Here is a 57,671-nt window from a genome sequence, read left to right as displayed (position 1 = left end):
CCTGTTCCAGTTCCCGGACAATGCCCGTTTCCCCTTTAATTACCCATCCCCTTCACGCGGACTCCAGGCAGAGCTGTTTTGGAGGCGTCTGGTATAATCCCTCGGAACAGGCCGTCTGGAATTCTCCAAGGCTGAAAGTATATGTAGCCCCCGTCAATATTGACTATATCAAAGCCAGATTCCCCAAGGAATCCCCGTCCCTGGCGGCACAATTCAGGGCCGGGCTGCAGAAAGACATCCGCAACGTGTTGGAAAACAAATCCAGACAGACAGGCGGGAGGATGAAATGGCAGTTGGTTGACCGCCCCGTTCCGGGATCTGTAACTCTCAGCCTCGCCATAGTCAAGCTGAAGCCTACGGACGTGGGCGGCAACATCATGTCCGATCTTGTTTCCCTGGTCTCCCCCCTTCCGGGAACTTCCCTGATCCTGGGGCGCTTCATGAGCGGGGACGTAGGCATTGAGGGACGCCTGTCAAATACGAATACGGACGCCGGCATCATGGAATTCAAAGCTTACAACACGGATCCCATCACCCTGTTTTCCGTAAAGGAATTTGAACGTTTTGCCTTCGACCAACGGAATTTGCGGCTTTTTTCCAGCTGCATTGCAGATATTTTCAAGGCTGGTCCCGCCAGCAGTATTCCCAAAACAGGGGAATTTGACCTGGACCCGTTTTAAACGGCCTTTCCGGACGATTCATTCCCGTCTTTCTTTTCAGGTTCATAGAAAGCGCATTCCTGAACCGTCTGCCTGGTCTTGAAGGCATATACAAAGAAAGCGGCGCCCACCAGCACGAGGAAAACGGAGAGGAACTGCCCGCGGGTTAATCCCATGGAGAAGGGGGAATCCGGCTCCCGGTACTCTTCGCAAATAATTCTGCCCGCAGCATAAAGAACGGCAAAAATACCGCAGAACAAGCCGTTCCACGCACGGGGGAACCTTACCCGTACAAACCACAGCACGGCAAAAAGAAACACACCTTCCGCAAACGCTTCATACAGCTGGGAGGGGTAGCGTGCATGATCCTGCATCATCCGCCCCACGATTTCCCTGATGGCGGGCGTATCCCTCACCCGGTCGGTCACCCAGGCGGCAGTCATTCGTTCCGGCACGGCTATGCCGGAAAGGGACAGTTTGTCCAACAATCCGGGCGTTTCATAAATACGGGAAGCCACCCGCACGAACAAGTCCGGATTCTGGGAAAGCTCCGCCGGAAAAATCATTCCCTGGGAAGAGCCGAGCGGGACAACGCGCCCATACAGTTCCCCGTTGATAAAATTGGCCATGCGCCCGAAAAACAGCCCAACGGGAGCTACAATGGCCAGGCCGTCCAGAAGCGCCACCCACTTGACGCGGTGCTTCCACGCATAATAAAATGTGTACAGCCCCACTCCAATCATTCCCCCGTGGCTGGCCATGCCCCCTTCCCACACCCTCAGGACCATGAGCGGATCCGCCAGAAACTGGGACCAGCCGTGATTGGGAATCTGGTAAAAGAGCACATATCCCAGCCTTCCGCCGATCAAAACACCAAAAATAGCCACATAAGTAACAAAATCCGCCATCCTGTCCTGGGGGACAGGATACAGCTTCCGGCGGGAAAGCCAGGAAAGCAGATAATACCCGCCGATGAAGCCCATTAAATAGGCCAGGCCATACCAGCGCAGGGCAATTGAGTCCGTTATCTGCCAGATGACAGGGTCCAGATCATGTACGTAAACGGTCGGATTCATGAGCGTTTCTTTCAGGGCAGGTAGTGGGTAAGGGCTTCCACGGCCTCCTGGTCCAGGGAACGGGCCAGAGCCACCGTCAATTCCACCGCGGCGCGGTAGTCCCGCAGATCCAGCACGCCGTTATGGGCATGAATGTACCGGGTGGGAATTCCCAGCACAATAGTGGGAACACCCTTTCCGGAAAGATGCAGGGCCGCCGCATCCGTTCCGCCGGAACGGCGCACCGTCAACTGGAATGGGATGCCCGCATCCAAAGCCGTTTTTTCGGCCAGGGCGGCCAGCCGGGGATTGGTGATGGCCGTGGGGTCAAACAGCCTGATCTGCACGCCTCCGCCCAAGGCCCCTTGGGAATCCGTCACGGCAAACCCGGGGGTGTCGTCTGCCGGCGGCCCTTCCAGAACAATCACGCAATCCGGTTGCATGGCGACGCCGGCCGTCCTGGCGCCCCGCGTGCCCACCTCCTCCTGAACCGTCGCGGCGGCAATCAGGGTGTTGGGATGCCCTTCCCGGCATAATTTCTTGAATGCCTCTATCATCACAGAAAGACCGGCGCGGTTGTCAAAGGCTTTCCCCATGACCCGGAACGGATTTTCCAACGGGGAGAATCTCACGTCCGGCACCACGGGATCCCCCAGGTGAATACCGAATTCATTCTTCACCTGTTCCGCGCTTTCAGCGCCCACGTCCACAAACAGGGCTTCCATGCTCATGACACTGTTGCGCTGGCTTTCCGGCAGAAAATGGGGAGGCTTGGAACCAATCACCCCCCGGATGCCGCGGCCCGAGCGGGTTTTTACCAAGACACGCTGGCTTAACAGGGTATGCGGCCACCAGCCGCCTATCCCCACCAACTGAAGGAAACCGTTCGACGCTATATTCTGCACCAGAAAGCCTATTTCATCCATGTGGGCGGCCAGCATCACGCGGGGGCCGGCCTCGCCGCCGGTGCAGAACAGGCTGCCGGAACCATCGGAAGAAAATTCCCCATATCCTTCAAGTTCCTGAGCCACCAGGCTTCTCACTTCATCCTCATGCCCCGAAATACCGTGGGCCTCTGAAAACTTCTTCAGCAGATCAGAATCAATCGCCATGGGCCGAGCATGTGGAAACACCTCTGCCAGGTCAAGCCCGCAGCCATGCCGCATGTTTTTTTCTTGACCGCCCGGGCAGAACCGTCGGGCGGAGCCGTGTCATGCTCCACACACGCTACATGGAAAGAAACAAGAGATTTTTGCTAGCCACAGTTCGGTTTTTGGTGTAACTAATCAGGGAATTGAATTGTGCTATGAAATCCATCCTTAACACTATCACGGCCATGCTGGCTGCGGTGCTTTTCGTCCCTGCGGCATCGGCGCAGACCACCAGCAATCCCAGAATGCAGGTGCGGGTCTCCCTGGAAAAGCTGTCCCTGTATATGCGCCAGTCCCCCAACGTCCTGACGCAGGACGATCCCCGGCCGCTGCCGAAACCGAAGAAATGGGCGGATTTTGAAATTCCCTTCAAGGTGGAAGCCGCTCCCACCCCCAAATCCGGCTATATTGATGCCCTGACGTTCAAATTCTACATCGCGGTAGTCAATCCGGACCGCTCCCGCCAGTATCTGAAACTGTATAAGGAAGTCAAATACGTCAATGTTCCGGTAGGAGAAAACACGTACGCTTCCGTGTATCTCTCCCCGTCCTCCGTCAAGCGCATTACCGGTGTGGAAGGAGGAAGAGGAAAATGGGTGAAGTACCAGGGCGTAGTGGTGGAATACAACGGCAAGATTGTCGCCACTTATTCCTCCGAACGCGGCAAAATGGAAAAATGGTGGACCATCCAGTCCCCCAGCATCGTGGAGACCTCTTATTACCCCCTGCTGAACAAGGATGAAACTCCTTTCTCCGTGTTCTGGTACGACCGTTATCCGGAAATTATGAGGCCCAACAGCCAGCAGGCGGCTTCCAGTTCCGTCCCCGCCCCGTTCGGTACTCCTGTGGAACCTCCGGCGGACGGCGAATAACGTTCCATTAATTCTATCATTTCATCTTATTTAACAGAAATCACCCATGGCTAATTCACGACCAATCGTCGCATTAAACGTAGGTTCCCAGAGAGTTTCAATGGGCGTCTTTTCCAAGACTTCCAAAGACGCCCTTATCCTGGACCGCTATGCTACGCGCCTCGTAGTGCTGGACCCGTCAGCAGAAGGTTTGCGCCTGACGAAAATAGGGGAAGCCATCGCCGACCTCGTCCAGGAACTCAACGTCAAAGGAAGCGTCGTCAACTATTCCGTTTCCGGACAATCCGTTTTCATCCGCTTCGTCAAGCTTCCGGCTCTGGACGATACCGATGTGGAACAGCTCATCCGCTTTGAAGCCCAGCAGCACGTCCCCTTCCCGCTGGACGAAGTCGTGTGGGACTACCATCTGCTTCCCGCCAAAGGTCTGGAACGGGAAGCCATCCTGGTTGCCATCAAGGCGGAAGACCTGGACTCCCTGAATGATGAAATCGTCTCCCACGGCCTTTCCACCGGCAAAGTGGACTGCGCGCTTACCTCTCTGTACAATGCGTATGTGGACAGTTATCCGGATGAGAAAGAACCGGTCATGCTCATCGACATCGGCGCCAAATCCACGGATTTGATTTACAGCGAACAGGGACGTTTCTTCACCCGCAGCATTTCCGCGGGGGGAATCTTCGTAACCTCCGCTATCGCCCGTGAATTCAATATTCCCTTCCTGGAAGCGGAACGCTTGAAAACCACCAGCGGGCTCGTTTCCATGAGCAACGGGCAAACGGAAGGGCTGGATCCCGCCACGGCCAATCTGGCTACCGTCATCCGTACGGCCATGACCAGGCTTGCCTCAGAAATCCAGCGGACCACCAACCATTACCGCGCCCAGATGAGCGGAAGCGCTCCCGTCAAGGCATACCTGTGCGGCGGCGGAGCTTCCCTGCCCTATACCAAGGAATTCCTGGAAGATAAACTGGGCATTCCGATCTCCTTCTTCAACCCCATGCACAACGTGGGCGTGGGCTCCGGCGTGGACGTGAACACCATCTCCCGCGAAGCCTTCATCCTGGGCGGATTGATCGGCACCGCCATTCACTCCATCGGCAGGGCCTCCCTCAATATTGACCTGGAACCCACCGCAGTTGCCAAAAAGCGGGCCAACCAGAAAAAAATGCCCGCCATCATCGCCGGGGCAGCCATTGCCGTTCTTGGTGCCGCAGCTTATGCCGTCACAGGATATATGGGCGAGAAAAAGGCGGAGGAAATCCTCGCCGGCGTCCAGCCCACCGTTACTTCCATCAAATCGGCACAATCCGCCCTGCGCCAGAAAGAACAGGAGCTGAAAAAACTGGACTCCACCCTGGCTTCCTACCAGCAGCTCACGCTTCAGCGCTACGGCTACGCGGACATCATCAGGCACCTGCTGGAACAGTCGGAACACAAGGATTATCCCTACTGGTTTACGGATTTTGAACCGCTGGCCCACTTCAATCCGGAGGATACCACCCAAATTACGGGATATTCCGTCATCAAGGATTCCTTCACATCGGACAAAAATACATCCCTGGTGGATGACATCAGGACGGAGGCCTCCGCCAACGCATCCAGCGAGGATGAAGCGGGCGTTTACAGCGTCAACGCCATCCGCCTGACCGGATTCGTCCGGCGCAGCCTGGGCGGCCAGAGAATCATCCAGGACCTCCAGGCAAAAATAGACGGGAACAAGGAATCCCTGTTCACTTTCAAGCCCGGAGACGTCAAACTGGAAGCCCGCCAGATCATGGAACTGGGAGCCAAGGACGCCAAGGTGGACGCGGCGGCAGGGGCCTTTGTACCCTTCAAGCTGGTGCTTCCGTTAAAAACGCCCATTCCCGTGAACTTTAACAAATAAGATTACCCAACCCGAACAAGACATATTTTATGAGCAATTGGATTACAGACAACAAGCCCGCCGCCATGGTCGCGGGCGTGGGACTTCTCTTATTCCTGGGGTTATCCGCGACAGGGTACATCGTCAATTCCAAACGCAGTGAACTGGACAAAAAAATCAGCATCGCCGCCAAGGAAATCAAGTCCGCCAATGCTGCGGAAATCACTCCGAGCCGATCATCCAACGAAGAGCTGGAAAAAGAACTGAACCGCTATGCCAAGGCCGTGGGCAGCCTGGAAACGGCCTACAAGCCCTTCCTTGCCTCCTCCGCGCTGGTCCCCACCACGCCCACGGCATTCCAGAATGAACTGAAAACATTCAGGGATTCCCTGATCTCCTCCTGCAAGAAAAAGAACATTCTCATAACGGACACATCCTCCTGGCTCGGTTTCCAGGTTTACAGCACCCAGGCTCCCTCTGTTCAGGCGGCCTCCACGCTGGGTTTTGAATTGAAAGCCATCAACAGCCTGGTCAACAAACTGGCGGAATGCGGCCTGTCCAAATTCATCAAGGTGTACCGCCCCCAGCTCCCCATTGAAACCCCGGCGAACAATCCGGAAGAATCGGACGAAGCCGACCAGGCCCCATGGACTCCCATGCCTCTGGAAATAGCCTTCCAGGGCGACCGGGAAAGTGTATTGAAAGCCATGAACGCCATAACCGGCATGCAGGACTATCTGTTCACGGTCAACTCCATCCGTATCCGCAACGAACGGATGATGCCCCCTCCCATCGCCAATCCGGCAGCCGCCAAACCTGCCGCGGCCCAACCCGCCACGGGTGCGGCTTCCCTGACTCCGGCGGATGAGGCGGCTGCACCTGCAGCCCCGGCCATCCAGCAAGTCATCAAGCCTTACATGGGCAAGGAGCAGGTCTTTGTCCAGGTCTCCCTGAATCTGGTCCACTTCAACCAGCCCAAGGCTCAGGAACCGTCTGAAGATTAACCAAGGCAACACCAACCGCAGCAAATACTTTCAACATGTCTGAAAAACAAAATTACGACAAAATCCTGTTGGCATCCGGAATCGTCCTGGGCCTGGGAGTGGCCGCCTATGGTACGCTGACCTTTCTGGGACTGAATGACAAATACAAATTCACCACGCAGGTTTCTGAAAAAGCCATCGAACCGCCTCCCGGCATCAAGAAAGCCGCAGAAGTAGGCCAGGAGCTTTCCGCCTCCCACGAACTCAAGCCGATTGCCCAGGAAACACAGAAGTATGTGGGCTTCGTCGCCCCCAATCTCTGGATTAAGGAGGGGGGAATGGAACCCTTTGACATCATCTCCGGTCCGCCTATCCACGGCAACATCCCGAACAAATGGTTCCTGGACAACGGACTGGAAAATGAATTCGTTTACTCGGACGTCCTGACCCGGGACCCGGACAACGATGGATTTACGGTGCAGGAGGAATATGCGGCCAAAACCCATCCCAACGACCCCAACAGCCATCCTCCCCTGGTCAGCAAACTTTTTGTCGACGAAATCAAGCAGTTCGGCTTCTACCTGGCTTTCACCCAGGCGGATGGCAATGACTTTACCTTTAAGGGCATGAACCGCGCCAAACAGGAAATCTGGAAAAACATCGTCCAGACCAACGGCAAGTTCGGTACCCGTAAGAATACAAAAGACGAGCCCAGATTCGAACTTGTCAGCGTTGTCAAAAAGGAATTCAAGAATCCCAGCCTGGACATGGTGGAAACGGACGAGGAAGCCGTCGTCAAGGATTTGAAGCCGACCAAAAACGGACAAACCTACACCATCAGGCGCGGAACAAAATACGTCATTCCAATCATTGATAAGAAAGTAAACCTTACTATCACGGCCGGCCCCGAACGGGATACCAGCTTTGAAGTAGAGGAAGGTTCCGACTTCCGGATTCCGGGAGACGCCAAACAAATCTACACGCTGAAAACCGTTGATAATGCTACACAGACCGTAACCATTGCCAACAAAACCACTGGAGAACAAACAACACTGAGCAAGAAAAAATAGAGCCGGATTTAAACTTTTCTGAAAAAAAAGCTTCACAAATCCGAAAAACATGTAAAAAGAAGAACCTAACTATGGACCACGCACCACTTTATCAACCGAAGCGTTCCCTGATCGCGCTGATGGCCATTGCTGCCTCCTGCCCGTTTGCGCAGGCTGGTGATGGCGGCGCCGTCGGAACCTCCAGTGCCTTGGGATCGTCCTACGCCGGACCGGGCAGTTACCAATACCAGTCCAGTGCAGCGCGCACAGCCATGGCCCGCCGCGAAGCGCAAACCCAGGAAGCCATGCAGCTCCTTGCGGAAGGCCGCAACCTGTACCGCGAAGGCAAGTACAAGGAAGCCCTGGACAAATACAACGCCGCTTACAACATGCTGCCTTCCGCGCCGATCAACGACCAGCGCAAGGAAGCTATCGCCAACCATATTGGCGACGCCAGCATCGCCGTTGCTCAGGAATACATCAAAGTGGGGCGCTATGACGAAGCCGACAAGCTTCTGCAGGATGCCATCAAGCTCAATCCCCGGAGCGCCAAGCTTGCCAAGCAAACGCTCGAATACATGAAGGACCCGATTCGCACGAATCCGGCGCTCACCCCCGAACACGTGAAAAACGTGGAAAAGGTGAACACCCTCCTTCACATGGCCTATGGTTACTATGACCTCGGCGACTACGACAAAGCCATCGCCGAATTCAACAAGGTTCTCTCCATCGACCCGTACAACGTGGCGGCCCGCCGCGGACAGGAAACGGTCAACCGCCGCAGAATGGCTTACTATGCAGCCGCTTACGACGAAACCCGCAGCACCATGCTGGCGGAAGTGGACAAGATGTGGGAACGCCCCATCCCGATGGAAGTCCCGACCGGAGCCGACGGCACTGACAACGCACCGATCACGGACATCAACGGCGCCACGGCCAATCTGATGAAGCTCAAGAGCATCATCATCCCCTCCGTCTCTTTTGAAGACACCACCGTGGAAGACGCCATTGACTATCTGCGCAAAAAGTCCATTGAACTGGACCGCACGGTAGGCCCGAACGGTGAACGCGGCATCAACTTTGTCATCAATGATTCCCAGCCCGCTGCCGTCGCCCCCGCCGTTCCCGCAACTGATGAAGACGGCTTTGGCGAAGAAACTGCGGAAGTCACGGAAGCTGCTCCGGCAGCAGCCCCGCAGGAAAGCATCCGCACCCGCAAAATCGGCCAGTTGAAGCTGACTAATGTTCCCATGCTGGAAGTGCTCCGTTTCATCTGCAGCAATGCCGGCCTGCGCCAGAAGGTGGAAGACTATGCAGTGACCATCCTTCCTGCCGGCGGCAATGACGTGGATCTGTACCAGCGCACCTTCTCCGTGCCCCCGGGCTTCCAGTCCGCTCTCCGCACCACCGTCGGCGACGGCGGCGGCGAAGTCAGTGACGACCCCTTTGGCGGCGGTGGCGAAAGCTCCTCCGGCCTTAAGCCCATGCCCTCCATCCGCAGCCTGCTGCAAAAGAGCGGCATCAGCTTCCCGGAAGGCGCCACGGCATTCCTTGTCAACGGCAATTCCTCCCTGGTCGTCCGCAACACTTCCGGCAACCTGGACCTGATCGAACAGCTCATTGAAAACACCCGCGGCGAATCCCAGCAGGTGCGCATCATGACCAAGTTCGTGGAAGTAACCCAGGAAAACACGGAAGAACTCGGCTTTGACTGGATTGTCACCCCGTTCTCCGTAAGCAATGACCGCAGCACCTTCCTGGGCGGCGGCACGAACTACGGCACCGGTTCCACTTCCGACAGCTTTACCCAGTCTCCCGGCGGCGTGACCGGCTGGCCTGTAAACAGCGGCAGCGACACCATCAACGGCCTCGTTACCGGCGGCAACCGCACGGGTGACTACGCCATCACCAAGAACTCCGTGGACAATCTGCTGAACAGCACCAACCGCTCTGAAGCCTCCCAGAAAAACGCCGCTCCCGGCATCATGTCCCTGACGGGCATTTATGACGAAGGCTCCTTCCAGATGCTGATGCGCGGCCTGTCCCAGAAAAAAGGCTCTGACGTCCTCACCGCCCCCAGCGTGACCGCCAAGTCCGGTGAAACCGCCAAGATTGAAATCATCCGCGAATTCTGGTATCCCACCGAATACGAACCGCCGGAACTCCCCAACTCCGTAGGCAACAGCGGCTATAACAACGGTTACGGTTATGGGAACAACGGTAACATCGTGGACGGCCTGCTGGGCAATCAGATCCAGCCCCAGATATCCAGCTTCCCCGTCACTCCCGCCACCCCCGGCGTGTTTGAAATGAAGCCCGTCGGCGTAACTCTGGAAGTGGTGCCTACCATTGGCGACAACAAGTACATCATCGACCTGAACTTCAAGCCCAGCATCGTGGAATTTGAAGGCTTCGTGAACTACGGCAGCCCGATCCAGTCCACCGGCGTTGGTTCCGACGGCAAGCCGATGTCCCTGACGCTGACGGAAAACCGCATCGAGCAGCCGATCTTCTCCAAGAGGTCCGTTGAAACGTCCCTGTTCATCTACGACGGCCATACCGTGGCAATCGGTGGTTTGATCACGGAAAACGTGCAGACGGTGGAAGACAAAGTGCCGATCTTCGGTGACCTGCCTCTCATCGGCCGCTTCTTCCGCAGCAACTCCGACAACCACATCAAGAAGAATCTGATGATCTTCGTAACGGGACAGATCATTGACGCCACGGGCCAGCCCGTACGCGGCAATGCCCTTCCCACTGCGGCCGCTCCGGAAAGCGCCCTTCCCGCCTCCGAAGGCCTGCTGCCTCCCATGTAGGCTGCGTGCATAACGTCCATATTGGAGCGGGTGAAAGGGTAACCCTTTCACCCGCTCTTTATATCCCAGAAGCGCCTTACTTTCCCTTCCCCCCATGAAAACCCTGATTGTTACCGGAGGAATAGCCACCGGGAAATCTACATTCATCCGTCTGCTGATGGAGGCGGGAGGCGCGCGCCTGCGCCTGTTTGACTGTGATGCGGAGGCGGGCAGATTGCTGGATGGCGGTACGCTGAAAGCCCCCCTCTCCAGCGTCTTCGGCCCAGCCAGCGTAGACTCCTCCGGAAAGGCTGACAGGCATTTTCTGCGGGAGCTTGTTTTCCGGAATCCGGAAAGCCGCAGAACGCTGGAAGGGATCATTCACCCCCTGCTGCATCAAGAATGTCTTGCGCAAATGCTGGCGGCGCGTCAGAATACGGAGGTGGACGGGTTTGTCATTGACGTGCCCCTGTTTTTTGAAACTTCGGCGCGCTATTGCCAAGATGCCGTGTGCGTGGTGGCTGTTTCCAGGGGAACGCAGAAAACCCGCCTGGCTATCAGGAATGGATTCCGGGAGGATATGATTGAAGCCATTCTGGCGGCCCAGCGGCCTATCATGGAAAAAGTGGCTGCGGCCGACTTCGTCATCTGGAATGAAGGCCCCCCGGACCTGCTCCGCCAGCAAACCCAAAGACTTTACCAACATTTTTTTCATGACTGAAGAACTCGACAACACCCCTTCCCCCGCCGGAGATATTCCGCAGGAAACCCTCCCCAAGCCCCTGCCCGCGCCGGAAGAAACCGCCGGGGAACAGCCGGCTGCCGCTCCGGAGGAAAATAGAGGAAACGCAGTCCGGGAGGAGGAGGAAGCAGCCCCTGTTCTGGAGCAGATTGACATCAATGAACTGCGGAAACGCCCCCTGAACGATCTTCAGGAAATGGCGGAAGGGCTGCCCATCCGGAACGCGGCCTCCCTCACCAAGTCCCAGCTGGTTTTTGAATTGGGGAAACAGCTTCTGGCAAAGGGCCATGAAGTCGTAGTTTCCGGGGTCATGGAACAAGCCAAGGATAATTACGCCATGCTGAGGGATCCGGTGAAAAGTTTCCGCACCTCTCCGGATGATATTTATCTGGGCGGCAATCTCATCAAACCCCTGCATCTCCGCGTAGGCCAGCAGATCAAGGTCAGGCTGCGCAAATTGCGGCCTCATGACAAGTACCTTTCTGCAGCCTCCGTCATCAGCGTGGAGGACATCCCTGCGGAAGACTACCGGGCGCGCAGCGATTTTGAACGCCTCACCCCCCTCTTCCCCAAGGAACGCCTCCTTCTGGAAAACAAGGGGGTCAATTCCGCCGCCATGCGCGTGCTGGACCTCATGACGCCCTTCGGCAAAGGGCAGCGCGGCCTGATTGTGGCCCCCCCGCGCGGAGGAAAAACCGTTCTTCTGAAAACAATCGCCCGTTCCATCAGGGCCAATTATCCGGAAGTGGAACTGATTGTGCTGTTGCTGGACGAACGTCCGGAGGAAGTAACGGATTTTGAAGAAACCGTGGATGCTCCGGTATTCGCCTCCACTTTTGACGAACCTTCCCGGCGCCATGCCCAGGTTTCCGATCTGGTTATCGAACGGGCCAAACGCCTGGTGGAAATGGGCAGAGACGTCGTCATCCTGCTGGATTCCCTCACCAGGCTGGCCCGCGGCTACAATGCCAACCAGACGGGAGGACGCATCATGTCCGGCGGCCTGGGGTCCAATGCATTGGAAAAACCGCGCAAATTCTTTTCCGCGGCGCGCAATGTGGAAGAAGGAGGCAGCCTGACCATCATCGCCACATGCCTGGTAGACACGGAATCAAGAATGGACGAAGTGATTTTTGAAGAATTCAAGGGAACGGGCAATCTGGAAATCCGCCTGGACCGGGAACTTTCCGAACGGCGCATTTATCCGGCCATTTCCCTTTCCCAGAGCGGCACCCGCAATGACGACAGGCTGTATAACGAACAGGAATTCGTCAAAATCATGCAATTGCGCCGCCAGCTCGCCATGAAACCGGGCTGGGAAGGCCTTCAGACTCTCCTGCAAAATATCTCCAAGACACAGAATAACGCGGAACTTCTGCTGACGGGGCTGCGGTAAGATTTTCTGCCCGGCCTGTTTTTCCCCCGTCCTCCGTTCCGCCCGCCGGAACGGAGGCTTTTTTATCAGGATATCTTCCGCTGTTCCAAGATTCCGCGGCAGCATCCGGATATCGGGATGGGGGCATCCTCCCATAAACAGGGGGAGGAAGAGAGTTCCCTTTCGTCACATGTCCAGCTTCACCCGGAAAATACGCATGGAGTTGCCCACCGCAAGCAGGCAGACGCCCACATCCGCCATCACGGCGGCCCACATCCCAGCCAGCCCCAGAATACCCAGCACCATGACCAGAATTTTGACGCCCAAAATAAGAACGATGTTCTGCACAATGATGCGCTCTGTGGCTTGGGAAAGCATCATCCCCAGCGGAACAGCCAAAGGATCTCCCTTCATCACCACTACGTCAGCCGCCTGAAGAGCCGTATCGGACCCTACGCCGCCCATGGCAATTCCGATGTCGGCAGCAGCGAGGGAAGGGGCGTCATTCATACCGTCCCCCACAAAGGCAAGCAGCCCCGTTTCAGGTTTCAGCCGGCGCACATGCTCCAGCTTGCCGGCAGGCATCAGCCCGCAGAATACCCCGTCCATCCCCAGCTTAAGCCCCACTTCCGTTCCGGCGGAAGAAGAATCCCCCGTCAGCATGACCAGGTTGGAAACGCCCAGTTCCCTCAATTTCCGCACCGCACGCTCCGCTCCCGGCTTGACGCGGTCAGACAGGCGGAGGCATCCCAGAAGTATGCCGTCCAACGCCGCATAAACGGTCACGCCACGGTCTTCTCCCTCCTCCGTCCTTACGCCGGCCTCTTGAAGAAAAGACTTTTTCCCCACCAGAACCGGTCTCCCTTCCACGCGGGCTGAAACGCCGCCGCCCGTCACCTCCACCAGTTCCGCCACGCGGTCCGGAAACAGAGTCCCTTCATATGCCTTCACAATGGAACGCCCCAGCGGATGGGAGGCGGAGAGTTCCGCATGGGCCGCCCAGTACAGCAGTTCCTCCGGGGAAACGCCGTCACGGGGAAGCACTTCATCCACGGAAAAAACGCCTTCCGTCAAGGTTCCGGTTTTGTCAAACACCACCGTCTTCACCTTCCGCAGGGCATCCAGATAGTTGCTCCCTTTCAGCAAAATCCCCTGCCGCGCCGCTCTCCCTATTCCGGCAAAAAAGCCCAGCGGGATGGACAGCACCAGCGCGCAGGGGCAGGAAATCACCAGCAGGACCAGGGCGCGGAACAGACCGTCCGCCCAGCTTCCGCCCGTCACAAGGGGATAAAGCAAAAATACCAGAGCGGCTATGGAAATCACCAGCGGCGTATAAATGCGGGAAAATGAGGACAGCCTCCCCTCCAGAGGGGATTTGCGGCCTGATGCGGCTTCCACCAGTTCCTGGACCCGCGCCAGGGCGGAATGCCGCCAGTCCCGCTCCGTACACACTTCCAGCACACCCTGCCCGTTGATGTACCCCGCCAGCACGGAGCTTCCGGATCCGGCTTCCACCGGCAGGGATTCCCCGGTCATGGCGGAGGTATCCAGCACGGAGCAGCCTCCCGTTACCACACCGTCCAACGGAACGCGTTCGCCGGGGCGCACTTCAATCAGGGAGCCGGGCAGAACCTCGGAAGGAGGAACGTCATCTACGGCTCCGGCTTTTTTCACATGGACGGCCTCAGGCCTCAGACTCATCAGTTCGCTTACGGACCGGCGGGAGCTGCCCACCGCACGTTCCTGAAGGTACTCTCCCACGCGGTAGAACAGCATCACCCCCACCGCCTCGGAATAATCCCCCAGGAACATCGCCCCCAGGGAAGCAATACTCATCAGAAAATTTTCATTGATGGCGCGGCCGCGCATCATCCCCAGAAAGGCGGCCTTCAGTACATCCCAGCCTATCAGCAGGTAGGAGCCCACGTAGGCGGCCATACCGGCCAGGGAATCGCCGCCCGCCGCCAGCGCACTGATGAACAGGGCAATGCCCAGCACGGCGGGAACAGGCCCGATGGCGTCTCCGGAGCAGCAACAGCTTCCAGAACCGCAGCTTCCGGAACAACAGGAAGCACCTTCCGGAAAATGTTCGTGGGAATGTTCCGTGCTCATGACCTGTTCCGCTTGTACGCCTGCCTCTCCGGCATGGCAAGCCCTATATTAGCCCAAACTAACAAAAAGTCTGCGTTGATTTCTGGTTCTTAAACCGTTCCAAAATCCCCAGCCCCATGAATTCATCCATCGCCATGGCTCCCGCTCCCAGCAACCCCGCCTCCGCTCCAAATCTGGCAGGCAGAATTTTCAAATCCTCCATCAGGAGAGGAAACAACTGTTTCCTGAGGTTCTCCAGCAGCGGCTTCATCAACAAATCCCCTGCCTTGGCCACACCGCCCCCGATGATGAAGGCGTCCGGCACCAGCGTATACATCAGGTTCATGATCAGGCAGCCCAGCATTTCCGCCGTATCTTCCCATAATTGAAGGGCTATAGGACATCCGGACCGGGCAGCCTCGTCCAGATGCCTGGGCGTGCATTCATCCACCGTCTTGATGATTCCCGCCCCGGCATACCGTTTAACCGCCTCCGCCGCCAGTTCGTTGTTGCCGATGTATTCCTCAATGGCTCCCCGGCTGCCGAACGGTCCCGTTTTCCCCTGGTAATGAATGCTGGTCTGGCCCAGTTCCGCAGCGGAAAGCCGCCTTCCCCGCAGCATGCGGTCATGCACCACGATTCCCCCGCCTATCCCCGTTCCCATCGTCAGGCACACCAGGCTGGACATGCCGCGCCCGGCGCCAAGCTTCCATTCCGCATAAGCCATGCAGTTGGCGTCATTATCCAGCACGACGGGGAGGCCCAGGGCCTGCTCCATCATCTCTTTCACCGGAATTTCCCTATCCCAGACCCTCACATTGGTAAGCTGGTAAAGCACTCCCCGCTGGTAATCACACCATCCCGGCATTCCCATGCCCATCACACAGGCGGAGGGGAATTGTCCGCGCAGGGTGCGGGCGGACGCAATCATGGCATCAATGATTGCCTGCGGGCTTTCGAACATGGCAGTAGGGATGCGGTCGGCCGTCGCCAGAATACGATCCCCCGCCGTTACGCCCATTTTGATGCTCGTGCCGCCGAAATCAACGGCCAAGGCACAGGGTTCTGAAAAGCTCATAGTCCATACTTATGCCACCCATTCTCCGGAATCAACGTAAAAACGCATTCATCCCCACCCCTTTCCGCGGCATGGCGCACTTACCGTATAAAACACAATAAGAATCTTCCAGAAAGAGCTTGCCAGAACCGCGCCGCCCGGTCCATGATAACCTCCGTAATGATGGAAATGCCCGGTTCGGACGAATGGTTCATGCGCCAAGCCATGAAAGAATCCAGAAAGGCCCTCGTGAAAGGGGAAGTGCCTGTTGGAGCCATTGTGGTGAAGGATGGCCGCGTGATCGGCCGGGGCTGGAACCAGGTGGAGACGCTCAAGGATGCTACGGCCCATGCGGAGATGATTGCCCTGACGGCGGCACAGGAGGCTTTGGGCGACTGGAGGCTGGAAGGCTGCACCCTGTATGTCACCAAGGAGCCGTGCCCCATGTGCGCAGGAGCTATCGTCCACTGCCGTCCGGACCGCGTCGTTTTCGGCTGCCCGGATGCAAAAACCGGGGCTGCGGGGGGCTGGATCAATCTGCTGGATTCCAATCCGCCCCTGAACCATAAGTGCGAGGTGCGTCCCGGCGTACTGGGAGACGAGTGCCTGCTTCATCTCCAGGAGTTTTTCCGTGCGGCGCGTCTGGCGGCAAAAGAACGGAAAAAATTGTCTGCGCGTCTTTCTTCCCCTCCGGATGAAAACGGGGAATGAAGTCCGGAATAAAACACTTTGCATTTGCCAAAGCAGCAGAGTCACGGCAAGCTAGCGGGACTATGGAACGCCGGAACGACAATGAGACTGCGGAAGGAACGGAACGCAAACCGTCGTGGATCAAGGTTCGTCTGCCCAACGGCCGGGAATTCTGGGACGTCAAGCAGCTTGTGGAAGGCAAAAACCTCTTCACCGTCTGTGAAGAAGCACACTGCCCCAACCGTTATGAATGTTGGAACCAGGGTACGGCCACGTTCATGATTGCCGGAGAACGGTGCACGCGCGCCTGCGGATTCTGCGCCACCCGCACGGCCAAGCCCGGCCCGCTGGATCCTGAAGAACCGCAGCACGTGGCGGAAGCCGTCGTGCACATGAAGCTGCGCCACGCCGTGATTACCATGGTCACCCGGGATGATTTGCCGGACGGCGCCGCCGCGCATTTCGCCCAGGTAATTAGGGCCGTCAGAAAAGCCAGCCCTTCCACGATCATTGAAGTGCTTGCCTCGGACTTGAATGAGAAGCCCTCCTCCATCCAGACGCTCATGGCGGCCCGTCCGCATATTTTCGGACACAATCTGGAGACGGTGGAACGCCTCACGCCCATTGTCCGCTTCCGCGCCCAGTACCGGCGGTCCCTGCGCGTTCTCCGGATGGCTCTGGAGTGCGTGGACGGCAAAGTGTCTACAAAGAGCGGCATCATGCTGGGCCTGGGGGAAACGGAAGAAGAGCTTTTCCGCTCCATGGACGATTTGCTGGAGCACGGCGTCACGGTCCTGACGTTGGGGCAATACCTGCGCCCCTCCCGCAACCATCTTCCGGTGGTCAAATACGTCCATCCGGATGATTTCGCCCGGTATGAGGAAGTTGCGCGCTCCAAAGGCTTCAGGCACGTGGCATCCGGGCCGTTGGTCCGCAGCTCCTACCATGCCGCCAATTTCACCCCGGAAGCGGATGTTCTGGAAGCCATTAACGAAGACCTGAGAAAGGCCGGCGAACTTTAGAATAAATCTTGATTTTTTATCCTTCCCCTTTTACCATCCGGGCAATTCCACGTCATTGAGAATCTCATGAGCAAAACATGTTCCTTCATCAAGGCAGGAGCCATTCTGGGCGGCACGGTCATCGTGACGGCGGCTGTCGCCCCCCTGTTCCTGCCGAACCAGAATGTCAAGCCACTGACGTCCGCCCAGGCGGCGGAAATTACCGCACAGACCATGAATTCCAAATGTGCGGACTGCCACAAGCCCGGCACTCACATTTCCGAACTGGTCAATACTCTTTCCGGAGGCCTGCTGGCGCGCCATATCAGGGACGGGCAGCGCAGCTACAATATGGAAGAACCTCCCACTGCCGTCACCCTTTCCAAGCTGGAACATGTGCTTCAAATCAATTCCATGCCCCCCACTTCCTACACCATGGTGCACTGGGGCAGCACGCTCACTCTCCGGGAGAAAAACGCCATGCTCCAGTGGATCAAGGATGAGCGCCTGAAAATTTTCGGCGATATGGTAGGAGAGGAATACGCCCTTTCCCCTCTTGCCCCCATTCCGGACGCCCTCCCCACGGATCCGGCCAAAGTGGCCCTGGGCTACAAGCTTTTTCATGACGTGCGCCTTTCCACGGACAATACCGTTTCCTGCGCTTCCTGCCATTCCCTGGAAAAAGCCGGGACGGACAACCTGCCCACTTCCACCGGAGTCCGCGGCCAGAAAGGCGGCATCAATGCCCCCACCGTTTTCAATGCCGCTTTCCATGCCAAGCAATTTTGGGACGGACGCGCAGCCAACCTCCAGGAACAGGCCGGCGGACCGCCCCTGAATCCGGTGGAAATGGGGTACGAACATCCGGATGACTGGAAGAAGATCGCTGCCAAACTGGACCAGGACACCGCTTTTGCCGCAGAATTCAAAAAGGTTTACCCCCAGGGATTCACCGGAGAGACCATCACGAATGCCATCGCGGAATATGAAAAAACTCTTATCACGCCGAACAGCCCGTTTGACCGCTACCTGAAAGGGGATGAAAACGCCATCAGCGAGAACGCCAAAAAAGGTTACAAGCTTTTCCTGAAGCTTGGTTGCCAGACCTGCCACACCGGTCCCGCCATGGGAGGCCAGTCCTTTGAATACGCCGACCTCAAAGGCGATTTCTTTGCCGGACGCGCCAAGACCAACGACGATAACGGCCTGATGAATTTCTCCAAAAAGGAATCGGACAGGCACCGCTTCCGTGTTCCGACCCTCCGCAATGTGGAACTCACCTGGCCGTACATGCATGACGCCTCCGCACAGACTCTGGAGGAAGCCATTACGAAAATGTACCATTACCAGCTCGGTTACGATAAACTGGACAAGAAGGAAGTGAGACTTCTGGTGGCTTTCCTGAAGACGCTTACCGGAGAATACAACGGCAAACCCGTCCAGGGCGAAGTTTGCCCTGCCTCCTGAATCTGAAGAAAAGCTCTTTTTCCAGCCGCGCCAATGAACATTCATTGGCGCGGCTTTTTTGCATTTCCCTTCCAGTTCCTACGGCAGACACTGCCGGGAAACTTCCATTCCCCGCCTCTTCCCCGCTGGCCACACTTAGATTAAACTAATACGCAAACAATTTATATTAAACGCATTTGACATTGATTGAAAAAATATATCCTAATAATATCATTGACTTATCAGTTTGATAAAACTAACTTCTTTCCGGATTTGATTCATACACGCACCATGCCACTCTCCATGCTCAACATCGGCGATATTCGCCAAGTCAACAAAATCCATGGCAAGGATGAAACCCGGCGTTTTCTAGAAAGCCTGGGCTTCGTTGCCGGGAGCACGGTCTCCATCGTTTCCGAAAACGGCGGTAATTTCATTATCAACGTCAAAGGCTCCAGGATTGCGCTCAGCAAGGCGCTTGCCAGCAAAATATTCGTTGCCTGAGTTATTCCATCCAACAACCAACCATTATTCTATGACCAAACATCGTACATTGAGAGATGCCCTCATCGGGGAAACCGTCACCGTCGGCAAACTGGCGGGGGAAGGCCCGGTCAGAAGACGCATCATGGACATGGGGGTTACCAAGGGAACGCAGATATTCATCCGCAAAGTCGCCCCTCTGGGAGATCCCATTGAAGTTACTGTCCGCGGGTACGAACTCTCCATTCGCAAATCGGAAGCGGAGAACATCCATATCCATTGATTCCGCCTCTATTACCGCACGTTTCCTGACTTTACAGCAAGACGGGCACCCATATATCAAGACAAGGAAACCATTCATGAGCAACATTACCATCGCCCTGGCGGGCAACCCCAACTGCGGGAAAACCACGCTCTTTAACGCCCTGACAGGCGCCAACCAATACGTCGGGAACTGGCCCGGCGTCACCGTGGAAAAAAAGGAAGGCCGCCTGAAAGGCCATAAAAATATCATCATTGAAGACCTTCCGGGCATTTATTCCCTTTCCCCCTATACCCTGGAGGAAGTCGTCAGCCGGAATTACCTAGTCACGGACCATCCCTCCCTCATCCTGAACCTGGTTGACGGCAGCAACCTGGAACGCAATCTTTACCTCACCACCCAGCTTTGCGAACTGGGCGTTCCCGTCATTATAGCGCTGAACATGATGGACATTGTCCGGAAGCGCGGCGACAGGATCGACACGGAAAAACTTGCACGCAACCTCGGTTGCCAGGTGCTGGAAATCAGCGCTCTCAAGGGGACCGGCATCCGTGAACTGATAGACGCCGTAGTAACGACGACTGCGTCGGACGACGCCCGGACCCCGCAGGCCGTCCACTTTCCGGACCATCTGGAAAAAGCCATCGGAGAAATTGGGGAAATCATCACCGGAAAATGCCTGGATCAGCAGAAAAAATGGTTTGCCGTTAAAGTTTTCGAAAGAGACCAGAAAGTCGCGGACCAGCTCGCGCTCAATCCCGAGGAACAATCCCGCATCAACGGGATTATTGAAACCATGGAACGGGAAATGGATGACGACAGTGAATCCATTATCACCAATGAACGCTATAATTCCATTTCCCGCATCATCAAAGACGCCGTCGTTAAAGCCAGCCCCGGCAGCCTGACGGGCAGCGACAGGATTGATCGCATCATCACCAACCGCTGGCTGGGCCTCCCCATTTTTGCCGTCGTCATGTGGGCTGTATATTACATCTCCATTCAGACGATAGGCGCATGGGGCACAGACTGGGCCAATGATACTTTCTTCGGGGAATGGGTTCCGGAATGGGTAGGAAGCCTGCTGGAAAACGCCGGCTGCGCCCCATGGCTGGAAAGCCTGATCCAGGACGGCGTGATTGCCGGCGTGGGAGCCGTTCTGGGCTTCCTCCCGCAAATGGCGGTTCTGTTCCTGTGCCTGGGCATATTGGAGGATTGCGGCTACATGGCCCGCGTAGCGTTCATCATGGACCGCATTTTCCGCAAATTCGGCCTTTCCGGGAAATCCTTTATTCCCATGCTCGTTTCCATGGGGTGCGGCGTTCCTGGAGTCATGGCGACCCGCACCATTGAGAACGAAAAGGACAGGCGCATGACTATCATGACCACCACGTTCATCCCCTGCGGGGCCAAAACTCCCATCATTGCCCTGATTGCCGGAGCCTTCTTCCCGGAAAATTCCTGGGTGGCTCCGGGAGCCTATTTCATCGGGGTGGGCGCCATCATCCTTTCCGGCCTTATTCTGAAAAAGACTGCCATGTTCGCCGGGGACCCCACTCCCTTCGTCATGGAACTTCCCATTTACCACATCCCGGCCTGGAAGAACGTCATCATTCATGCATGGGACCGCTGCAAGGCTTTCGTGCAAAAAGCCGGGACCGTCATCTTTGTGTCCAGCGCCCTGATCTGGTTCCTCTCCAGCTATAACTGGAAGGTGGATTCCGTAGAGCAGAATGACAGCATGCTGGCCTCCATCGGCAATGTGGCCGCGCCTGTCTTCCAGCCTCTGGGCTGGGGTGAATGGAAACCCACCATGGCTACCATTACCGGATTGATTGCCAAGGAAAACGTGGTAGGCACCTTCGGCGTCCTGTATGCGGACGGCAGTTCCGGGGAAGATGAAGCGGAAAAAACGGAGGACTCCCCCGAAACGCAGGAAATGTCCCCCGCCGGCCGGGAGCTCCAGGCATCCCTGGAGGAAGGTTCCGGAGAATCCGCTGCTGAAGCGGAAGAAGAGGAAGATGAAGATGCGGAAATCAGGGAAACCGGGGACCGCCTGGTCCAAGCGGGAGCCTTCACCTTCCTGAGCGCTTTCTCCTTCATGATTTTCAATCTTCTCTGCGCCCCCTGCTTCGCGGCCATGGGCGCTATCAGAAGGGAAATGAACAGCGCCAAATGGACCTTCTTCGCCATCGGCTACATGTGCGCCCTGGCGTACTGCCTGGCCTTCCTGATTTACCAGCTGGGAGCATGGCTTTATGCGGAAGCTTCCTTCGGCATCGGGCAGGGCATTGCCCTATTGCTCCTGCTGGGGTTCGTTTACCTAGTGGCAAAGAAACCTTATACAGCCTCCAAATAACTCCTAAACCAATTCCTTAACTCTACTGACCAATATGGGAACATATATCATCGCCACCCTTCTTTTCCTGGCCCTAGCCTACGCGTTATACAAAATTTTCAGTAAGCGCGGCAAGTGCTGCGGCAACTGCGGATGTTGCGGCAACGACAGCGACGGCTGTTGCGGTGGCGGCGGAAATTGCTGCGGCGGCCACCATCACGACCACGAAAAACAGGATTAAATCCCGGCCCCGGTTATCCCATCCAGAACCTGCAAACCATTTTCTACGGTTTGCAGGTTTTTCTGCTACGGCGCCTGCCGCAGCCAGCCTCTACCCTGTCACTCAATCCAACCGTGCTGATATGCCGCCATGGCCGCAATTACCAGCGCAATGAACAGGAAGATGAACCACATCACATTGTGGCGATGGCGGTATTCCACGGCCATCAGAGGTTCCCATTCCTTTTCCACAAAGGAAAAATCGTCCCCATTGGCAAAACGATCGTAAAGCATTTCCAGCTCCTTTCCCGTCACCCCTTCCGGGGCGGCGAATACCGGCGGGCAGCAGGAATCCGTCTTGAATACAATTTCGCAATGGTACACGCCATCCGCTTCCTTATAAGACTGGAGGCACGCGCCGTCGCGGGCGCACACCACGTGGCCGGTCGTTCCTTCCTGCAAGCGGCGCAGAGCAGTATCACGGTCGGTCACTTCATCATTTGAAATTTCCCATTGAACCTTACTCATTCTGTCAGTTTAAGATAATTCCCGTTTAAGTCAATATGGTTTTAAACGCTTCGGCCCCCGGAAACGTTGCGGCTCCCATCCATCTTCCGGCGTGGCAAAAAGCCTTCTTTTCCGTTTTTTCCGGGAACGGAGACAGGGGTGGGAAAGCCCATTTTCAGGCGGCTTTTATTTTTCCCTGGGATAAAAATTCTACGGAATAGCCTTGGGGAAGCCTCCTACCTTCAACAGTCAGTATTTGACGGTAGATAAGGAAAGGCTGAAGGCCATTCCATGACCCGGCATACATTGCCGGTCCAAGCTCCGCCAGCAGGCATCAATAAAGGAGGGTAAATGGCTCCGTAATCAAATAAGCAACGCCGCATCCTCTACCTGATCGAGAATGCGGCGTTGCCGCCAGGTCATGCAGACCCCTTCTATATCTTTCTCACGCAGGATTCCGCTCACTGCATGGAGACAGACAAGGAAGATTTAATGTCATTATGTTTTCATGGAACTCCGGCCATGCCTGATTTAAGAGAAAAGGCGGCCATGTCCAGGATCAGCTGATCAGAAAGAAAAGACTGCCTGAACGCCCCAGAGAATGTTTTCGCTGGAAGTGCTGTAAGCCGGATTCGCGATGTACTGGAAGTGAGGAACAACTTTGAAATAATCATTCACCTGGAAGCTGTACATGACTTCCAGCACCTGTTCGCGGTTATGCTCAGCGCGCTCTCCGTCACAGGGGGTCTGCCCCTTGAACACACCGTAGGAAATGCCCAGGAAGTCATCTTCACGGGAAGGGAAGAGCTTAATGTTGGCGCCCACGGAGAATTCAGCGGAGTTGCTCAAGTATTGTTTGGCGGCAAATCCGGCGCGGGAGTAAATGGTCAGAGGATCGCAGGGAGTATATTCGATGCTCGCGACAAGCCCGGCATTTTGGCGGCGGCGTTCCCCGGTCCCGTCGTCCATGTCCACATCCGTGCTGGTATAGAACGGATTGATGCGGAGAGTCGCAGCGCCGTCGGCAAAGATATGGCCGTATTCGCCAACCACGGCATAACCATCGCAATAATCGGAATTAAAAGGATTGTATCCGGAATCGCATCCCGTGCGGGAAACGGCAACCATCATGTAATTATTGCGGTTGAGTTCAACTTGCAGAATACCGCCAATATTGCTGTCCACCAAAGGTAGGATAGTGGAGTTCACAAACCCGTCATTGGTGAAAGAGGAGAAGGAGTCATTGGCAATGCTGACAGCATCAAAGTAGTTGGTGAGATTCACCATACCTGCGATGAGGCAAGCGCGCTTCCCTGCAAAGTATTGCATCAGCGCCACTTCAGGGAATATTCCTTCATGAGGCCCCATCGCGTCAGCATGCAAGCCGGAAGCCGTGGCATAGGCTTCAGTGAAAAACGTATCGCTCTGTGCGGATTCACGATCCAGCCCCCATGAACCGGAAAATTCCACACGCAACCAGGTTCCCCCGTTGGCCTTGTCTTCAATAAGGCGCTGATTAAGCTGGGCATGAAGAAGAGCCAGGTTGTTATGGCGCTTAACATCGGAAACCTTTTCCGTATTCCAAAGCCCGTAGGCCATATCCACACCCCATTGGGTGCCGTATTTCTCATTGGCCTTCACCTTGCAGGCAGGATCACCTTCTTCCGGAGTGAACATGTTGATGCCCTGCAAAATATCACCAACAGCAGGGGTGCTGTCTTGAGCGATTACAGGAAGCGCCATGAGGCTCGTCAACGCCATTGCTATTATGTTATGCTTCTTCATAGAAAACGGTTAGTCTTATCGTTGGATGTTTGTGGTATAATACTTATATGATTGATCCAGAGGTGGAGAGGGGCGCTTTCCTTTTACAGGGAAAGAGCTCCGCTTCCGTTCTCCCGGGCTTGCTCTTTCACAGCTCTGCCGCATGCCCCCATACAGAACCCACAGTCTCCGCAGAGCAGACGGTATCTGGGACGCCGGATGAGCAGCCCGGCCAGTTTCCTGTACCGGCAGACCCGGCGGAAGAAACGGTGAAGTCCTGTATGGGTCAAGTTCATGCAACGCGGCAAAGTTAGATTAAACTAACTATTCAGTCAACACTTTTTCTTCCCAATGCCCTTGCCCTGCTCAGTACAACATTATGTTGGTTCATTATATTTTATTTGTTTTCAACGTATTAAAAATATCGCAAAAATATTTTCATGTCTGCTAAAAAATTAGTTTCAACTAATTCATCTTGACCAGAATACGGGGGCACGCTAAAAAAATGCAGGCTGGATTGGATATAATCCAATCCTTCCGGAAAAGAAGCGGCTGCATGCCGCCAAGGCCGGATGAACCCAATCAAAACATTACCATGAGTTACATGAACAACAAAGGCCTCTGGGGCTTCGTCGGAGGAATGATCGCCGCCGCCATCGGAGCGAAAGTAGTAAAAAGTCCCGTTGCCAGGAAATTGGCCGTCCAGGGCCTTTCCAAGGCCATGCTCATCCAGCAGAAGGCCATGGAACAACTGGCAAACATCCGGGAAGAAGCCCAAGACCTGTGCCATGAGGCCGCCGCGAAAAACAGCAGGCCGGAACAGTAGCAATCTCATTGTCCATCACCAAACAGCGGGGCGCCCGTTTCCTTCTCCGCCAGCGGAATGGACCGCCCCCAACGGGGGAAACGCACGGAGAAGGGCGTTTCCCCCTTTTCTTTTTCCTTATCCATGCATTACCAGGTTATCCATCATACGCCCGGCAGGCTCCGTGTACGCAGCGGCCGCTGCGCATTCAATCATGACCAGGCTTACGGCATCGAATGCAGGCTCCTGAAACAGAAAGGCGTATACTCCGTCAAGGCCACCCCCTGCAACGGAGGTGTGTTCATCCTGTATGAAGGAACCAGCCCCCAGGCCATTTTCCGCACGCTGGACAGGCTCAGGCCGGAAACACTCCGCAGCCACGAACCGGAAGAGCGCGCGGAGGCCAGGAAACTGGCCCGGTCCTTTTTTCTCCGCATAGCGGGGAAAGCTTCCTCTTTCCTGTTTTGCAAGGTGTTTCTGCCGCCCCCGCTCAGAATGGCCAAAGCATTCTGGAATTACAGTTCCTATTTACGGCGCGGAATGGCCGGCCTGGGAAGCGGACGGCTCAACGTAGCCGTTCTGGACGCCGTCTCCATCGGGGTTTCCATAGGCACGAAGGCTTACGGAACGGCCAATTCCATCATGTTCCTTCTTTCCATTTCAGACCTGCTGGAAAATTACACTCGGAAAAAGACCCGGGCGGCGCTTGCGGCCAGCCTGAGCATAAATATAGACCGCGTCTGGCGGGTGGAAGAAGGAGGCATGCGCCAGGTTCCCATGGAGCAAATCCGCCCGGGGGAGAAAATCCGCGTGGACGCGGGGAACGTCATCCCTGTGGACGGTACCGTGCTGTCCGGAGAAGCGGAAGTCAACCAGGCCGCCATGACGGGGGAATCGGAAGCGGCTTCCAAACGGGAAGGGTCCGTCGTCTTTGCCGGAACCACGCTGGAAACGGGTTCCCTCGTCATCCGGGTGGACGCCGCAGGAGACCAGTCCCGCATTAACAATATCATCGCCCTGATCGACCATTCGGAGGAACTGAAAGCGCGCATCCAAAGCCGGGCGGAAAAGCTGGCGGATTCTATCGTTCCCTATACCCTGCTCACGGCAGGGGCGCTGTTTCTGTTCACCAGGAATATCTCCAAGGCTCTCTCCGTGCTGATGGTGGATTATTCCTGCGCCATCAAGCTCGCCACCCCCATCTCCGTCATCTCCGCCATGAAAGAGGCCGCAGCGCGCAAGATCATGATCAAGGGCGGGAAATTCATGGAGCTGTTCGCCAAAACGGACACCATCGTTTTTGACAAGACGGGCACGCTGACCTCCGCCTGCCCTCAGGTAACGCAGATCATCCCTTTGAGCGACTGCAGCAGGGAATATATCCTGAAAACGGCAGCATGCCTGGAAGAACACTTCCCCCACAGCGTGGCGCGGGCCGTTGTGCGCAAAGCGCTGGAGGAGGGCCTACACCATGAAGAAGAACATGCGGAGGTGGAATACATCGTGGCCCACGGCATTTCCTCCCGCCTTCATGGAAAAAAGGTTCTTGTGGGCAGCTACCATTTTCTCTTTGAAGATGAACGCATCCCCCTCACGGAAGAGCAAAGGCTGACCATACGCAATCACGCCAGAGGAAAATCCAACATCTTTCTCGCCATAGGCCGCAGAGCAATCGGCATGATCGGCGTCAGCGACCCGCCCAGGCCGGAAGCCGCAGAGACGATCGCCCGGCTGAAACGGCAGGGCATTTCCTCCATCATCATGCTCACGGGGGACAGCGAATCCGCAGCCCGCGCCATCAGCCGCCAGTTGGGCATCACGGAATACCGTTCCCAGGTTCTGCCTGAAGATAAGGCCCGCTTTATCCAGCAATTGAAGAAATCCGGCAAAACAGTGTGCATGGTGGGAGACGGCATCAACGATTCCCCCGCTCTTTCCTGTGCAGATGTTTCCGTCTCCATGAAGGATTCTTCCGATATCGCCCGTGAAGTGGCGGATATTTCCCTGTTGTCCAGCTCTCTGGCTGAACTGGTTGTTTTAAGGGAATTGAGCTGTGCCGTCCTTGAAAAAATAGAACGCAACTACCGCTTTATCGTCGGGTTCAACTCCTCTCTGATCCTGCTAGGCATGTTCGGGCTGATTACCCCGGACCTTTCCGCGTTCCTCCATAACGCTTCCACAGTGTACGTCAGCGCGCGCAGCACACGCCGATGCCTTCCCCCTGTCCGGGTTCCGAAGTAAAAAAGAGAGGGATGAGCCATTCCCTCATGAACTGTCCCCCCGGAAAATCATGCGGGAGTATTTTATTCTCCTCTTTCCCTGCAACGATCCGTCAGAAGCTGGAAACGGGAGATTTCCTCCAGAGTCATGATATGTTCAATGCAACAGGCCACTTCATCGGCGCGTTTTTCCTCCATCTTCAGCACCGTAATGAGGAACTCCTTCACCATGGTATGGCAGGAAATGACCCGGTCCGCGTAATAACGGCCTTCCCTGGTCAGGACAATGGGAGAATACTGCGTGTATTCCACCAGGCCGCGTTCCTTCAACTGCTTCATGGCCAGTGAGGCGGAAGGTTTTTTCACGTTCAGAGATTCCGCAATTTCCCCTACGGTGGCGCATCCCTTTTCCAACTCAATGTTGCGGACGGCCTCAATATAATCCTCCAGGCTGTTGCTCAACTCCGGAGTGGAAAATTTTTCATGTATCATGATTGATGCTTATTAGGTTTAACTAACAAAAAACAATAACCAAGGCTCTGACCAAGTCAACCTCTTCTTGAAAAATATTAGGTGAGACAAACTTTTTTCTTGCAATATGAGTTAGGTTGCACTAACTTTGCTTCATGGTCAGCCCCAATTCGGAAAGAAACGGTGAAAGAAAGTGCTCCGGCGGCGCACCCGCCAGAATGGAGTCCTTCTTCTCCAGGTTTTTTTCCTCCTCGCGCCCCTGCTGCTGCCGGGGCTGCGCCCTGAAAAGCTCCGGGAAAAACTGTCCCGCCGGCTACCAGGGAAAACAGGCGCGGCCAAATTCTATGGGGAACGCGTCCACAAACTGTATGGACTAGTCATCCGGTGCTCTAACACATTATCGCCTAAACACGGACGCGTTCCCCTCACTTTTTTCCGTGGGCATCAATCAGCGGAGAATTGCCTCCGGGCCATCATATCCTCCGGGCGTATAACTGCGGATGGAGACTCCTCTTTCCGGCGTTACGTCCGCCGCCCAGCATCTGGCATGGCGGAAACAGGCGCCCAGGTTGATGTACAGCCGCCGCCCCTTTTTCCCGCTCACCGCCCGTCGGTGAAGATGGCCAAAAATGACGACTTCCGCTTCCGGAAAAAAACGGTCTGCAAATTTCCCCATGCGCCGCATCATCGTCAGCCATGCCAGAAGAATCCGCACGGGCCGTTCCGGCGGCCAGGCAGAATGAGCTAAAAAACGCACCAGTTTATTTTGATGTGTTCCGGAACGCGTATAAACAGGAGGCACCAGCACACTCATGGCACGGGCCAGCTCCAGCCGCCGCAGCAAATCTGCCTCCGCCTCCGGGAACGCTGCGATCAGTTCGCGGGAAACCTGCTTGTTTTTCAAATATTCCCATCCCCACGGAGCCACCTCCCTGAACAGCGCATGGCCGTGCAAAGCGCAGATGCGGCCGCCCTGCAATTTCAGCAGGCCGGCTTTCTCGTCCGGATCATGGTTGCCGGCCAGCAGAACGGGCTGCACCCCGGCATCCCGGCACATCCGCAGGAAACGGGCCCGTTTTTCCAATCCTTCCTCCCGGCAGGGGCTTTCACGGGTTTCACTGAGGTCCCCGCACACTACCAGATGGGAGCACCCCTCCAGAAGAAACCCCAGCTCTTCCGGCTCCCGGGCCAGCGCCTTGGCATGGCCGAAATGGATGTCTGAAATAAACCTGGCGCGTTCCCCCGGAGCAAGATCAAGTTCCTGAATCATAAAGACGAGGGAGGGAGAAAAACAGTCATGGAATCAGGAACGCTGCCGCACCATTTCATACAGGCATACGCCCGTAGCCACAGATACGTTCAGGCACGGAATGCTTCCCTTCATGGGAATCCTCAGCAGGAAATCGCAGTTCTCTTCCGTCAATCTTCTCATCCCTTCCCCTTCCGCCCCCATCACCAGTGCGGCCGGCCCCGTGAAGTCCGTTTCATACAGGCCGCGGTCTCCTTTGTCCGACGTGCCGAATATCCAGATGCCGCGGCTCTGGAGCTGCTTCATGGTGCGCGCCAGATTGGTCACCTGAATAAAAGGCACCTTTTCCGCAGCGCCGACGGAAACGCGCAGCACCGTCTCCGTAATGCCCACGGATTTGTCCCGGGGGGCGATGACGGCATCCACTCCCGCGCCGTCCGCCGTCCGCAGGATGGCTCCCAGGTTGTGGGGGTCCTGCACGCAGTCCAGAATAAGCAGCAGAGGGTTGGAGGATTTGTCCAGAATCCCGTCCAGCACCTCCTCTCCCAGCGCCTTCACGGCAATTTTGGACGGCGCGCTGCGCACATGCTTGTTCCGGCGCGCTTCCTGTTCGTTCCCTTGGGGTCTCATGCCCATGAATTAGCGTGTTTCACACTTCTTTTCCAGACAAATATGCCCTGCCGCCCCATCATTGGGCGTGACTTGGCAGCCCGCGTCATGGTACAATTCCGTACCATTCAAGATGAAGACGAGCGACTTTTTAGTCATTGGGGCAGGTGTTGCCGGATTGAGTTTCGCCTTGAGAGCGGCGGAACACGGCAAGGTTGCAGTCATTACAAAAGGCAAATTTCTGGATTGCAGTTCCGCCAAGGCACAGGGCGGCATCGCCGCCGTATGGGACCGCAACGATTCCTTTGAAGACCATGTTGCGGATACGCTGGACGCCGGAGCGGGCCTCTGCAACGAACAGGCCGTGCGCACTATCGTGGAGGAAGGCCCGGACGCTATCCGGGAACTGCTGGAATGGGGAGTGAACTTTGACCCCGGCAACCAGGGAGAGGATTATGAACTGGCCAGGGAGGGCGGCCACACCAAACGGCGCATCCTCCACGCCAAAGACGCAACCGGACTGGAAATTACCTCCAAACTTCTGGAGGCGGCCAAGCTTCACCCCAACATTGAACTGCTGGAAGACCATTTCGCCATTGACCTGATTACGACCACCAAGCTGGGCCTCGTCACGGAAGACCGCGTTCTGGGAGCCTACGTGCTGGACCGCGTCTCCGGGGAAGTGGAAATCTTCCGGTCAGACCGCGTGCTGCTCGCCACCGGCGGCTGCGGGCGCGTGTATCTGTACACTACCAATAATGATTCCGCCACGGGGGACGGCGTAGCCATGGCCTGGCGGGCGGGGGCCACCATCGCCAACATGGAATTCGTGCAGTTCCATCCCACCTGTTTCTTCAACACCCGCGCGGAAGGCGCGGAAGCGCGCTCCTTCCTCATCTCCGAAGCCGTGCGCGGGGAAGGCGGCGTGCTGATAGGCGCGGACGGGAAGGAATTCATGCACAAGTACGACCCCCGCAAATCCCTGGCCCCGCGCGACATCACCGCCCGCGCCGTAGATTCGGAAATGAAGAGGACGGGCAGCATGTGCGTTTATCTGGATATCTCCCACAAGCCGGAAGGGTTCGTCCAGGAACGTTTTCCCCTGATTTACGAGACATGCAACCGCTACGGCGTCAATCCCGCCAGGGAACCCATTCCCGTTGTTCCCGCAGCGCATTTCCAGTGCGGCGGCGTGCTGACGGACGTCAACGGCCAGACCAGCCTGGACGGCCTTTACGCCGCAGGGGAAACCGGCTGCACCGGTCTTCACGGCGCCAACCGGCTGGCTTCCAACTCCCTTCTGGAATGCGTGGTGGTCGCCAAGAGGGCGCTGAACTCCATGCTCTCCCTGCATCCCCTGAGAAAGGATTCCCCCACTCCTTACGACATCCCAGCCTGGCACCACGGAGATACAGCCCTGCCTGACGAACTTTCCGTCATCTATCATAATTGGGATGAAATCCGCCGCCTGATGTGGGATTACGTCTCCATTGTGCGGACCAATAAAAGGCTGGACCGCGCAGCCACGCGGCTCCGGATGCTGCACCGGGAGGTAAAGGACTTCTACTGGGGATACCGCATTACGCCGGACATCCTGGAATTGCGCAACCTGGTGGCGGTGGCCTCCCTGATCGTGGACTGCGCCATGCGCCGCAATGAAAGCCGCGGCCTTCATTTCAATACGGATTATCCCGGCAAGCTGGACCACCGCTTCGTCACCCAACTGCACCGATGGTAAACTACCGGCAGCGTCAACAGGCATTACGGAAGGGGCTCTTCGGGAGCCCCCTCCTGTCCGCATGCCTGCTCACGCTGCCGGTTCTGGTTTCCGCAGAAACCGCCAGGGCGGACATCCAGACAGGCCGGAGCGCCACCCGCGCCCTGGCGAACAGTTCCGGACGGCCCAAAGGCCCCGTCATCGTCACCCCAACGCAACGGGACCCCCTGCCCCGGGTCATCGTCAAATCGCCTGTTGCTGCAGAGGGAGGAAAGCGGCCCGCTCCCCGCATCCTTCCCAGGACGTCCAGGCAAAGCCCCGGCACCTATCCCTGGCGTCTCAACATTACCGCCACGGTCTTCTGGGTGGGGGAAGAACCCACGGAACGCAATCCGGTAGCCAACCACAAAAGCTCGTGGGATTCCGCATGGCGGGAAAACTTCGGCGGCTTCGACAACCCGGATCCCGTTTGCCGCACGAGGGACTTCCGCCCGAAAACATTCATCCCCCGGCAAAACCCCTTTTACGTGGCGCTCCCTTATAATGACGTTTCCAGAGGGGAGCATAAGGCGGAGGCGTCACGGGTCATCCCGTGGTTCCGCCGCGAATATGCGGGAAAGGGGCAATCCGTCTGCAAGGGCAGATGGGTGCAAATCGTCTACAACAAGCGTTCCTGTTTTGCCCAATGGGAAGACTGCGGCCCCTTCACCACGGAAGACTGGCCCTACGTCTTCGGAGACAAGCCTCCCGTCAATACCCAGAACAAAGGGGCGGGCATTGACATCTCCCCTGCCGTACGCGACTATCTGGGCATTACGGGAGGAACAGCCATTGTCCACTGGCGCTTTGTGGAATTTTACCGCATTCCCCGCGGCCCGTGGTCCAAATACGGGGACAACAATCCCTTTGTCAATGCCGGGCTGGGAGCCGGGAAAAAATCCCTTCAGTTACGGGAAGACCGTCTGCGCCAGCAGCAGGAAGCCATTCAGCGGGAGCTATTGAAGGATCCCGCGAAACTCAGAAGGGAACTCCAGGGATAACCCCCTGTGCCGCCGCAGCCATGCAACGCCCACGCATTCTACATATTTTCAGCCGTTACGGCGAGGTTGGGGGGGAAGAAATCTGCTTCCATGCCATTACGGAGGCTTTGGGCGCCATAGCGGATGTCACACCCTTTGTCTATTCAACGGAGGAGCTGTTCCATAGCCCCCACGGCGCCCTGACGAAAATGGGTTATTTGCTCCACAACAGGGACGTGGAGCAAAAACTGCGCGAATGCCTGCGTGAAAACCGCTATGACGCATGGATCATCCACAATACGTTCCCGGCCATGTCCCCCTGCGTCTATGAACTGGCCCTGCATCAACCCGCTCCCGTCATCCACTACATGCACAATTACCGCTCCGGCTGCCTCAACGGAGTATTTTACCGGGACGGAGCGCCCTGCTTTTCCTGCCAAGGCGGCAACTATTTTCCCGGCATCATGCACGCCTGTTGGAGGAAAAACGCCGCGTACTCATCCCTGGCCGCCGCCGTCCTGTATAAAACGCGCCGCATGGGAGCCTGGAGCCGCTTTTCCTCCTACATTGCCATCAGCCGGCGCCAGCGGGAACTTCTCATCCAAACCGGAATACCGGAGGATAAAATCAGGGTTATTCCACATTTCATCCGGCAAAACCCCGCCCCTTCCGCCGGCCCGCCCCGCCGGGACGTCCTTTACGCCGGACGCCTGACGCAGGAAAAAGGAGTCCTGCAACTGGTTCAGGCGTGGGAACTCCTATCCCCCCCCGGCCGCATTCTCTACCTGATGGGAGACGGCCCCCTGCGCGGAGAACTGGAGCGTTATATCTCTTCCCGCCATCTTGAATCCATCCGCCTGACCGGGTTCATTCCCCATGAGGAACAAGGAGCCGTCCGCGCCGCCTGCGGCCTCTCCGTAGCGCCCTCCCTCTGGGAGGAAACCTTCGGTATGGTTGTCCTGGAATCATGGCTCCACGGCACGCCCGTCATCGTTACCCCGAACGGCGGCCTGCCGGAGCTCATCACCCACGGCAGGAATGGCTGGATTGCACAGGAACCTTCCGTGGAATCCCTGGCGGAGACGCTGCACACCGCCCTGAAGCAAGAAGAACGCTGGCCGGCCATGGGCGCGCACGGGCAACAACTTTTGTCCTCCACATACTCCCCCGCCGCATGGCTCCGGTCCATGGAAGCCCTTCTTGGCGAGCTCCGCGTTTTCCATTCATCTTCCACCCCACCAACATCATGAAATGGTACACATGCACGCCGGTGTCCTTCAAGGGAGACCATACTTTCTTTTCCCGCGATTCAGGCGCTTTCTGCAAGGCCTTTCAGAGAATCGGGGTGAAAAGCAGGGCCATCATGCCCACACCTGCCCAGGAAGGAGATGATCCCGACCTCATCCGCACGGAATACGCCAACCTGAAAGATGCAGCCTGGTGGAAATCCCTGGGTATTGACGGAGTGATCCTGTACGCCTGGGGAGTGGGCAAATACCTTCCCATCGCCAGAGCCATCCATGACGCAGGAATCTTTCTGGTAGTGTACATGGACTCATCCGGGCTGTTTTTTCCGTGGCAATACTGGCTTCCCATCGCGAAAAACATGTACACCAAAGACGTTTTCATTCACGGGAAAATCAAAGGTTCCGCTTTTTTCCTGCTGCGCCTTCTGAAACAGCACACATGGAACCTCGCCAGCAGGGGGCGCAGAAAACATTTGGACTCAGGGGACATGGTCGCCTTCCCCATTCCGGCAGCCCTCCAATCCGTTGCAGATAGGGAATGGCTCTATGGAAAATCCATCGTCCGGAAACTGGCTCTGGTTCCCAACCCCATTTCTTCCACCTGCCGCTTTGCAGGAGAGAAGCGCAACATCATTATGGCCGTAGGCCGCTGGGACGACCTTCTCTATAAACGCCCCTGCCTGCTGATGTCCACGCTGGAACAGGCGCTTGCCCACGCCCCGCACTGGGAAGCGGAAATTTACGGCAATATTCCTGACTTTCTCCGGGAATGGCACGACAATCTTCCGGAGCCTCTTCGCACCCGGATTCATCTGGCTGGCTATATTCCCAATATTGAACTGCAAAAGAAACAATCCCAAGCCAGAATCAGTCTCTGCACCTCCTTGTCCGAAGGAACGCACCTTGCCTCCGCAGAAGCGCTGTGCGCCGGGGCCTCTGTCGTAGGGCCTCGCCTCACACCCCAGCTGAACTGCCTGCAATGGTACGTTTCCCATGATTCAGGCACACTCAGCCCGAACGATTCTCCGGAAAGCCTCTCCGGGGCACTTTTGGAAGAAATCCGCGCCTGGGACTCCGGAAAACGCAACCCGGAGGAAATATCCCGCTATTGGTGTTCCCTGCTGCATGCGGAAAATTCCTGCAAACGCATTATTGCCGCCTATGAAGCCGCCCAAGGCGGAAAAACCGGCCTCTAACTACCCGACAGGGCATGCGCCTCAATCCACACATCCTCCCATTTCCTGTCCGCCAGCGCCCCATAGAGAGGATGGCTCCACAACCGGGCGCGCATGGCCGCGGGAGAAGCCAGTCCCAGCAAAAAGCGCGCCAACTGGGAAGGGCGGGCCAGCGCGGGCTTCCTCTGCCCCGCCAGCTCCATGACGGCGGAGCGCAGCTCTTCCGGTAACGGGGGAAGTTCCTCTTCTTCCATGGCCGCAGGCAACATCCCACAGCACGCAGGACAATGCCCGCAAGGCCCGGACAGGTCCCGGAAACCGAAATAGGCATCCAGGCTTCTATTCAGGCAGGCGGAAGACGTCAGCGTAGAAACGCAGGTTTTCCAGCGTTCCAGCCCGTTCAGCCGGGATCTGGAAAAATACTGCTCAAATTCCTCCGCAGCCTCTTCCGCGTCAAATCCTTCCGAATACAGATGAAGGGCTGCCTGGCGCAGCTCCACTTTCCATTCCCCGGAAAGAGCCAGGTCACCAAGCCAGGCGGCGGCTTCTTCCCATGAAATTCCCCATTCCACAGCCAGATCCTCCACCTCTCCCTGCCGGCGCATATCCATCCATTGCAGCCGGGCGCATTCCTCCCCGCCGCGGCCGCACAGAATTTCCTCCATCCGGAACAGAGGGCGCACCCTGTAATACTTGAACCCCGTCCCCTTCTCCCGTACGGAACCGGAACGTTTCAGGTCAAACAGCATCCGGTCCACCGCCACATCCGGCAAATCATAAACGGAAGAAGCCTCATACAGGGAAACAATGTGCTCCCCCCTGCGGGACAACAGAGATACCAGCCCTTTCATGCCGTGCCGGTCCGGCTCCGCCGCATGCAGCCGGTTGACTACGGCCACGCTGTCGCGGGCGGACAACATCACCAGGCTGAAGGAAGGAAGGCCGTCGCGTCCTGCACGGCCGGATTCCTGAACATACGCCTCCAGACTGGCGGGGGGATGGTAATGCACCACGGAACGCACGTCCGGCTTGTCAATCCCCATGCCGAAGGCAATCGTCGCCACCAGCACGTCCGCCGTACCTGCCAGAAACTCATCCTGAACCAGCCCCCTCGTCTCCGGGGGCATGCCCGCATGGTAGGACTTGACGGAGAAACCGGCTTTTCCCAATTCGTAGGAAAGGTTTTCCGCATCTTTGCGGGTCCGCGTGTACACCACGGCAGGACGGCGGCCTCCCTCTTTCAACAATTCAACCAGCCGCGCGGTTTTATCCTGATCCTTCAACGTTTCCACCTGGCGGAAGATATTCGCACGGTACGGCGCAGCCCGGAAAATACATTCATCACTCACGCCAAACAGGCCGGCCAGATCGCGGCACACCTGCTCCGTAGCCGTGGCCGTCAACGCCATGACGCTGCGGAACCCGTGCTTTCTGAAAAAAACGGGCAGCCCCAGATAATCCGGACGGAAACTGTGCCCCCATTCCGAAAGGCAATGAGCCTCATCCACCACGAACAAGCCGGGGGGAACAAGCTCCATGACCTGCTGAATCCACGGGGATTCCAGAGACTCCGGAGCGGCAAACAGAAGGCGGACGCCTCCGGACTTCAATCTGTCCATCAGGGCGACCTTATCTTCTTCCGCCAGGGTCGAATCATACCTGGCGGCGGCCACGCCCAGTTTTTCCAGCCCCGCCACCTGGTCGCGCATCAGGGCAATCAACGGAGAAACCACAACCGTCAGCCCATTTCCCAGAACCGCCGGAATCTGATAGCAAAGGCTCTTGCCGGAACCCGTAGGCAAAATACCGATGCAGGAACGGCCCTCCAGCGCGCACTCCACCAGATCCCTCTGCATGGGACGGAACCGTTCCTTGCCGAATAAACGCAGCGTGTCTTCCAGAGCAGAGGAAAGCATGGGGCAAGAATACCATAACGCAGAATCCCGGCAAAAGGAATCCTATGACATTGACACGGCGCCGTCATCCTATATCCTCCAGGCAATATGAGACCTTTGAAAACCATCATCGCCGGAACTCTGGCCCTGCTGGCGGCAGCTCCCCTCTCAGCTCAAACCAAGGCTGAGGAAAATAAAAAACCGAATATCCTCTTTATCATTACGGACGACCACGCCTACCAGACGCTGGGCACCGGCAATAATGATTCCCCCGTGGCCCTGCCCAATTTCAACAAACTGGGACGCCAAGGCATGGTTTTTGACCGCAGCTACTGCGCCAACTCCCTGTGCGGCCCCTCCCGCGCCTGCATCCTGACCGGCAGGCATTCCCACATGAACGGTTTTGTCTTCAACGGACAAAGACCGCTGGACGGCTCCCAGCCCACTTACCCGAAAATGCTGCAGAAGGCCGGATACCAGACGGGCCTTTTCGGCAAATGGCATCTGGAATCGGACCCCACCGGGTTCGACACGTGGGAAATCTTCCCCGGCCAGGGCAGCTACTACAATCCGGACTTTATCAGCCTCAAGCCGGACGGCAAACGCCAGACAAAGCGTTTTCCCGGATATGCCACGGACGTGGTCACGGACAAATCCATCCAGTGGCTGGGAAACCGGGACAAGAACAAACCTTTCCTGCTCGTTGTGGGCCACAAGGCTCCCCACCGCGCCTGGTGCCCTGCTCTGCGCCACCTGGGCAAGGTGGACACTTCCAGCATGACGCCGCCCGCCAACTTCCATGACGACTATGCCAACCGTCCGGAATTCCTGAAGAAAAACCAGCAGACAGTCGCCAATCACATGGCGATTTATTCCGACCTCAAAGTGCTTAAGGACCAGGTTCCGGAAGAAATGCGCAAAAGCATCGTTTCCCCCGGTTACGGCTGGGACCTGGGCGAGTTGAACCGCATGACTCCGGAAGAAAAGAAAACCTGGACGGACTATTACGCCAAGCGCACCAAATCCCTGGTGGACGGCATGAAATCCGGAAAACTGAAGGACCCGAAAGCGTTTGCGGAATGGAAGTGGCATGCCTACATGGAGGATTATCTGGGATGCCTTCTGTCCGTGGACGACAGCATCGGCCGCCTTATGGAATATCTGGACAAAGAGGGGATTGCGAAAGACACGCTGGTCATCTACTGCGGAGACCAGGGGTTCTACATGGGAGAACACGGCATGTACGACAAGCGCTGGATTTTTGAAGAATCCCTCCGCATGCCCCTCATCATGAGATGGCCCGGCAAAATTCCCGCGGGCATCCGCAACAACACCATGGTGCAGAATATCGACTACGCTCCCACCATCGTTTCCGCGGCAGGGGCGGACACCCCGGAAAACATGAATACCTTCCAGGGCGTATCCCTGCTTCCCACCGCTTTCACGGGCAAAACTCCCGACAACTGGAGGGATGCCATTTACTACTGTTTTTACGAAAATCCCGGCGAACACAACGCCCCGCGCCACGACGGCATCCGGACGGACCGCTACACGCTTTCCTACATCTGGACCAGCGACGAATGGATGCTCTTTGACATGAAAAAGGATCCCATGCAAATGAAAAACGTCATTGACGATCCTGCCTACAAGACTACGGTGGAACAGCTCAAGAAGCGTTACCACGAACTGCGCAAAACCTATAAAGTTCCGGAAAACAGCCCCGGAGGCAAAGGAACGCCTATCCCCAAATTCGACGCTTCCTGGTAAAAGCCACACAGGAAACTACCTTTCCAAGCGCCGGTTTTTCCGGCGCTTTTTTATTTTCGTCCATAGCAGGCCGGAGAGATCCGTCACGGAGGCCGAAACAGGCAAACTCCCCTTCCGCACACAACCGTCCATCAACCGTAAAACCCGCGGAGGGGTCTCAAGCCCGCCAGCTTCATCAATTTATTCATGGCTTTTTCATACAGGAAAAACGCCTGTTGCATGCAGCAAAGCACGGGCATTAAGGGATGCTCCGCTTTCTTTGCGCCAAGCTCTTCCAAAAACCAGTCCGGGTCTTTGTCGTCAAAACCGGGATGCCGCTCAAACGCCCGGCGGCCTTCCAGATGAATGACGCCCTTCCCGGAATACAGGCAGTCCAGATGATGTTGCGCCGCCACGAGAGACAGCAGCGTCTGATCGTGCGTATGAGCTACAAAATTATCGCGGCAACGGCTCTCTTCTTCCGTAGTGGCAGAAGACACCAATTTGAACTGACGGCACAAATCCATCCATTCACGGAGAATTCGGAGGCTTTGTTCCGATTTTTTCAAGAAAAGGAAGGAGCCCTGAATCAGGGGAGCCTGTTCAAAAGACCCGCTATCCAGCTTCAATTCATCAAAAACGCTCTGCTTGCACCACCGCGTAAGGCCTCCCGTATAATAGGAAATATTCACGCCCGGCATCATATCCTGCCCCTTCTCCCGGAGCCATTGGACAAACGGCTCCAAGGAATGATGGAAAAGCCTCCCCGGCGGGCGCCCCGCATCCGTATAAAGCAGGTAATCCCCTTCCTCCAAATGTTCCAGCTCCTTGAGAATGATGAAGGGTTTCCATACCCAAAACCCGACACCCTGTAAATTCAGGTCAAACCATGGAATAGCCTCCCTGATTCCTTCCCTTTCCAGGCGATTAAGATTCCAACAGGACAACTCCACTGAGGAATCCGCCAGCCTCAGGCTCATCATCTGCATCCATTGCCGCAAATGATAGCCGCGGGTCGCGAAAGAACAATAACGGATAGCCATACTCCCAGATTCCGGTGGAAACCATGTCCCTAAAAACGGGAACACATCTTCTGCGTCCGTACCTATAACGAGTTGTAAATTCGCTGTCAATGGAAAACTTTAACGGAGAATCATCTCCGTGCATGGAACCACGGATTGAAACAGGATTTTTTTAATTACCAAAAAACCATTCAACACAATAAGTTATTTATAGTTATCTTTTTATAACTATATCCAAACTTTTTTAAAAACAGGCGGATTTACAATCCCCCGTTCAAATACACCACAATGTCCAGAATTTGACTTATCCCCGTGTCATCTGCTCCGCAGCCAGCCTTTTATCCAAATCAAGGGCCGCCCCCATGGCCGCATCCATATTGTAGTATTCCCACTCCGCAAAACGGCCTAATAAATAAATGCCTTTCGGTTCCAGGCACTCCTTTAGTTCCCGTATGAGGGTTCGGCTGGAAACATCCTGAACGGGATAGGTATATTCTTCCCAGTGATGGGCCAGATACACAGGGGAAAAGGGAATAAGCTCCAGCTGGCGCCTGATTTCCCCTTCCATCATTTGCTCGGAAAATTCAATAGTCGCGGTGGTGATGTCCCCGTTATTATTATTTCTGGAAAAATTCCCCGTGCAAATGATCCGGTGAGAGCGGTGGGATGGAGAGGGCATGTAAATCCAGCTGTAATCATTGGGGGAAATCCGGCAAAGCACGGAAGTGGTTCCGTGAGAGCGCAATTCTGAAATCCGGGGGAAAAACGGCCGCAATTCATCCATGCAGGGAAAACAATCCCCAAGCTGCCTGACATTCCCCGTAAAGACAACTCTGTCAAACAATTCTCCCTGTACGAGCCATTTCCCGTCCTTCGGGAGGATATTTACAGCTTCCTGCCGATACCTGACCTTGAGGCCGCGAGCCAGCGTATCCGCCAGAAACTGGGAACCGCCGTTTTTCGCATAAAAGAAAGAACTGTGCACCATGGCGCTTTCATTGATGTGCCCAATATTGTTCAACAGGATTTCCGCCACGCTCGGCATGGGAAGCTTGTCTTCCAGCCAATCCATGGCAATTTGGCTGATATCCTGCCTCCACACTTTGTTATTGTACGGCGTAAAATAAAGGCTGTTCAGGGTTTTTCCGAAACGGTTCAGAAAAAACTCACCCAGGGAGCGGGGCTCCGCGGGAGGATTCCTGTAAAGTTCCAGCAGCTCATGGACGATGGAGGAACGGACGGCCTCGGGAAACTGGTCGAGGTGGTTCTCAATGGGATAATCCACCACAGCCCCGCCCTCCAGGGAAATAACAGCCCGTCTCCGGGCGGAAACAAAATCGCGCTCCCTGTCAAACCGGGACCAAAACCAGTCCAGCACTTCCTGCCGCCGGGAATTGAACACATGGCCTCCCACACGATGATACAGGTTCCCCTGTACTTCCGTGCATTTAATCAGGCCGCCGGGCCGGGAGTCCCTCTCATAAACGACTACCTCATGCCCTTTCTTCAGCAACATTCCGGCCATGGACAATCCGGAAACCCCGGCTCCGATCACAGCATATTTCATCATGGGATAAAAAAACAATTTATGGACGCCACTATCTGGCGAAACGGGACAATTTCACGGGATGGAGATACAGGTATTCCTCCGGAAAGGAGGCAAGCAGCTTGCCGAGGTCTCCTCCGGAAGAGGACACGAGCCCGTCAATGACGGCATTCATGGCTTCAAAGTGTTCCGGATCCTGGGGAAACCAGACGTTTCCCGACTTGTACTGCGTGTCCTCCAGCGTAGACAGCTTTGTTCCGGGAAGAAGCTGCAACGCCGTGGGAATGGCCAGCTCCACAAACATGTTCCATGCGGAGAACACTTCAAGGATACGGCAGAAATCGTCTAATTTCCCTTTCGGAATGCAGACAATGTCCGAATATCCGAAAACGACAGGATAGGAATACCGGTATTTTTTAATCCGGTGCTTCCAGTAATTCAGCAGATGCCATACCCTGCCCTTCAACACTTTCCAATTCGCATGAATCCCCCCGGGGCTCCATTTGGGCAGAAACATGCGTACGCGCGACAATTCATCATGCCGCATGAGGTTCCTGGATTTTAAAATCCGCCTGGCCTCCTCATAGGAGGGAACGTTCCTGTTGACGCTTTCCGCATCAATACCGGGAGGGGTTATGGAAAAATGGTGGGCTTCCGCCGTTCCCCGGTAACACACCGGCAGAGAAACGTCCACAAAACCGTCAAGGTAACACGTATCCTCCCCATGGATTCCCAGCAGGGACGGCGTTGAAAATTCGTCAAACCTGGGATTTAAAAGAAGATCGTCTCCGATAATAAGAAAATAATCGCCCTCCAACTGCCTGATTCTTTCCCTGGACTGCAAAATATAATTATAGAACTGGAAAGAATTCCCGAAGACGGAACATACGTCAGGGGCATCTCCCTTGTAGTAGGGCATTAATTGAAGCAACCCGGAAAAGCGTCTTGAATAAAGCTCTCTGATTACCGGAATGTTACGTTCATACTGATGGTTGAACAATACAACAAGAGACGTTTTCCGGGAAGAAGTATCCATGGCCGTTTGATGTTGAGAAACAAACCGTACCCTTCAACATAAATTATTGAAAAAAAAGGGATTTGCTCTCTGAGTGCACGCACAGTAAAAAGAGTGCGGGGCATATTACACGGATTCCAAATCCGGAGTCAAGGTTAAATTTTGAAAGAAAGGAACTTCTGAAAATAAGCTTCCCCAATGACCGGAATCTTCCGTCTTCATGATTCCATCCGGGTAACCCCATCAATTCCCATTCCGGCAGAAACATCCATACCTGCCGGAAAGTCCGTATTTCAAAGAAAATTATTGATCATCAGTTTTATTTCCTTTCTGCGAAGAGGCTCTCCTGTCATGCAGAAACAACCGCACGCAATCTCTTTTTAATTACAGCGGATTTGGAATTCCCCAATCGAATTTGGAATTCGTTATTTTTAGACAGTTTAAAAAAACTTAAACTGTTTATTCGATTTCATGATTTCAGCCATTCTTCTTTGTTACAATCAGAAACGTTTTATCAAGGAACAGTTCCGGGCTATTTTAAAACAGGATTATCTAGGAGAATGGGAAATAATTATTTCGGACGATTTTTCTCAGGACGGTTCTTTTGAATGCCTGGAAGAAATGGTGGAAAAAGAGGGAGAAGGACGGCGTATTATTCTCCACCGTAACGAAAGCAACCGGGGAATTGCAGGGAATTTGCAATGTGCCGTTCATTTGTCCCGGGGGGAATGGATTATCAAGTTTGACGGCGATGACATCGCACGGGAAGACAGGATCTCCTCGTTGGCATCTCTGGCGGAAAAATATCCCGGTCATCTGGTTTACTGCCATTCTTATAATGAAATCGATGAAGATGGACAACCCGCTTATGGACGCATGTTGCCAGATTCAGATTCCGTCGTCGTCAAACCCTACAGGGAATGTATTTTTGACATTTCCCATGTTTACAGCTGTTTTGGCGGAAATGCCATGTACCACAGGTCTTTGTTCAGCGACTTCGAATATTTGCCTTCAGGGGCCGGCATTGCGGACGATACAATGCTGTCCATGCGCGCCTATTTGAAAAAATCAGGCATGGTCGCATCCGGCAAACGGTGTTCGTACTATCGGAGACACAACAGTAATATCTGCAATTTTAAGAGCGGGAACCCCAGGACAATCCTGATCAAGAGATCGGAATTCCTGATAACAACCTGGATAATGATCATGAAAGAGGTATACGGCAAGCATAAGTCCGGGGAAATAACATACCAGGCCGCCGATCGCCTGATGAGGCTGATTCAGGCGGAACAGAGAAGGCTCCTGCTCTTCCCCTATGCTTCATTCGATAACAGCCTTCTTACCAAACTCAAATGGTTTTGGAACATTCTGCAATGCAGGCCGAGGCTCTGGCTGGTCAGCATTCCAAGATTGCTCCCGTTTTGCCTGCTGCAAAGGTATTTGAATATTAAAGACCGGATAAAAAGTTTTCCTTTTTTTCACTAACAGCAGGGAACCTGCATAAAAAACAGGAAAAAAAAATAAACGTACCGTTATCCTGCTTCCCTCCATCATCGGGAAAACAAAAAAGCCGTTCCGCCGGACAGGCCTGCGCGGAACGGCCAGGAAAAGAAAACCTTGACAAGGTTAATACCTGTAAAAGTCCGGCTTGTAAGGACCTTCCACCGGAACGCCGATGTAGTCCGCCTGCTCCGGACGCAGGACAGTCAGCTTGCACCCTATCTTGGCGAGGTGCAGCCGCGCCACTTCCTCATCCAGCACCTTGGGCAGCACTTCCACGCCCACGGAACGGTCTTTACGGGTATTCCACAGTTCCAGCTGGGCCAGCACCTGGTTGGCGAAGCTGTTGGACATCACGAAGCTGGGATGACCCGTAGCGCAGCCCAGGTTGACCAGGCGGCCTTCCGCCAGAAGATACAGGCTGTTGCCGGACGGGAACGTGTAGCGGTCCACCTGCGGCTTGATGTTAAGATGCCTGATGCCGGGATACGTCTGGAGCTTGTGTACCTGGATTTCATTGTCGAAGTGGCCGATGTTGCAGACAATGGCCTGGTCCTTCATTTTTTCCATGTGTTCGATGCGGATGATGTTGCAGTTTCCCGTAGTGGTCACGTAAATATCCGCCCAGCCCAGCGTGTCTTCCACCGTCAGTACGCGGTAACCTTCCATGGCTGCCTGAAGAGCGCAGATGGGGTCTATTTCCGTCACGACCACCTGGGCTCCCATGCCGCGCAGGGACTGGGCGCAGCCTTTGCCTACGTCCCCGTAGCCGCAGACGACGGCCACCTTCCCGGCAACCATCACGTCCGTGGCCCGCTTGATGCCGTCCACAAGGGACTCACGGCAGCCGTACAGGTTGTCAAACTTGGACTTGGTTACGGAATCGTTTACGTTGATGGCCGGAATCAGCAGACGGCCGGCGGCCTGCATCTGGTACAGGCGGTGCACGCCGGTGGTCGTTTCCTCGGAAACGCCCTTCAGCTCGGGAAGCCAGCGATGGAAAATGCCCGGAGTCGCCGCGGCAATTTTTTTCAACAGGGCCTTGACGACTTCCTCTTCTTCCGATTCCGACGGGGTATCCACCCAGTCGGAGCCTTCCTCCATTTCATACCCGCGGTGGATAAGCAGGGTGGCGTCTCCGCCGTCGTCCACAATCAGCTGCGGCCCCAGCCCGTCCGGAAAGTTCATGGCCTTCCACGTGCAGTCCCAGTATTCCCGCAGCGTTTCCCCCTTCCAGGCGAAAACGGGGGTGCCGGATTTGGCGATGGCGGCGGCGGCGTGGTCCTGGGTGGAGAAAATGTTGCAGCTCGCCCAGCGGACGGAAGCGCCCAGAGCCGTCAGCGTTTCTATCAGCACGGCCGTCTGCACCGTCATGTGCAGGGAGCCCATGATGCGCACGCCCTCCAGGGGCCTGGCTGCAGCGTACTTTTCACGCACGGCCATCAGGCCGGGCATCTCATGCTCCGCAATATCCAGTTCCCTGCGTCCGAAATCCGCCAGGCCGATATCGCGCACCTTGTATTGTTCCGTTTCTGAAAACATGTCTGTAAGCGTTGTCGTAGGAATTAATGAAGAAGTTGTTTCAGGGAGGCCAGGCGCGTTTCGTCCAGCTGTTCCCAGGGCAGCTCCGGATTGGTGAAATGCCCGTAGTGCGTCGTCTTCCGGTAAATAGGCCGAAGCAGGTTCAGCTGTTCCACCATATCCGCAGGCTTGAAGGAAAAGATGTTTTCCAGCGCATTTTCAATGGATATTTCCTCCACCTTCCCGGTACCGAACGTATCCACCCGGATGGAAACCGGAGCGGGGTAGCCGATGGCGTAAGCCACCTGCAATTCACATTTATCCGCCAGTCCGGCAGCCACAATGTGCTTGGCAACCCAGCGGCACATATACGCGGCGGAACGGTCCACCTTGGACGGGTCTTTTCCGGAAAAGGCTCCGCCGCCGTGGCGCCCCATGCCGCCGTACGTGTCCACAATAATTTTGCGGCCCGTCAGGCCGGAATCCCCGTGGGGACCGCCCACGACGAATTTCCCGGTGGGGTTGATGAAATATTCCGTCCTCTCATCCAGAAGCTCCGCAGGAAGCACATTTTTAATGAGTTTGACGCAATATGAGTAAATCGTGTCATGGTCCACGTCTTCCGTGTGCTGGGTGGAAATAACTACGTTTTCAATATGCGCGGGACGCCCGTCTTCGTCATAGGCCACAGCCACCTGGGACTTGCAGTCCGGACGCAGCCAGTCCACATGCCCGCGTTTGCGCCTCCTGGCCAGCTCAATGAGCAGTTTGTGCGCAAACACGATGGGGGCCGGAAGCAGCTCCGGCGTCTCATTCGTTGCGAAGCCGAACATAATGCCCTGGTCTCCGGCGCCCTGCTCCGCATGGCCCTTGCCCTCCGCCTCCCGGGCATCCACCCCCTGGGCAATATCCGGGGACTGTTCCGTGAGCAGATTCGTGAAAAAGACGGTATCCGCATGGAAAACGTCGTCGTCCTGCCTGTTGCAGTACCCGATCTCCCGAATGGCCTGGCGGGCGATTTTTTCCGGATCGATCACCGCCTTGGTCGTCAGCTCTCCGGCAATAATGACCATATTGCTCTTCACCAACGTTTCACATGCAACGCGGCTAGTTTTGTCTTGAGCCAGGCAGGCGTCTAAAATAGAGTCGGAAATGTAGTCGGCCACCTTGTCCGGATGGCCTTCTCCAACGGATTCCGACGTAAAGATGTGAGGGGTGTTTCTGCTCATATCGATAAATCTCGATGTGTTGATATATTATTCCGCTATGAAGTCAACCCTAAAAACGCTCAAACTCCTGGCAGATCCCACCCGCCTGCGCATCATCAACGTTCTGAATGAAGAATCCCTGAGCGTCGCGGAACTTCAGGAAATTCTCGGCATGGGGCAAAGCCGCATCTCCACCCAGCTGGCCCAGCTCCGGCAGGAAGGGGTGGTGGAGGACGCCCGTTCCGGCAAAAATGTCTTTTACACTCTTTCCCTGGCAGGCGATCTGCACAACGTAGCCCTGAAAGCCTGCGAGGAATTGCCGGAGGCGGAAACGGACCAAAAAGCCCTTCAGGTTATCCTGGACAAGCGCAAAAACCGCACCCAGGCCTATTTTGACGAAGTAGTGTGCCGTCTGGGCAAGAACTACGCGCCAGGCCGTTCCTGGAAAGCGCTGGCCGGAGCACTGCTCCGCATTCTGAACTATGACGTAGTGGCGGACCTGGGAGCCGGGGAAGGTTTCGTTTCCCAGCTCATCTCCCCCAGCGCCAAACAGGTGATCGCCGTGGATAACTCCCCCAGCATGGTGGAGCTGGGGCAGGAGCTGGCGCGCAAACACGGGCTGGACAATCTGGAATACCGCCTGGGCGACATCGAAGCGCCGCCCATTAAACCCGGCACGGTGGATCTGGCCCTGCTCAGCCAGGCCCTGCACCATGCGCAAAAACCGTCCAGAGCGCTGGAAGCTGCGTGGGATATCCTGAAATCCGGCGGTTGCCTGGTGGTGCTGGATCTGCTCCAGCATGGACAGGAGGAAGCCCGTGAACTTTACGCGGACCGCTGGCTGGGCTTCACGCCCGCCGCCCTGGAAAGCATGCTGAAGGAAGCGGGATTCCGGAACATCCACACGGATATTGTGGACAGGGAGCCGGACCCGCCCCATTTCCAGACTCTGATGGCCGCCGCCTGGAAACCCTGACGTACAGCCGTCTTAATCCATTTTCCTTCCGGAATAGCCGGAGCGGACTTCCGGCATGCCTCCACAAGATTCCTCACGGTACCGGCATGCCATCCATGAAAAGCCGCTACATCCCGGAAACCCTGTCTTCCGGAGGCCTTTCCGCTGGAAAGGGGCGGCTTCCGGATTGCAGGGCTTCCCGCATTCCCCGGACAATATCCATCATCTGTCCTGCAGACAGCTCCTCCTTCCCCTCAATTTCCTCATCCACCATCGCTTTCATTTCCTCCAGCAGATGCTCCGATTCCAGACGGTAAGTAAGCAACACCCGGAACAGTTCCCTTCCGGCAGCCTGCAAAGGGACCGCAGGAAAATCCGCGACACTGTTCAAATCTTTTTCTTCAAAGGAATTCAGGAGCTTTGCATACCGCAGGAAAGCGCGCCTGAATTCCTCCGGGCATCCGTCCATATCCACTGAAGCCAAATACCGGCGGAAGGAAATCTCCGCCGCCAGATGCACGGCCTCATCCCCCGTGGATTCCGCCAGCCACGTTTCCTTTTGCTTCAGATGCACAAGCAGGAGGACCTTCCTCATGGCCTCCCTCTGTCTGCCCTTGGGGCCACTTTTCAGTTTGACCAGGTCCAAATCCAGATCCGCGGCATCGGGGCTCGCCACATCCTGGGCGGGAGACACACCCAGGGAAGCCGCCATTATGACAAACGGCAGCCACCTCCTCATGCATTCCCGAATATGGACCATTGCGGTCAGCCATTACATGAAAAACGCCGGAAAATCAACCCAAATCCAGCGCCTCCGACATGAAGAAAATCCATGCCGGAATGTTGTGCCCGCCCAGAGGAACACCCGGAACCGCAGATCATTCCGACATAAGCACCATCCCACCGTTTTCCAAGCGTTCCGGGCGGGAAAAGAAGGAAAAAACGATGTCCGCATCCGCACCCGGCTGTTAGCCGGGAAGGACGGCTTCATGCCAGCCGGAGAGATTGACGGACACACGGGCATATGAGAAAAAGCCGTCTATGCTATTCGCAGTAGTGATTTTCCTTTCCGTGGTCGTGCTCGGTGTCATTGCCGCGCTGCGTTTCACCAAAGGCATCATTCCCCTGCGCACCTACGAATCCCGGGAACTGCCCGGTTTCCCCGGCCCGGCTGGATTAATCCACCGCCTGGACGGTGCGGAAAAACGCCAGCGGAAACTGGAGAAAGCCCGGTTTCCCGGAGTGGATGAAAACGGATTCATCAGCCTTCCTCCGGCATGGGAAGGCAAGGTGACCGCAGGCCGGCTGGCCTGCGTAGCCCATACCTGGGCCATGAGCAGCCTGGTCCGGGAAGACCCGGAGGCGGCAAAAGCCCGCAAAACCGCCTCTGCGCGCGCCACGATGATTCCCTTTTTCACAGCTCTTATCCTGCTGGGAATGCTGGCGACCGGACTGTTGAAATTCCAGATCGCGCTGGCCATCGGGCTGGCCTGCTGGGCCTTTTTCACTTTCTCCGCCCTTCCCACCCAGTTCCGCGAATGGAAAGCGGCGGAAATAGCCAAGTCAGGGCTGAAGGAAGCCGGGCTGTGGCCCGTGCTGCCTTCGGATGCCATGGCTGTGGAACAATGCCTGAAAGCACTGTCATGGTGCCACGTGGCAGGCTTCCGGCGTATTTTGCCCAGATAGAGGGGGGGTCCTGGCGGTGAAGCGCATTTTTCCGGTTAAACCGGCCTTCGGGAGAAAAAAATCTTGAAACGGGGATGCGTGTAACCCACTCTTTCACCGTCGTCAACTTTTCCTTACCGCTTCCATCTCTCCATGAATGAGTCCGCAAACCCCATCCTCAAATATTTTTCGGAATTCAAAATCCTGAAAACCGTATCCAAGGATTTCTGGCTTACCAACGTCGTCCAGTTCTTCGACGGAATGGCCTATTTTTCCATGATTACGGTATTCGTCCTCTACCTGACGGACTATTGTAGCTTCAACGATGCGGACGCCGCCCTCTGGGTAGGCCTGTACACCCTTTTCATCTCCGCCTTCGTCTTCGCGGTGGGTTCCATCTGCGACATCATCGGCATACGGCGCACTTACCTGATCGGCTTCATCATCCTCATTGCCGGGCGCCTTATCATGGGCTTCGGTCCGGACCTCAGCCCGACCGTGGACTCCGGAAGGCTGGCCGTCATGGCGGGCATTCTGATTATGTCCTTCGGCACGGCGTTCATGTCCCCCGTCATCCAGACTTCCATCCGGCGCTTCACCCCGCTGAAAGCGCGTTCCACGGGCTTCAATATCTACTACCTGCTGATGAACATTTCCGCCGTCATTGCGAACGTGTTCCTGATTGAATTTTTCCGCAAGCACTTCGGCGCCGTGGACGGCGGGTACTGGATCATCAACTTCGGAACGCTGATGGTGTTGCTGGGCTGCATCACCACCCGTTTTATTAATGAAGACAACTACGCGGAACCCAGCGAACGGGAGGCGAACATCAATGCCCCCCTCCGCAGACCTCTCCAGCTCTTCATGGAGGTATGGAAGGAATCCGCCTTCCGCAAACTTATCCTCTTCCTGGTGCTGACCATGGGCGTGCGCATCGTTTTCACGCTGCAATTCCTGGTGATGCCCAAATACTACGTGCGGACGCTATATGACGATTTCGCCATAGGCTCCATCAATGCCGTCAACCCGGCCATCATTGTCTCCGGCCTCATCCTGCTCATTCCGGTGCTGGGCCGCTTCTCTACCGTTGGCCTCATGATTGCGGGCATGTCCATTTCCGCTTTCTCTCTCGTTTTCATGGCCATTCCCATTGAATGGTACTACCTGGTGCCCGGCATCGAAACGCGCTCCCAGGCGTATCTGGTAGCCATTGTGGCGCAGATCCTGGTATTCGCATTCGGGGAACTGCTCTTCTCTCCCCGCTTCTCCGAATATGTGGCGCGGGTAGCTCCGAAAGACAAAGTGGCTTCCTACATGTCTCTGGCGGCGCTTCCCATGTTCATCGCCAAACCCATTAATGGCATCATCGGCGGCCTGCTCGTCGCCTACCTCTGCTATGACGGCATCTGCGCCAAGATGGATACCGGGCACATCGGCTTCTGGGACTCCCCGGAATTCATGTGGACCATTTACCTGGCCATGGCCGTAATCAGCCCCATCGCCATTATCATGACCCGCAGGACCATCACCTCGGACCATCCCGAGGAAGACGCGGCATCGCCACCCATCAGCGCCATTGAAGCGGAAACGGATCCCGCCCTGACGGCGGAAGAACTTACGGAAGCCAACTCCTGACCTTACGAGACCATGAACCAGCACACGCGCAACATCATTGTGGATTCCCTCATCCTGGTAGCTTTCAGCTCCCTCCTCGGCGGTCTCAGCCTGTTGGTCTCCAAATCTTTCTCCGGAGATCCCAACCCGGCCCTGGACCTTATCACCGTAATGAAGAAAGCGGAGGCCAAAGAAGTCAACGCTTCCTCCGAACAGGAGGAGAAGGAAGCCCGAGTCAAGGGAATGAAGGAATTCGAACAAACCCTGAAGGAAGGGGAAGAACTGGCTGCGGCAGAAGGAAAGGCTTTTGTCAACATGACGGATCCCCATGGCAGAACTCCTGTCATGTGGGTATGCTACGCCAACTACAACAACATTGAGACCACGCTGAAGCTGGAAGCCACTCGGGCCCCCTATCTGGACCGGCTTCTGGAAGACCCCCGCGTGGAAATCGACCGGAAGGACAAGGACGGGTGGACCGCGCTGCACTGGGCTTCCTGGAGCGGGCTGGACCGCCTGTCCGACATGTTGATTGAAAGGAAAGCAGACATCAACAACCGGGAGGGCAACGGCTTTACGCCCCTCATGCTGGCAGCCATGCGCGGCAATTTCCAGGTGGCGGCCCTGCTGCTGGAAAAAGGAGCGGATATGACTGCCGTCAACAAATTCGGGAAAAACGCCCTTCAACTGGCGGAAGAAGGAGCTCTCGCTTATCAATCCAGCTTTGACCTCACCAAGACGGAAGTTTCCAAAGCCCCGGTGGATTCCTTCATCCGTGCTTATGAAAAGGCCGTGGCCGGCCTGCCGCCCGAACATGCCCCGGAATTCATGGAAGCCATGAAAAAAGCCGTGGGACGCCAGTCTTTCGTGGAAACAGGGTACGTCCTCCAGCTCATCACGCGCTCCCTGAGCTCCAAAAACCTGCTCACGGAAGAACAGTCCGGTAAATTCCGGGAGGAAATCACCGGAGCAATCGCGGAAAACTCCCGGATCATTGATGTCCGCGGCGTAGCTTTTGAACACACTGTGGACCTGCTCCGCAAAGCGGCGGAAAAATAACGGCCTTTCCTTCAGGGTTCAGACATCCGCCACTTTTGCTCTTGACGCTTTCACGGCTCCTTTCTAGGATTCGCGGCATACCATGGTTAGAGCATTGCGCACCGGCATCATGCTGCTCACCCTTCTGCTGGTCGTCGTAGGCGGAACGGGTATGGTTTCCGTGTGCCCGTGCCATGAAGAAATTTTCATTTTTTCCTGTTCCTGCCATCAGGATGCCGCCCCCTGCGAATGCCACGGGGACGATGTGCCCCGTACCGGCTCTTCCAGCCCTTTGGCCGGGCACCTCTGCGAACACCGGCAGCTGGAGATTAATGATCTGACGGTTCCCGTTCCTCATGCACCTCTGCCCCAGCCTTATGTCATCTGGCAGACATTGCCGGATTTCCACCATCTGGCCCGGCCTCTTCTTTTAACAAGCCAAACATCGGATTCCGCAACACCGGTTCCCCCTGACCCCTTCAGGAACACCGGTCCGACGCATGAAGGCTTTCAACTTCCCCTGCTGATTTAACGGCTCTTTTTCAGAAACGTCCTTAAGGGCGTTTCCTGCGGTACGCTGCCTTTAATACGGCGGCCGCTTTTATTTGTTTCCGCGGAATTATTCGCCGCATTGTCCAAACCTGATTGGAGCGAACTGTTTTTATTATCTTTTCCATCATGAAATCCACACCATTCTTCGCCGGAATAGGCCTGGCAGCCCTGCTTAGCTCATGCAGCGTCTACCACAGCGCGCCTATCGACCTGAACGCGGAGGAAGCCTCCTGGAAAGAGGCATCCCGCGTAGATTCCCCTACCTCAATCACTCAGAACCAGGCTCGCCAGATCGGCCTGGTCATGAATCCGGATCTGAACAAAGCCCGGCTGAAACTGGCTTCCAGCAATGAAGTAGCCAGGCAATCGGGCTGGTGGAACGATCCCTCCTTTTCCTGGGATATTGAACAAGTCCTCCAGGAAAATACGGTCAACATGTCCGGCAGCCTGGGCTTCACCATTCCCGTAACCGGCCTCCCCGCCCTGGAAAAAAAAGTGGCGGAACAATACAAGGAGGCCGACTTCTGGACCCTCCGCCAGGCTGAACTGGATTTTCTCAGTTCCCTGGACCAAGCATGGAGCCAACTGGCCGTTACCCAGCGCCGCAAGACGGTCATCCGGGAACGGCTGGATGCCATCCGACGGGAAAACGGCATGATTGAACAGCTTATCGGCGCGGGGGAAGTGGATTTTTCCTCTCGGCAGGTAGCCTCCCAGCGGATGAATGACGCTATCCGGGAACTCCAAACCGTGACGGAAACGGAATTGGAGCAGAAGATGGAACTCGTCAAGCTGATGGGCCTGCATCCTTCTGCGGTGCGGAAACTCGGTTTCCTGACGAAACAGAGTTTCCAGCTTCCCGCCGCCGTACCGGCTCCCGGCCCTTCAGCCTTGACCGCCTCTCCAAAAATCAAGGCACAACTGGCGACCTACGCCACCACGGAGACATTATTCAAAACGGAAATCCGCCGGCAGTACCCGGAACTGGAGCTCGGCCCCTCCTTCACCCGCGACGAAGGAGAAAAGGAAGTAGGCGGAGAAATAGGGTTCAATCTTCCCCTTTGGAACCGCAACCGCAAGGCTATTGCGGAAGCCCGAGGCACACGGGACTTGTCCAGACAGGAAACCATCCAGCTTTGGAAAACGGAATTATTCAACGCCCGCCAGCTTGACGCAAGCCAGCAGATGGCGCTCCGCCACTGCCGCACGGAACTCCAGCGCATGGAATCCTTCGCCGCCTCCGTCCGGACCATGGAAAAGCTGCACGGCATTGGGGAAGCATCCCTGCTGGAACTGGCGGAAAACCGCCACCAGCTTTACGAAAGCCGCCTGGCTTTCCTGGACAATCTGGACAAGCTTCTGGCCGTTCAGGCCCAGCTCCGCTACCTCACCCACGCCAACCTTTAATCCACATCAACCCTCCACCATCTTTAATGAATATGAAACATCTTTATTTTTCCATCATGCTGGGACTGGCTCCTGCTTTCTGTCTCCATTCCGCACGCGGAGAACAGCCTGCCCCTGCGGAACACAAACACGAGGACGGTTCCGCCTGCACAGCGGATCACGGCCATGACGACCATCAGCACAAGGCAGGGGAAATCTGTACTCAGGGCCACGCCCACGAAGAACACAGGCATGCGGACGGAGCCGTCTGCACAGGCGACCATGAACTGGAAGGTCACCAGCACGCGGAAGGGGAAGCATGCACGGGCGACCATGAACGCGAAGAGTCTGCGGAAAAAAATTCCAGCCAACCGGGGGACATGATTCCCGTGCATGTGGATGAAAAAGCGCGCCATTCTCTGGACATGCGCTTTGAGAAAGTGGAGGAAACCTCCCACGGAGCGGCGAAAACCCTTCACGGGCAGATGGTCATTCCTCCCCATGCGGTAACCACATACGCCCTTCCCGCCGCAGGGCGCGTGACATTCAACGTCAAATCCGCACAACAAGTGCGCAAAGGGGAACTGCTGTACACGCTGGCATCCCCGGATATTGTGGAAATGGAAGGAAACGCCTCCCAGGCCAGGGCCGCGCTGGACCGTGCCGCAGCAGAACTCGGAACCCTCAGGGAACGCCGGGCCCAGTTGGAAAAAATCGGCACCCGCAACAGCGAACTGAATACTTCCATCCAATTCAAAGAGGCGGAAATCCACAGCCTCCGGGCTGCCCTGAACGCCAGCAACAATAAATTGAAACTGGTGATGGAGTCCGGCGTATTGAAAAATAACCTTCTTTACATATACGCAGCGGCGGATGGTTCCGTTCAGTCCGTGAACATGACCCAAGGGGCCTGGGGAGAACAGGGCGCGCCTGCCCTCGTCATGACCAATAAAGGGGATCTGGAATTTACCACGACCATTTATGGGACGGATCCCGTCCATTATGCAAAAGCCCGGCTGGCCCTGACCAGCGGTAAAAACACGGAACTGCTGAACGGCTCCCTGAGGGTGGCCGAACAGGTAGATCCCGCCACCCAGTCCAGGGCCCTGTATTTTACCCCGGACCGCATACCGGAAGGGACGCATGCCGGCCAGCTGGCCCGGTTGGATCTGTACTCCCATGACGCCGCCGCGGAGGGCTTCATTCCCGTCCCCAACAGCGCCGTCGTCAAGGTAGGGGTGAACGACGTGGTTTTCATCAAGGCGGGAAACGACACATTTGTCATGAAAAAAGTGGAAACACTGCCTTCCCGTCAGGGAAAAACTCCCGTCAAGGGGCTGATGCCGGGACAGACCATCGTCACCAAGGGCGGGTATGAGTTGAAATACATCCTGCCCACCGGAGAGGCCGGAAGCAAAAAAGCAGCCGGACACTTCCACGCGGACGGCCAGTTCCACGAAGGAGAACACTAAACGATGTACAAAATAAAAGATTAAGGAACAAATACCCCGGATTCCCTTGAAATAAACCCTTGAATCTTAGGTATTCAGCAATCAGAATCCATGAACTTTCTCATTTCATTCTGCCTGAACAACAGGATTACTGTGATCCTGCTGACGATTGCGCTGGCAATCGTCAGCATTTTCGTGGTGAAGAACATTCCCGTGGACGTATTCCCGGAACTGAAGGTCCCGCGTGTCACCATCCAGACGGAAGCCCCCGGCCTTACTGCGGAAGAAGTGGAACAATACATCACCATTCCCATTGAGTCCGCCATGAACGGAACCGCCGGAGTCAAAGGCGTCCGCTCCTCCTCCGGCAGCGGGCTTTCCTTCGTATGGGTGGATTTCGACTGGAACAAAGATATCTACCAGGCCCGGCAGATTGTAACGGAACGTCTTGGAGCAGTCCGGGAATCCCTGCCGGAAGGGACATCCCCGGAGCTGGCCCCCATCGTCTCCATAACGGGGGAAATCATGCTCATCGCCCTGACTGGAGACAAGGATACCTCCCAGCTGGACATGAGGCAACTGGCGGAATACAAGCTGCGCACGCGCCTGCTGGCCATTCCCGGGGTGGGGCAGGTCACGGTGCTGGGCGGGCGTCTGCCGGAATACCAGGTGATTTATGATCCCAACAAGCTCAAACTGGCCGGGGTGGACCTTTCCAGCCTGAAAACGGCTATTCAGGAATCCCAATCTTCCGTCCCCGCAGGGTATCTGGAGGATGTAGCCGGGCAGGAACTCCCCATCCAGCAGGATACCCGCACAGCCAATATTGAACAGCTCAACCGCGCCCTGGTTCCGGACCATGCCTCCGGAATACTCCGGCTCCAGGATGTGGCGGAAGTCAAGATAGACGGTGCGCCGCGGCGGGGAGATGCCGGATTTATGGGGGAAGACGCCGTGGTGCTTTCCGTGCAGAAGGTGCCGGGAGCCAATACGCTGGCCCTGACACAGGCCGTGGATGCAGCCGTCAGGGAATTCAGCCAAAGCCAGCTTCCCAAGGGAATGAAACTGCACACCGCAGCCTATCGGCAGGCGGATTTCATTGAAATGTCCCTGGATAACGGCACGGAAACCCTCCTCATTGCCGGAGCGGTGGTCATGATCGTCATCTTCCTGACGCTGCTGAACCTTCGCACGGCCATCATCACGCTGATTTCCATGCCCCTGTCCATCCTGTTCGGGTTGATGATGTTCCCCGTCTTCGGGCTGGCCATCAACATCATGACCCTGGGCGGCCTTGCCGTAGCCGTGGGAGACGTGGTGGACAACGCCATTATTTTCGTGGAAATAGCCTGGAGGCACCTGAACAGGAACGCCGCCCTGCCGAAAGATAAGCGCAAGAGCAAGTATGAGGTTCTGATGAAAGCCAAGAGCGAAATCGTAGGCTCCATTTCCTTCTCCTCTGTCATCATCCTGCTGGTATTCACTCCGGTGCTCTTCCTGTCCGGTCTGGAAGGCCAGTTTTTCCGGCCCCTGGGGATCTCCTACATGCTGGCCCTGCTTTCTTCCCTTATTGTAGCTGTCACCATAACTCCGGTTCTCTGTTACATATGGTTCAAGAAAAGCAAAAACGCCGCTACTCTGGAAAGCGGGGATTCCTTCAGCTCCCGCCTCATTAAACGCATTTATGCCCCCATCCTGGAATTCTGCCTGCGCTTTTCCAAAACGGTCTGCGCCATCATGACGGCCATTACACTGCTGGCCCTGTGGCTGGGTTCCACGTTCGGAACCAGTTTCCTGCCGCCGTTCAACGAGGATTGCTACACAGTCTTCGTCAGCACGGTGCCGGGAACTTCCCTGGATGAAACGGAGCGCATCTCCCGGAAAGTGATGAAAGATATTGAACAGATTCCGGGGGTTCTCAGTGTCACCCAGCGCACGGGACGCGCGGAAAACGACGAACACGCAGAACCCGTCAGCGCCTCCGAGCTGCTCGTGCGCGTGGATCTGAAGAAAGACCAGAAAGAATTGCGCGCCGCCATCAAGAAATGCATTGACGGCATCCCCGGCACCAGCTCCATGATCGGCTATCCGCTGGCCCATCGCATCAGTTCCGCTCTGTCCGGCTCCAACTCGGAAATCGCCATCAACATTTACGGCACAGAGCTGCCCCAGCTCCGCCTGGCGGCCCGGAAAGCCAAGGAAATTCTGGAGAACATGCCGGAAGTGGCGGATGCACGCGCCAACCGGGAAATTATGGTGGATACCATTCGCGTGCAATACAATCAGGAAGCCCTGGCTTCCTACGGCCTGACCATGGCGAATGCTGCGGAACAGGTTTCCACGGCCATGAACGGACAAAAACTGGGAGAAGTCATCAAAAACCAGGACCATTGGAACATTGTCCTGCGCATTGACCCCAGACTTAAAACGTCCATGGAAGATGTCAAAAACCTGGAACTCATTTCCCCCAATAAAAAAACCGTGCGCCTGGACGACGTGGCACAGGTATACCGGGAGGAAGTTTCCAACCTCATCCTGAGGGACAACACCATGCGGAAAGCCATGATTTCCTGCAATCCCTCCCCCAATTCCAACCTGGGAGACCTTGCGAAAGCCTGTCGGGAACAATTGGACCCGGTAATG

Annotated in this window: 47 protein-coding genes (1 of these 47 only partly in view); 31 read left to right on the top strand and 16 right to left on the bottom strand. The window is 56.0% G+C overall.

Annotated features, from left to right (window positions below):
* The first annotated feature begins 20 nt into the window (after positions 1 to 20).
* Positions 21 to 680: a DUF3313 domain-containing protein gene (locus AMUC_RS05925; protein WP_012420146.1), complete on the top strand. Its 660-nt coding sequence runs from the start codon at positions 21 to 23 to the stop codon at positions 678 to 680.
* Here the strand turns inward: AMUC_RS05925 and lgt are convergent.
* On the bottom strand, positions 677 to 1,735 hold the full coding sequence (lgt, locus tag AMUC_RS11980) for a prolipoprotein diacylglyceryl transferase (RefSeq protein ID WP_012420145.1): 1,059 nt from the start codon (positions 1,733 to 1,735) through the stop codon (positions 677 to 679). The genes AMUC_RS05925 and lgt overlap by 4 nt on opposite strands.
* A gap of 11 nt (positions 1,736 to 1,746) precedes the next feature.
* Positions 1,747 to 2,826, bottom strand: a complete 1,080-nt coding sequence (locus tag AMUC_RS05915) for a M42 family metallopeptidase (RefSeq protein ID WP_012420144.1) — start codon at positions 2,824 to 2,826, stop codon at positions 1,747 to 1,749.
* Positions 2,827 to 3,020: 194 nt separating this feature from the next.
* On the opposite strand from AMUC_RS05915, the gene mul2A reads away from it, so the two are divergent.
* The 7 genes from mul2A to rho all read left to right on the top strand — a co-directional run bounded on the left by mul2A (position 3,021) and on the right by rho (position 12,566).
* Complete coding sequence (mul2A, locus tag AMUC_RS05910; RefSeq protein WP_012420143.1) at positions 3,021 to 3,737, top strand: Amuc_1102 family pilus-like protein; 717 nt, start codon at positions 3,021 to 3,023, stop codon at positions 3,735 to 3,737.
* A 46-nt stretch (positions 3,738 to 3,783) separates the two neighbouring features.
* Positions 3,784 to 5,622: an Amuc_1101 family PilM-like pilus complex protein gene (gene mul2B, locus AMUC_RS05905; RefSeq protein WP_081429135.1), complete on the top strand. Its 1,839-nt coding sequence runs from the start codon at positions 3,784 to 3,786 to the stop codon at positions 5,620 to 5,622.
* A gap of 29 nt (positions 5,623 to 5,651) precedes the next feature.
* Positions 5,652 to 6,605: an Amuc_1100 family pilus-like protein gene (locus tag AMUC_RS12805; RefSeq protein ID WP_012420141.1), complete on the top strand. Its 954-nt coding sequence runs from the start codon at positions 5,652 to 5,654 to the stop codon at positions 6,603 to 6,605.
* A gap of 35 nt (positions 6,606 to 6,640) precedes the next feature.
* Positions 6,641 to 7,654, top strand: coding sequence for an Amuc_1099 family pilus-like system protein (locus AMUC_RS05895; RefSeq protein WP_012420140.1), 1,014 nt, complete (start codon positions 6,641 to 6,643; stop codon positions 7,652 to 7,654).
* 71 nt (positions 7,655 to 7,725) lie between these two features.
* Complete coding sequence (locus AMUC_RS05890; RefSeq protein ID WP_012420139.1) at positions 7,726 to 10,449, top strand: Amuc_1098 family type IV pilus outer membrane protein; 2,724 nt, start codon at positions 7,726 to 7,728, stop codon at positions 10,447 to 10,449.
* Between the two features lie 94 nt (positions 10,450 to 10,543).
* Positions 10,544 to 11,149 (top strand): dephospho-CoA kinase, encoded by a 606-nt coding sequence (coaE, locus tag AMUC_RS11975; protein WP_012420138.1) that lies wholly within the window; start codon positions 10,544 to 10,546, stop codon positions 11,147 to 11,149.
* Positions 11,142 to 12,566, top strand: a complete 1,425-nt coding sequence (rho, locus tag AMUC_RS05880; RefSeq protein WP_012420137.1) for a transcription termination factor Rho — start codon at positions 11,142 to 11,144, stop codon at positions 12,564 to 12,566. The genes coaE and rho overlap by 8 nt, the downstream gene beginning before the upstream one ends.
* A gap of 165 nt (positions 12,567 to 12,731) precedes the next feature.
* On the opposite strand, the gene AMUC_RS05875 is transcribed toward rho, so the two are convergent.
* Both AMUC_RS05875 and AMUC_RS05870 read right to left on the bottom strand, forming a co-directional pair.
* Entirely contained in the window at positions 12,732 to 14,657 is a 1,926-nt protein-coding gene (locus tag AMUC_RS05875) for a heavy metal translocating P-type ATPase (RefSeq protein ID WP_012420136.1), read from the bottom strand.
* Positions 14,658 to 14,715: 58 nt separating this feature from the next.
* Positions 14,716 to 15,714: an ROK family protein gene (locus AMUC_RS05870; protein WP_012420135.1), complete on the bottom strand. Its 999-nt coding sequence runs from the start codon at positions 15,712 to 15,714 to the stop codon at positions 14,716 to 14,718.
* Between the two features lie 144 nt (positions 15,715 to 15,858).
* Here AMUC_RS05870 and tadA point away from each other — a divergent pair, with 144 nt between their 5' ends.
* The 7 genes from tadA (at position 15,859) to AMUC_RS12575 (ending at position 22,154) form a co-directional block, all read left to right on the top strand.
* Entirely contained in the window at positions 15,859 to 16,404 is a 546-nt protein-coding gene (tadA, locus tag AMUC_RS05865) for a tRNA adenosine(34) deaminase TadA (protein ID WP_012420134.1), read from the top strand.
* 62 nt (positions 16,405 to 16,466) lie between these two features.
* Positions 16,467 to 17,405 carry a lipoyl synthase gene (lipA, locus tag AMUC_RS05860; RefSeq protein WP_012420133.1) on the top strand — a complete coding sequence of 313 codons (939 nt, stop codon included), beginning with the start codon at positions 16,467 to 16,469 and terminating at the stop codon, positions 17,403 to 17,405.
* Between the two features lie 66 nt (positions 17,406 to 17,471).
* Positions 17,472 to 18,851, top strand: coding sequence for a cytochrome c peroxidase (locus AMUC_RS05855; protein ID WP_012420132.1), 1,380 nt, complete (start codon positions 17,472 to 17,474; stop codon positions 18,849 to 18,851).
* A 213-nt stretch (positions 18,852 to 19,064) separates the two neighbouring features.
* Complete coding sequence (locus AMUC_RS05850; RefSeq protein WP_022197917.1) at positions 19,065 to 19,334, top strand: FeoA family protein; 270 nt, start codon at positions 19,065 to 19,067, stop codon at positions 19,332 to 19,334.
* Positions 19,335 to 19,365: 31 nt separating this feature from the next.
* Positions 19,366 to 19,596, top strand: a complete 231-nt coding sequence (locus tag AMUC_RS05845; protein ID WP_012420130.1) for a FeoA family protein — start codon at positions 19,366 to 19,368, stop codon at positions 19,594 to 19,596.
* A gap of 76 nt (positions 19,597 to 19,672) precedes the next feature.
* A complete protein-coding gene (gene feoB / locus AMUC_RS05840; RefSeq protein WP_012420129.1) occupies positions 19,673 to 21,934 on the top strand; it encodes a ferrous iron transport protein B in 2,262 nt (753 codons plus the stop codon).
* Positions 21,935 to 21,968: 34 nt separating this feature from the next.
* The gene (locus AMUC_RS12575; protein ID WP_012420128.1) at positions 21,969 to 22,154 is read left to right on the top strand and encodes a FeoB-associated Cys-rich membrane protein; all 186 of its coding nucleotides are present in this window, start codon (positions 21,969 to 21,971) and stop codon (positions 22,152 to 22,154) included.
* Between the two features lie 98 nt (positions 22,155 to 22,252).
* Here the strand turns inward: AMUC_RS12575 and AMUC_RS05835 are convergent, their stop codons facing one another.
* The gene (locus AMUC_RS05835) at positions 22,253 to 22,660 is read right to left on the bottom strand and encodes a hypothetical protein (protein WP_012420127.1); all 408 of its coding nucleotides are present in this window, start codon (positions 22,658 to 22,660) and stop codon (positions 22,253 to 22,255) included.
* 546 nt (positions 22,661 to 23,206) lie between these two features.
* A complete protein-coding gene (locus tag AMUC_RS05830; RefSeq protein ID WP_157738250.1) occupies positions 23,207 to 24,382 on the bottom strand; it encodes a carbohydrate porin in 1,176 nt (391 codons plus the stop codon).
* A gap of 616 nt (positions 24,383 to 24,998) precedes the next feature.
* Here AMUC_RS05830 and AMUC_RS05820 point away from each other — a divergent pair.
* Both AMUC_RS05820 and AMUC_RS05815 read left to right on the top strand, forming a co-directional pair.
* Entirely contained in the window at positions 24,999 to 25,229 is a 231-nt protein-coding gene (locus AMUC_RS05820) for a hypothetical protein (RefSeq protein ID WP_031930743.1), read from the top strand.
* A 123-nt stretch (positions 25,230 to 25,352) separates the two neighbouring features.
* Entirely contained in the window at positions 25,353 to 27,449 is a 2,097-nt protein-coding gene (locus AMUC_RS05815) for a heavy metal translocating P-type ATPase (RefSeq protein WP_012420124.1), read from the top strand.
* 62 nt (positions 27,450 to 27,511) lie between these two features.
* Here AMUC_RS05815 and AMUC_RS05810 read toward each other — a convergent pair whose 3' ends face one another.
* From AMUC_RS05810 to rlmB, 3 genes are all read right to left on the bottom strand, one after another.
* Positions 27,512 to 27,919 carry a metal-dependent transcriptional regulator gene (locus AMUC_RS05810; protein ID WP_012420123.1) on the bottom strand — a complete coding sequence of 136 codons (408 nt, stop codon included), beginning with the start codon at positions 27,917 to 27,919 and terminating at the stop codon, positions 27,512 to 27,514.
* A gap of 427 nt (positions 27,920 to 28,346) precedes the next feature.
* A complete protein-coding gene (locus AMUC_RS05800; RefSeq protein WP_012420122.1) occupies positions 28,347 to 29,168 on the bottom strand; it encodes a metallophosphoesterase in 822 nt (273 codons plus the stop codon).
* A gap of 33 nt (positions 29,169 to 29,201) precedes the next feature.
* The gene (gene rlmB, locus AMUC_RS05795; protein ID WP_012420121.1) at positions 29,202 to 29,783 is read right to left on the bottom strand and encodes a 23S rRNA (guanosine(2251)-2'-O)-methyltransferase RlmB; all 582 of its coding nucleotides are present in this window, start codon (positions 29,781 to 29,783) and stop codon (positions 29,202 to 29,204) included.
* Positions 29,784 to 29,889: 106 nt separating this feature from the next.
* Between rlmB and nadB the strand changes: the two genes are divergently transcribed.
* From nadB to AMUC_RS05765, 4 genes are read left to right on the top strand one after another with little or no spacing between them, the layout of a single operon-like run.
* Entirely contained in the window at positions 29,890 to 31,494 is a 1,605-nt protein-coding gene (gene nadB, locus AMUC_RS05790) for an L-aspartate oxidase (protein WP_012420120.1), read from the top strand.
* Entirely contained in the window at positions 31,488 to 32,513 is a 1,026-nt protein-coding gene (locus AMUC_RS05785; protein ID WP_012420119.1) for a hypothetical protein, read from the top strand. Before nadB ends, AMUC_RS05785 begins: the two co-directional genes overlap by 7 nt.
* A 20-nt stretch (positions 32,514 to 32,533) precedes the next feature.
* Positions 32,534 to 33,742 (top strand): glycosyltransferase family 4 protein, encoded by a 1,209-nt coding sequence (locus tag AMUC_RS11970; RefSeq protein ID WP_012420118.1) that lies wholly within the window; start codon positions 32,534 to 32,536, stop codon positions 33,740 to 33,742.
* The gene (locus tag AMUC_RS05765) at positions 33,739 to 34,935 is read left to right on the top strand and encodes a glycosyltransferase (protein WP_012420117.1); all 1,197 of its coding nucleotides are present in this window, start codon (positions 33,739 to 33,741) and stop codon (positions 34,933 to 34,935) included. Before AMUC_RS11970 ends, AMUC_RS05765 begins: the two co-directional genes overlap by 4 nt.
* Here AMUC_RS05765 and AMUC_RS05760 read toward each other — a convergent pair.
* Positions 34,932 to 36,830 carry a RecQ family ATP-dependent DNA helicase gene (locus tag AMUC_RS05760; RefSeq protein WP_012420116.1) on the bottom strand — a complete coding sequence of 633 codons (1,899 nt, stop codon included), beginning with the start codon at positions 36,828 to 36,830 and terminating at the stop codon, positions 34,932 to 34,934. The two genes, AMUC_RS05765 and AMUC_RS05760, sit on opposite strands and share 4 nt — an antisense overlap.
* Before the next feature lie 87 nt (positions 36,831 to 36,917).
* On the opposite strand from AMUC_RS05760, the gene AMUC_RS05755 reads away from it, so the two are divergent.
* The gene (locus tag AMUC_RS05755) at positions 36,918 to 38,576 is read left to right on the top strand and encodes a sulfatase family protein (RefSeq protein ID WP_012420115.1); all 1,659 of its coding nucleotides are present in this window, start codon (positions 36,918 to 36,920) and stop codon (positions 38,574 to 38,576) included.
* Positions 38,577 to 38,707: 131 nt separating this feature from the next.
* Here the strand turns inward: AMUC_RS05755 and AMUC_RS05750 are convergent, their stop codons facing one another.
* The 3 genes from AMUC_RS05750 to AMUC_RS05740 form a co-directional block, all read right to left on the bottom strand.
* Entirely contained in the window at positions 38,708 to 39,598 is an 891-nt protein-coding gene (locus AMUC_RS05750; RefSeq protein ID WP_012420114.1) for a hypothetical protein, read from the bottom strand.
* Between the two features lie 283 nt (positions 39,599 to 39,881).
* Entirely contained in the window at positions 39,882 to 41,147 is a 1,266-nt protein-coding gene (locus AMUC_RS05745) for a protoporphyrinogen/coproporphyrinogen oxidase (RefSeq protein WP_012420113.1), read from the bottom strand.
* Between the two features lie 28 nt (positions 41,148 to 41,175).
* A complete protein-coding gene (locus AMUC_RS05740) occupies positions 41,176 to 42,042 on the bottom strand; it encodes a hypothetical protein (RefSeq protein WP_094137889.1) in 867 nt (288 codons plus the stop codon).
* 567 nt (positions 42,043 to 42,609) lie between these two features.
* On the opposite strand from AMUC_RS05740, the gene AMUC_RS05730 reads away from it, so the two are divergent.
* Entirely contained in the window at positions 42,610 to 43,623 is a 1,014-nt protein-coding gene (locus tag AMUC_RS05730; RefSeq protein WP_012420111.1) for a glycosyltransferase, read from the top strand.
* Positions 43,624 to 43,764: 141 nt separating this feature from the next.
* Here AMUC_RS05730 and ahcY read toward each other — a convergent pair whose 3' ends face one another.
* Together ahcY and metK are read right to left on the bottom strand one after the other, a co-directional pair.
* The gene (gene ahcY / locus AMUC_RS05725; protein WP_012420110.1) at positions 43,765 to 45,180 is read right to left on the bottom strand and encodes an adenosylhomocysteinase; all 1,416 of its coding nucleotides are present in this window, start codon (positions 45,178 to 45,180) and stop codon (positions 43,765 to 43,767) included.
* A 23-nt stretch (positions 45,181 to 45,203) separates the two neighbouring features.
* On the bottom strand, positions 45,204 to 46,388 hold the full coding sequence (gene metK / locus AMUC_RS05720; protein ID WP_012420109.1) for a methionine adenosyltransferase: 1,185 nt from the start codon (positions 46,386 to 46,388) through the stop codon (positions 45,204 to 45,206).
* A 37-nt stretch (positions 46,389 to 46,425) separates the two neighbouring features.
* Between metK and AMUC_RS05715 the strand changes: the two genes are divergently transcribed.
* The gene (locus AMUC_RS05715; protein ID WP_012420108.1) at positions 46,426 to 47,343 is read left to right on the top strand and encodes an ArsR/SmtB family transcription factor; all 918 of its coding nucleotides are present in this window, start codon (positions 46,426 to 46,428) and stop codon (positions 47,341 to 47,343) included.
* A gap of 106 nt (positions 47,344 to 47,449) precedes the next feature.
* On the opposite strand, the gene AMUC_RS05710 is transcribed toward AMUC_RS05715, so the two are convergent.
* Entirely contained in the window at positions 47,450 to 48,061 is a 612-nt protein-coding gene (locus AMUC_RS05710) for a hypothetical protein (RefSeq protein WP_143245856.1), read from the bottom strand.
* Positions 48,062 to 48,363: 302 nt separating this feature from the next.
* Between AMUC_RS05710 and AMUC_RS05700 the strand changes: the two genes are divergently transcribed.
* The 7 genes from AMUC_RS05700 to AMUC_RS05670 form a co-directional block, all read left to right on the top strand.
* Positions 48,364 to 49,008, top strand: coding sequence for a hypothetical protein (locus AMUC_RS05700; protein ID WP_012420106.1), 645 nt, complete (start codon positions 48,364 to 48,366; stop codon positions 49,006 to 49,008).
* A gap of 132 nt (positions 49,009 to 49,140) precedes the next feature.
* The gene (locus AMUC_RS05695; protein ID WP_012420105.1) at positions 49,141 to 50,622 is read left to right on the top strand and encodes an MFS transporter; all 1,482 of its coding nucleotides are present in this window, start codon (positions 49,141 to 49,143) and stop codon (positions 50,620 to 50,622) included.
* Between the two features lie 12 nt (positions 50,623 to 50,634).
* On the top strand, positions 50,635 to 51,660 hold the full coding sequence (locus AMUC_RS05690) for an ankyrin repeat domain-containing protein (protein ID WP_012420104.1): 1,026 nt from the start codon (positions 50,635 to 50,637) through the stop codon (positions 51,658 to 51,660).
* Between the two features lie 82 nt (positions 51,661 to 51,742).
* Complete coding sequence (locus tag AMUC_RS05685) at positions 51,743 to 52,171, top strand: hypothetical protein (RefSeq protein WP_012420103.1); 429 nt, start codon at positions 51,743 to 51,745, stop codon at positions 52,169 to 52,171.
* Positions 52,172 to 52,317: 146 nt separating this feature from the next.
* Positions 52,318 to 53,598, top strand: a complete 1,281-nt coding sequence (locus AMUC_RS05680; protein WP_012420102.1) for a TolC family protein — start codon at positions 52,318 to 52,320, stop codon at positions 53,596 to 53,598.
* A 32-nt stretch (positions 53,599 to 53,630) separates the two neighbouring features.
* Positions 53,631 to 55,049, top strand: coding sequence for an efflux RND transporter periplasmic adaptor subunit (locus tag AMUC_RS05675; RefSeq protein WP_143245855.1), 1,419 nt, complete (start codon positions 53,631 to 53,633; stop codon positions 55,047 to 55,049).
* 90 nt (positions 55,050 to 55,139) lie between these two features.
* Positions 55,140 to 57,671 carry the 5' portion of an efflux RND transporter permease subunit gene (locus tag AMUC_RS05670; protein WP_012420100.1) on the top strand. It continues 627 nt past the right edge of the window, so only the first 2,532 of its 3,159 coding nucleotides appear in the window; the start codon lies at positions 55,140 to 55,142; its stop codon lies beyond the right edge, outside the window.

Source organism: Akkermansia muciniphila ATCC BAA-835 (assembly GCF_000020225.1).
GTDB lineage: Bacteria > Verrucomicrobiota > Verrucomicrobiia > Verrucomicrobiales > Akkermansiaceae > Akkermansia > Akkermansia muciniphila.
The sequence above is the reverse complement of the archived record's forward strand: the minus strand, read 5'-3'. Positions and strand labels throughout refer to the sequence as shown.

What these genes read in the sequence shown, in the direction of transcription:
- AMUC_RS05820 (WP_031930743.1), top strand. Translation starts at nt 24,999, where the DNA reads ATGAGTTACATGAACAACAAAGGCCTCTGGGGCTTCGTCGGAGGAATG.
- ahcY (WP_012420110.1), bottom strand. Translation starts at nt 45,180, where the DNA reads ATGTTTTCAGAAACGGAACAATACAAGGTGCGCGATATCGGCCTGGCG.
- AMUC_RS05680 (WP_012420102.1), top strand. Translation starts at nt 52,318, where the DNA reads ATGAAATCCACACCATTCTTCGCCGGAATAGGCCTGGCAGCCCTGCTT.
- AMUC_RS05845 (WP_012420130.1), top strand. Translation starts at nt 19,366, where the DNA reads ATGACCAAACATCGTACATTGAGAGATGCCCTCATCGGGGAAACCGTC.
- AMUC_RS05870 (WP_012420135.1), bottom strand. Translation starts at nt 15,714, where the DNA reads ATGAGCTTTTCAGAACCCTGTGCCTTGGCCGTTGATTTCGGCGGCACG.
- AMUC_RS05745 (WP_012420113.1), bottom strand. Translation starts at nt 41,147, where the DNA reads ATGATGAAATATGCTGTGATCGGAGCCGGGGTTTCCGGATTGTCCATG.
- AMUC_RS05685 (WP_012420103.1), top strand. Translation starts at nt 51,743, where the DNA reads ATGGTTAGAGCATTGCGCACCGGCATCATGCTGCTCACCCTTCTGCTG.
- AMUC_RS05675 (WP_143245855.1), top strand. Translation starts at nt 53,631, where the DNA reads ATGAAACATCTTTATTTTTCCATCATGCTGGGACTGGCTCCTGCTTTC.
- AMUC_RS05895 (WP_012420140.1), top strand. Translation starts at nt 6,641, where the DNA reads ATGTCTGAAAAACAAAATTACGACAAAATCCTGTTGGCATCCGGAATC.
- AMUC_RS05815 (WP_012420124.1), top strand. Translation starts at nt 25,353, where the DNA reads ATGCATTACCAGGTTATCCATCATACGCCCGGCAGGCTCCGTGTACGC.
- AMUC_RS05730 (WP_012420111.1), top strand. Translation starts at nt 42,610, where the DNA reads ATGATTTCAGCCATTCTTCTTTGTTACAATCAGAAACGTTTTATCAAG.
- AMUC_RS05785 (WP_012420119.1), top strand. Translation starts at nt 31,488, where the DNA reads ATGGTAAACTACCGGCAGCGTCAACAGGCATTACGGAAGGGGCTCTTC.
- mul2B (WP_081429135.1), top strand. Translation starts at nt 3,784, where the DNA reads ATGGCTAATTCACGACCAATCGTCGCATTAAACGTAGGTTCCCAGAGA.
- AMUC_RS05915 (WP_012420144.1), bottom strand. Translation starts at nt 2,826, where the DNA reads ATGGCGATTGATTCTGATCTGCTGAAGAAGTTTTCAGAGGCCCACGGT.
- AMUC_RS05890 (WP_012420139.1), top strand. Translation starts at nt 7,726, where the DNA reads ATGGACCACGCACCACTTTATCAACCGAAGCGTTCCCTGATCGCGCTG.
- mul2A (WP_012420143.1), top strand. Translation starts at nt 3,021, where the DNA reads ATGAAATCCATCCTTAACACTATCACGGCCATGCTGGCTGCGGTGCTT.
- tadA (WP_012420134.1), top strand. Translation starts at nt 15,859, where the DNA reads ATGATAACCTCCGTAATGATGGAAATGCCCGGTTCGGACGAATGGTTC.
- AMUC_RS05740 (WP_094137889.1), bottom strand. Translation starts at nt 42,042, where the DNA reads ATGCCCTACTACAAGGGAGATGCCCCTGACGTATGTTCCGTCTTCGGG.
- rho (WP_012420137.1), top strand. Translation starts at nt 11,142, where the DNA reads ATGACTGAAGAACTCGACAACACCCCTTCCCCCGCCGGAGATATTCCG.
- AMUC_RS12575 (WP_012420128.1), top strand. Translation starts at nt 21,969, where the DNA reads ATGGGAACATATATCATCGCCACCCTTCTTTTCCTGGCCCTAGCCTAC.
- AMUC_RS05925 (WP_012420146.1), top strand. Translation starts at nt 21, where the DNA reads ATGCCCGTTTCCCCTTTAATTACCCATCCCCTTCACGCGGACTCCAGG.
- AMUC_RS05835 (WP_012420127.1), bottom strand. Translation starts at nt 22,660, where the DNA reads ATGAGTAAGGTTCAATGGGAAATTTCAAATGATGAAGTGACCGACCGT.
- AMUC_RS05695 (WP_012420105.1), top strand. Translation starts at nt 49,141, where the DNA reads ATGAATGAGTCCGCAAACCCCATCCTCAAATATTTTTCGGAATTCAAA.
- AMUC_RS11970 (WP_012420118.1), top strand. Translation starts at nt 32,534, where the DNA reads ATGCAACGCCCACGCATTCTACATATTTTCAGCCGTTACGGCGAGGTT.
- AMUC_RS05800 (WP_012420122.1), bottom strand. Translation starts at nt 29,168, where the DNA reads ATGATTCAGGAACTTGATCTTGCTCCGGGGGAACGCGCCAGGTTTATT.
- AMUC_RS05700 (WP_012420106.1), top strand. Translation starts at nt 48,364, where the DNA reads ATGCTATTCGCAGTAGTGATTTTCCTTTCCGTGGTCGTGCTCGGTGTC.
- metK (WP_012420109.1), bottom strand. Translation starts at nt 46,388, where the DNA reads ATGAGCAGAAACACCCCTCACATCTTTACGTCGGAATCCGTTGGAGAA.
- nadB (WP_012420120.1), top strand. Translation starts at nt 29,890, where the DNA reads ATGAAGACGAGCGACTTTTTAGTCATTGGGGCAGGTGTTGCCGGATTG.
- rlmB (WP_012420121.1), bottom strand. Translation starts at nt 29,783, where the DNA reads ATGGGCATGAGACCCCAAGGGAACGAACAGGAAGCGCGCCGGAACAAG.
- coaE (WP_012420138.1), top strand. Translation starts at nt 10,544, where the DNA reads ATGAAAACCCTGATTGTTACCGGAGGAATAGCCACCGGGAAATCTACA.
- AMUC_RS05830 (WP_157738250.1), bottom strand. Translation starts at nt 24,382, where the DNA reads ATGGCGCTTCCTGTAATCGCTCAAGACAGCACCCCTGCTGTTGGTGAT.
- AMUC_RS05810 (WP_012420123.1), bottom strand. Translation starts at nt 27,919, where the DNA reads ATGATACATGAAAAATTTTCCACTCCGGAGTTGAGCAACAGCCTGGAG.
- lipA (WP_012420133.1), top strand. Translation starts at nt 16,467, where the DNA reads ATGGAACGCCGGAACGACAATGAGACTGCGGAAGGAACGGAACGCAAA.
- AMUC_RS05750 (WP_012420114.1), bottom strand. Translation starts at nt 39,598, where the DNA reads ATGGCTATCCGTTATTGTTCTTTCGCGACCCGCGGCTATCATTTGCGG.
- AMUC_RS05690 (WP_012420104.1), top strand. Translation starts at nt 50,635, where the DNA reads ATGAACCAGCACACGCGCAACATCATTGTGGATTCCCTCATCCTGGTA.
- AMUC_RS05855 (WP_012420132.1), top strand. Translation starts at nt 17,472, where the DNA reads ATGAGCAAAACATGTTCCTTCATCAAGGCAGGAGCCATTCTGGGCGGC.
- AMUC_RS05715 (WP_012420108.1), top strand. Translation starts at nt 46,426, where the DNA reads ATGAAGTCAACCCTAAAAACGCTCAAACTCCTGGCAGATCCCACCCGC.
- lgt (WP_012420145.1), bottom strand. Translation starts at nt 1,735, where the DNA reads ATGAATCCGACCGTTTACGTACATGATCTGGACCCTGTCATCTGGCAG.
- AMUC_RS05755 (WP_012420115.1), top strand. Translation starts at nt 36,918, where the DNA reads ATGAGACCTTTGAAAACCATCATCGCCGGAACTCTGGCCCTGCTGGCG.
- AMUC_RS05875 (WP_012420136.1), bottom strand. Translation starts at nt 14,657, where the DNA reads ATGAGCACGGAACATTCCCACGAACATTTTCCGGAAGGTGCTTCCTGT.
- AMUC_RS05760 (WP_012420116.1), bottom strand. Translation starts at nt 36,830, where the DNA reads ATGCTTTCCTCTGCTCTGGAAGACACGCTGCGTTTATTCGGCAAGGAA.
- AMUC_RS12805 (WP_012420141.1), top strand. Translation starts at nt 5,652, where the DNA reads ATGAGCAATTGGATTACAGACAACAAGCCCGCCGCCATGGTCGCGGGC.
- AMUC_RS05765 (WP_012420117.1), top strand. Translation starts at nt 33,739, where the DNA reads ATGAAATGGTACACATGCACGCCGGTGTCCTTCAAGGGAGACCATACT.
- feoB (WP_012420129.1), top strand. Translation starts at nt 19,673, where the DNA reads ATGAGCAACATTACCATCGCCCTGGCGGGCAACCCCAACTGCGGGAAA.
- AMUC_RS05710 (WP_143245856.1), bottom strand. Translation starts at nt 48,061, where the DNA reads ATGAGGAGGTGGCTGCCGTTTGTCATAATGGCGGCTTCCCTGGGTGTG.